This window comes from Actinoplanes campanulatus, from assembly GCF_014647795.1.
GTDB classification, from domain to species: domain Bacteria; phylum Actinomycetota; class Actinomycetes; order Mycobacteriales; family Micromonosporaceae; genus Actinoplanes; species Actinoplanes campanulatus.
Genome location: NZ_BMPW01000008.1, coordinates 114,054 through 169,749, shown reverse-complemented (window position 1 = coordinate 169,749; position 55,696 = coordinate 114,054). Strand labels below are relative to the sequence as shown.

Below are 55,696 nucleotides of genomic sequence, written 5' to 3'. Positions count from 1 at the left end.
CTACGCGGGCGGCTGTTCAAGCGGGGCATCGGCCTGACGATCGACCAGCGACTGCAGTACCTGTTCTGCGGTACGCATTACCTGCTGTCCATGGCGATGCTGACCTTCATGCTCTTCCCGGCGCTCTACCTCCTCTTCGCGCTGAGCCCCATTCGCGCCGACGGCTTCGCATGGGCGACCCACTACCTGCCGTTCCAGGCGGCCGTGCTGCTGGTCACCTGGCTGCAGTCGGGCGGCTTCAAGCTTTCGGCGATCGTGGCCAGCATCGGTGCGACGCCGGTACATCTGCGAGCACTCGGTGGCGTGCTGCTCGGGCGGCCGGCGAAATGGAAGGCCACCAACGCCGGCGGCGACGGCACCCGATCGCTGTGGGCGGTCATGCCCCTGTTCGCGCTGTTGGTGCTGAACGTGACCGCCATCGTGGTCGGTGTGCTCGTGATGGCCGATCCCGGCCCGACCTGGCTCTCCGTCGGCTGGGCCTCCATGATCGTTCTGATACTCGGCCGGATGATCCTCGAATCGATCACCGGCGGCCGGCTCCGGCAAGGCGCGACGCCATCTGCCGGACCGCCGGAAGCCCAGCCCTCGCCCGCCGGCGAAGAGGCCGCCATCCGGCCGCGGCACGTCGCGGCGAACGCCTGACCCCGGTTCTGCCCACCCCGTCCGCCGCCTGACCCGGTCCACACCGCCGAGAGGGTACGACCATGAGCGCCACGATCGACAATGTCAGAACCCACGACAACGACTCGACCAGGGTCATTCGGCGCACCACACCGGAGGCCCCGCCGAAGCGCCGAGGACGCGACGCACTGCGCGTCGCGCGTACCAGCTTGGTAGTGCTGATCTTGCTGGCAGCGGCCGGCGCGGGCGGCACCCACATCGTGCGGCAGCGCCTCGCCGAACGAAACATGGTGGATGCCGGCACGGCCGTGCTCATCGCGAAGCCGATCGCGGTCGGTTCGGCCGACGCCGCGGTCGTCACCGACATGCTGACCACCGAGCGGACCAGCGTCACCGCCGGCGCGGTCCTGGCCACCGTCACCCTGACCGCGGACGGGGACGGGAACACGCGACGAGTGCAAAAGCTGCAGGCGCCGGCCGCGGGCATCATCACCAAGATCAATGTCGCTCCCGGGCAGATCGCCCGCGCCGGTGAGCCGATCGTCACCCTGTACGACCCGGCCAAGGTCGCCTTCGCGGTCGACGTCCCGCTGGAGAAGTTGCGTAAGTTCCGGCTCGGAATGACCGCCTACGTGACCGGCCCCGGCCTCTCCAGCCGGATAACCGCGACGCTGGAGAAGGTCGAGCCGAAGGTCGATGCCGGCCAGCAGGCGAGCGCCGAGGACCAGTTGACCGTCGTGCTGCGGCCGGACCCGGCGGCCCGGGCGACCGTGCGGACACTCGTTCCGGGTCTGCAGTTCGCCGTGGTCGTCGACACCACCACGGCCGCCGGCAGCACCCCCGCGGTGAACAGCGCATGAACCGCCGCATTCTGACCATGACCGCGATTGCGGCGCTCACCGCACTGGCAGCGTGCACCTCCTCGCCCGACGCGGCGCCGCCGGACCGGGTTCCGGCCCCGCCGCCGCAGAATGCCGGAACGGTCATGGAGGACGCCGCCGCGTCGCCGCTCACCATGCCCGTCATGACCGGCCGCGGAAGCATCGCCGAGAAGCTGCCGGCCGGCTCCGCCCCGGCCAAGGCCCCCACTCAGGCCGGCGACCTCACGGGCCAGGCGGTGCCGACCAACCAGTGGTGGAGCTCCGCACTGACCGGGCCCCGAACCCAGCCCATCTGGACCCACCCGCTGGCCGTGCAGGCCGCCGCCGACGGCCTGCAGATCAGTGGCGCGTCGCTCACCGCCTCCGCGAACGCCGTCATCACCCCGTTTCTACCCGCCCTCACCGTCGGCACGGCCACCGGCGCAGTGACCGTCGTAAGCTACGGCGCTTTCCACGTCGTCCTCCGGGTCGGGCTCGCCGGCGGCGGCCGGGTCGACGTCACCCTCGCGCAGGGCAGTCCGGTGGTGTGGCTGCGCTTCGACGGGGCGGCGCCCACCGTGAGCGGCATCTTCCGCGACGTCGGTAGCTCGCCCACCCGGGTCCGGCTCGACATCGGGGGCGCGCGCTGGGACGTTCTCGGCACCGATTTGGCGCAGGCCGGAACCACCATCACCGGGTCGGGCCGGCAACTCGCCGTCGCCCGGGTCCCGGTCGGCGCTGAGCGGGCGAGCTGGGAGAAGGCCAGCACCGGCGATCCGATCGTGCAGACCACAACCACCATGGCGTACGACGCCGCGGCCGGGACGGTCAGTCAGACGCTCACCGCACGCCGGGCCGCCGGCGGAGCCGGAGCGTGGGCCCTGCTGCCGCACCATCAAGCCGGCCTGGTCGCAGGACCGCTGCCACTGGCGGGCTCCTATCCGAACGCACGAGGAACGATGTCCCTGGTCACGGCCAGCGCGGTGCAGGTCAGGATCTCGATGCCCGGCCTGCTCACCGCCATGCCGAGAGTGTCGCTGAGCCAGGCGGCGAACAAGGCCGTGCTGGCCGACCTGCACCGTGACCTGGCCGATCCGCCCGGCACCGGCGGCAGCTACTTCGGACTCAAGGAACTCGGCCGGCTGTCCACCATCGCCGAGGTCGCGGCCGCCTTGGGCGCGGACACACAACGCATGGCGGCGCTCAACCGGTTGCGGCCGCAACTCGTCGACTGGCTGACCTACACGGGACCAGACGACGGGCGCTACTTCGGCTACGACCCGATCTGGGGTGGACTGATAGCCGTCCCGGCCGAGTTCGGCGCACAGGACTACAACGACCATCACTTTCAGTACGGCTATTTGGTCCGATCCGCAGCCGTGCTGGCAACGGCGGATCCCACATTCGCCCGCGACTACGGCGACGTGGTCGACCTGATCGTCCGCGACTACGCCGGTTCACTGGCGATCGGCCCCGCGAGCGGGCTGCCGCCGTTCCGGGCCTTCAACGCCTATCTGGGCAGCTCGGCCGCCTCCGGGTTCGCCCCCTTCGCGGACGGCAACAATCAGGAGTCGTCCAGCGAAGCGGTGGCGGCCTGGGAGGCCGTGGTTCGCTGGGCAGTCGTCCGTGACAACGCCGAGATGACCGGGTACGGCATTGCCCACTACGCTCTGGAGGCCGCGACAGCCCGAATGTACTGGCTCGGCGAGGGGTTGACCCGCGAGGCCGGATACGCGCACACCACGGCCGGCATCGTCTGGGACGCCAAGATTGACTATGCGACCTGGTTCGACCCCAAGCCGGAGTCCGTCCTCGGCATCCAGCTACTGCCCTTGACGGCTGGTGCCTTCTACCGCGGCCCGTCGGCCGCCCGCCAGAAGGATCTGGGCGACGAGCCCACGGTCTGGGGCGACCTCTTCGCCGCAGACCTCGCCCTGTCCGACCCGCAGGCTGCCCGCCGCCGGCTCGACGCGGGGGTTCCCCGGGAGGAGAGCACCAGCCGGGCGATGGTCCGCTACTGGATCGAGGCTCTGGCCGTGCTGGGACCTCCACAGCCGAAAGCCGTCGCGCCGGTAGGGTCGCTGGCGTTCGGGCCCGCAGACGCTTCGCGGATCCTCCGGGCGCCCGAAGGGTAAGCAACGACGGCCGGAGCGGGCTCGGCAGATCCACCACCGTGGGCATCGGCAAACCGAAGATCCTCCGGAACAACCTCGCAGGACTCCGGTCACGGCGCATCGACGACGAACACCGCATGGTGTACGCCGTCGAGCCCAACGAGATCACCATCATCTCCTGCCGGTACCGTTACGAGTAACGCCGACCCTATCGTTGCTGCTCAGCGGCGTTTGGCAAACTCTGCCAACCGCTCGCTGAGCGGACTCACCCGCGGGCGCGGCGGCCGATCGAAATAGCCCGGCTTGACCTCACGCATCAGCGCCTCACCGTCCCGGCTCCAATCGAACCGTGGCCGTTTCAGCAGCCGCCGGAACACGACACTCGCCTTCTCGGGATCCCTCGCCGCCAGCCGGCGCAGGACCATCGGCTCCACGCTGTCGTCCTCGAGATAGGACAACGTCTGCTCGCGCCACCGGCGGCGTCGCAGCAGGTCGGGGTTCGCGAACGCTTCCTCCACGAGGCCGAACTCCGCATAGAAGCCGAGTCCGTCCGTCTCGTCGTAGATCAGCGCCACCGTTTCCGCATCGGTCAGGTCCGGCGGCAACGACATCGACACCACGGGAGGGACGTCCTTCGGGTCCGGTCCGAGAACCGCGTCCCGGCAGTACCTGTAGTAGCCGTCGAGCCGCTCCTGTGTCTGTTCTCCCGGGACCACCAGCAGGTCGCTGCCGAAGAACTCGACGAACCGTGCCCGGTCAGCACGCTGGTGTTCCCACGCCAGTGCAATCTTGTCCGGGTTTCGGAACACCGCTTCCGGCGTACGCAAGGACATGTCCAGCGCGAGCTGATAGGCGATGCCCCGCTCGCTCCCGCGCAGGATCTGTACCGGCCCGCTCAGCATCCACTCGTCACCGACCGCGACCAGCCGGGCGATGATGAACGAGCGGCGCGGCATCTGCTTGAACACGGCCGGGCCCATGTTCGACCGGACCCGATAGGTCAAGTCGTCGACCAGGCTCTCCACCAGAAGCGCGGACCCGTCCTTGCGCTGCACCTCGAACGGGCCCTGCACCACATCACGCCAGCCGAGCAACATCTCCCGCTCGACCTCCGGCAGGTCCGGCCGGGCCTCCACGAACTGCTCCACCACCGTCCGGCCGTTCGCCAGCCGGTGCTCCAGCACGAAACAGTCCCAGAGCAGCATCCACCGCTGCTCATCGGCGTCTTCCAGGCCGTTGCCGTAATCGGCCAGAAAACTCGACGCAGCCCGGTCGTAGCGGGGCTGCTGAGAGAACGCCACCAGCTCGCCCTTGAGGTCACCAGCACGTCGTAGCAGCGCGGCATCAGACATCGACATGCCACAAACCTATGAGCTGCCAGAGTCAGATCGTCACGGGGTGCCTCGTTCGAGTAATCAGATCAGCCGGTCAGATATCGAGCGAGGCGTTCGGCGTTGAGTCCCCGCATCGCGTCCTCCACGGCTTCCGAGTCGGAGAGATCGACACCACGGGCCGTCAGCTCCGCGGCGATCTGCTTGGCCGGGCCCCACGCCGCCGTGTCGTCGAACGCCTCCTCGAACGATGGAAGGAACGTGTCGACGGCCTCGACCGCCGGGCTGATCCACTCCAGATCGATCTCACGACGTTCCAAGACGTACCGGATCCAGCGTCGCAACACCTCCGGCAGCGCGGCACGCTGCTCGACGTCCAGCGCCGCCTTGCGCGGCAGCCAGTCGGCCAGGAACAAGCCGACCTGTCCCGGGCTCCAGCACAGCGGACCGCTGGTCATGTAGCCGTCGCCGTAGTCCAGGAACAGGTCGGCCAGCGACCTGACGACCATATCCGCCGCCGGCGCGAACCCGTCCAGCAGTCGTTGCCGTTCCTCATCGCCCATCGGCTGCCAGTCACGGAAGTCCGGCAGGTACGACCGGCATCGCGACCAGGCCAGCGCCCGCAAGTCGACGAAGTCCTCGCCATCGTGACGGGGCCAGGTCATGTCCGTGCTCCGCAACGCGTCCGCCAGCTCCGCCAGCGCAACCTCGACCGGGCACTCGACGGCCGGCATCGGCACCTCGCCGGACTCACGCAGCCGGTCCCAGATCTCCGCAGCCCCGGTCTGCAGTACCGCCAGCTTGTCGACAAGCACACCACCGGCGAGGGAGATCTGCGCCATCAGCGTGTGCGGCGTCTGCCCGGCGAACTCCACGAACAACACGTGCTCGCTGTCCCAGACATCCACCGCCCGCCATGCCCGAACCGGCTCGAATGCAGGGAGCTCGGACCACTGCGGCACCGGCTGACTCTCCGACAAGATCTCCAGCGTGCCGTCCAGCATCGACCACTCACCAGAGGCGGCGACACGGCGCAGCGCCGCCACCGCGGCCAGCCCGTGCGGCGACGGCCGAGTCGACGCCCGCCCCACCACCTCCAGGTGGAACATCTGCTCCGGCTCACGCTCGCCGAGCCCCGCCGCCGACCAGGCCGCACCGAGCCACCCACTGGCCCACTGCTCGAGCTCAAGCACACTGTCCTCGGACACGATCGTCACCGCGTCACGCATCAACCGATCCGACAACCTCAGCTCACGCACCGGGCGCTGCGGACGCTTCGGCTTACCTCGTCCCGCGGGACGACCACGACTCTTGGGCATGCACCCCGTTTACCACATCCAGCCCGGGACAACGCCTGAGCGACCCGCGGTTCGCGCAGTGCCACATTCGGCCAGCACGAACACGCAGGCCAGGCATGAAGTGGGGCGGGCGGGGCTCGAACCCGTGGCCGAGAGCCTCTGAGGAAGCGGCGGTCTGCCCGGCCTGCCCGGGCACCGATCTAGCTCGAAAATCGACAGTGACCGGACGCGCGGCAGCATCCCGCGTCGCGGAGCGGCGTGGGATGGGTCTTGGTTGAGGCGGTGGCTATGCGGCGAGGTCGAGGGTGACGGTGTAGCCGAGGGCTTCGAGCTGGCGGATGTGGTTGCGTTTGCGGCGTTCGGTGTCGGTGCGGCTGAGGTAGAAACCGGAGCCGAGATCACGGAAGCGGGTTTCCAGGTCGGACAGCAGGTGCCAGATGATCGTCAGTACGGATCGGCCGACCGCGACGATCGCGCGTTTGGCGCCGCGTCTTCGGGCGATGCGCCGGTAACGTTCGCCGAGGAATGTGTCGGTCCGGGCGACGCTGACGGCGATCTGCCCGAGGACCCGGGCGAGGTAGCGGTTGCCGTGCCCGGTCGAGCCGTTGCCTTTGCGCCGGCCGGCGGACTCCTTGACGCCGGGTGCGAACTTGGCCCAGCCGGCCAGGTGGGCCGGGGTCGGGAAGCGGGTCATGTCGACGCCGATCTCGGCGACGATCGTGGCAGCGGCGGCCGAGCCGATCCCCGGAATCTCAAGCAACCGGGCCGCTGCTTGCGCGAAAGGGGCCAGTTGCGCCTCGATCCGAGCATCGACCTCGCGGATGTCGGCCTCGATTTGCTCGACGCGGGCGATCATCTTGCCCAGCAGGAACGCGTGATGATCAGTGAAATGCCCGGTCAACGCCTCGTATAGCGCCGGGATCTTGCGCCGCAGGCCGGCCCGGGCCAGTTCGGCCAGGGTCTGCGGGTCACGCTGCCCGGCGATCAACGCGGCCATCATCAACCGCCCGGACACCCCGAACAGGTCACTGACCACGACCGACAGCTTGATCTGTGCGTCTTCGAGCAACTTCTCCGCCCGCTGGCGTTCCGCACCGGCCTCGGCAATTAGATCGACCCGATACCGAGTCAAATCGCGCAGCATCCGGATCGGTGCCGGCGGCACGAAACTGGGCCGGATCATCTGCCGCTCGGCGACCTTGCACAACCACACCGCGTCCAGCTTGTCGGTCTTCGGCCGCCCGGGTAGATGCTTCACGTCGCGGGCGTTGACCAGCCACACCTCGAACCCGTGCGCTTCGAGCAGGTAGAACACCGGCTTCCAGTAGTCACTGGTCGCCTCCATCACCACCCGCGTCACGCCCAGCACGGCCAGCCGCTCAGCCAACCCGATCAATGAACGGGTCATCGTGGCGTAAGTCCGTACCTCCTGCATCCGCCGTCCCGGCCGAGCCTCATCCGGCACCCGCGCACAGCAGACCAGCGACGCCTTACCGATGTCCAACCCCGCGACATGCGTGATGATCTGTTCCTCGTCCTGGGCCTGTTCCAGCACCGACACCCTCCCGACCAGCATCAACCAAAGGGGGATCGCCCGCGGCAGCCACAGGATGGGTGAATCTAGCTCTCGTGCTCGCAGCAACAATGAAGGGCCCATAACGCGGCTGCCAGCGTCCGACTAACTCACGATCTCGTACGAATCAAGAAGACACGACGTCAGCAGGCGACCAGCAACGATTTTCAGCCCGGAACGGGCCGCCCGCCAGCGGCGAAAAAACTCAGCCCGGCGGGCGCGGCGCGGGCCGCCATTGGGCAGCGAGATCGCGCCGACCGGAGGGGACGGTCCGGATGAGACGGGGACGAGGTCGGGCGTACCGGGGAAGGAACCGGAAGCGAAACGCGGACCTTGACCACGAAAGGTTTCAAGAGGCCCGGCGGGGGAGCAGGGCCAGGAGGCCGGCGGCGGCCAGCAGGGCGATTCCGGCGAGAGCAACCCATGAGGTACGGCGAAGCGCCGCCCCCGCGCGATCCGGCAGCAGGCCCCCGCGCTCACCGGGGGCGAGCACCGCCACGACCCGCCCGCCGACCGTGGTGGCCGCCACGGTGCCGTCGCCGTCGGACGGATCGACCGTGACGGCCGCGGCGCGGGAGTCGACCGAGATGCCCGGGTTGTCGCCGAGCAGGAAGAGCCGGCCCGGGGCGACCGTCACCGAGAACGGCTGGTTGCCGGCCGCCGGGGGCTGTGCCGCGGGGGTCCCGCCGACGGTCACCCGGGCGTCCGCGGTCAGCAGGCCACGACGTCGCCGCCGATCGCCGCGACGCGTTTGACCAGGCGGGTTCCGCCGTCGACCAGCACCACGTCGCCGCGGGCGGCATCCTGGGACCAGGTGTCCACGACGATGCGGTCGCCGATTTCGATCAGTGGGCTCATCGAGGCGCTGGGTACGGCGTAGACGCGGTAGCGGGCCAGGAGCAGCGCGGCGGAGCCGAGGAGCAGGATCAGCCCGGCGGCCAGTACGAGGCCACGAATGCGCGGCGGACGTCCGTACATCGAAGGGGATCTTATCGGCCCGAAGGGGCCGCTTGCTATGAAACGAGTTGCATAGCAAGATGCGGGCATGGCGCTGGAACACGCGATCCTGGTCTCCCTGCTCGAGCGGCCCGGGTCCGGATATGAGCTGGCTGGGCGGTTCGAGCGTTCGATCGGCCGGTTCTGGACCGCGACGCACCAGCAGATCTACCGCGTGCTGAGGCGGATGGAGTCGGACGGCTGGGTGGTGGCCGAGGAGATCGGCCAGGACGGCCGGCCCGACAAGCGCAGCTTCTCGGTCACCGGCGTCGGCCGGCGGACGCTCGCCGAGTGGCTGCGGGCGCCGGTGCAGCCGGAGGCGGTGCGGCACGAGCTGGCCGTGAAGATCCGGGGTGCCGCGTTCACCGACGCGGCCGGGCGGGCCGAGCTGCTCGCCGAGGTGACGCGGTACCGGGCCGAGCACGAGGCGCTGCTCGCGACGTACCTGAATGGTGAAAAGCGGGATTTTCCGGATCCGGACGCGTTGGATGTCGGGCAGCGGCTCCAGCACGTGGTCCTGCGCGGCGGCATCGCCTACGAGCGGATGCTGCTCGACTGGCTTGACGACGTCCTCCAAACGCTCCGAGCACTCTGAAAGGAATCCCTGTGCTCCTCAACCCCAACACCTACGATCCCGCGCACCTCGATGACGAGAGCCGCCGGCTGCTGCGCGCGCTGGTCGCCTTCTTCGAGGAACGCGGCAAGAAGACGCTGGTCAAGAGCTACATCGACCGGAGCTGGTACGACGACTTCCTGGAGTTCTCGGCACGTGAGGGCCTGTTCGCGACGTTCCTGACCCCGTCCGCCGACGCGGCCGGCGACCCGGACAAGCGCTGGGACACCGCCCGCAACGCCGCGCTCAGCGAGGTCCTCGGCTTCTACGGGCTCGACTACTGGTACACCTGGCAGGTGACCGTTCTCGGTCTTGGCCCGGTGTGGCAGAGCGCCAACGAGGTCCAGCGCAAGCGGGCCGCCGAGCTGCTCGACGAGGGTCACGTGATGGCGTTCGCGCTGTCCGAGCGCAGCCACGGCGCCGACATCTACGCCACCGACATGATCCTCACGCCGACCGGCGACGGTGGGTTCACCGCGAGCGGCACCAAGTACTACATCGGCAACGGCAACGTGGCCGGGCTGGTGTCGGTCTTCGGCCGCCGCTCCGACGTCGAGGGCCCGGACGGGTACGTGTTCTTCGCCGCCGACAGCCGGCACGAGAACTACCACCTGATCAAGAACGTCGTGAACAAGCAGATGTACGTGAGCACGTTCGAGTTGATTGACTATCCAGTACATGCAGAGGATGTACTGCACACCGGCAAGGCTGCATTCGATGCTGCACTCAACACAGTCAACGTGGGCAAGTTCAACCTGTGCACGGCCGCGATCGGTATCTGCGAACACGCCATGTACGAGGCGGTCACCCACGCACACCGGCGGATGCTCTACGGCAAGCCGGTCACGAACTTCCCGCACGTGCGGCGAGAGCTGACCGACGCGTACGCCCGGCTCGTCGCCATGAAGCTGTTCAGCGACCGCGCCGTCGACTACTTCCGCAGCGCCGGCCCGGACGACCGCCGTTATCTGCTGTTCAACCCGATGACGAAGATGAAGGTCACCACCGAGGGCGAGAAGGTCATCGACCTGATGTGGGACGTCATCGCGGCCAAGGGCTTCGAGGCGGACACCTACTTCGACAAGGCCGCCATGGACATCCGCGGCCTGCCGAAACTCGAGGGCACGGTGCACGTCAACCTGGCGCTGATCCTCAAGTTCATGCCGAACCACCTGTTCAACGCGGCCACCTACGAGCCCGTCGCGACGCGGCACGACCCGGCCGACGACGAGTTCCTGTTCCGGCAGGGCCCGGCGCGCGGGCTCGGCGCCATCCGCTTCCACGACTGGCGGACCGCGTACGACGCCGCCGCCGCGATCCCGAACGTCGCCCGGTTCCGGGAGCAGGCCGACGGGTTCTGCGCGCTGCTGCGTGAGCACGCCCCGAGCGAGGAGCAGCAGAAGGACCTGGACTTCCTGCTCGCGGTCGGCCACCTGTTCGCGCTGATCGTCTACGGACAGCTGATCCTGGAGCAGGCCAGCCCGGCCGGGGTGGACGACAACCTGCTGGACGAGATCTTCTCGATCCTGGTCCGCGACTTCTCGGCCTACGCCACCGAGCTGCACGGCAAGGCCGCCACCACCGAGGCACAGGCCGCCTGGGCGCTGGCCCACGTCCGCCGGCCGGTCGCCGACGACAAGCGCGACGCCGCGGTCTGGGATCAGGTCCTCGCCCTGGTGGGCGCCTACGAGATGCGCCCCTGACAATCGGCGGATAGGGGTTCTCGATCAAGAACCCCTATCCATGCCGTCCGATATTGCCCCGCCATTCCTCGCATCCGTAACGTTCTCGGCAACACCGAGAACGGAAATGCGAGGGGGTGGAGGGCGTGACCGCGTCACCGAGCGGTGTGCTGACGGAATCGGTCTCCGTTTCCGAGGCCGCGGAAATGGCCCGCCGGGCACGGGAACAGGTCGTCGGCCGCGTTTCCGGGCACCCCGACCGCCGGGACACCGACGAGTATTTCCGGCTCGCCGCGCTGAACGACACGCTTTTGCCGGAGCGGGTCCGGGACGCGCTGGACCGGTTGCGCGACGGCGCCGCCGACGCGGTCGTCGTCCACGGCCTGCCGGCCGACGGGCCCGCCGTGCCCGTGCTGGGCTGGACCTGGCTGGGCATGGTGACCCGCCGGCTCGGCCACGAGTACGGGTACCGGGCGGAGAAGGACGGCGACCTCGTCCACGACGTCCGGCCCCGTCCGGAGGGCGCGGCGACCCAGTCGAACGCATCCTCGGCGGTGGACCTGTCGCTGCACACCGAGGTGGCCTTCCACGACATCCGCCCGGATTTCGTGGTCCTCTACGGGGTTCGCAGTCCGGAGCCGCGGCCGGCCACCCGCCTCGTCCGGATCGCCGACGCCATTCGGGAATGCCGTCCGGAGACCGTTCGAGAATTGCGCGAGCAGCGTTTCCGGATCGCCGCCCCGGAAAGTTTCTCGCAGGCCAGAATCGTCGACGACGTCGCCCCGATCGGTGGCTCCTACGATTGGCCGACGATTCGCTGGCACAGCTCCATCGTCGCGGAGAATACGCACCGCCGGGCCGCGGTCACCGATTTCCTGGAGTCCGCGGAGAGCGTCGCGCATCAGGTGCGGCTCGGCCCCGGCAGTCTGGTGGCCTTCTCCAACAGCCGCTGCCTGCACGGCCGGGACTCGTTCGCGGCCCGCTACGACGCCCGCGACCGCTGGCTGCTGCGCACCTACGTGCTGCGTGACGTGACCCGGCTGATGTCGCGCTACGGGCTCGAACCCGACAGCGCCGGGATCCGCACGCTGGCCGAGGCGGTGGCCTCATGATCACCGAGCGCCTGCTGAACCTCGACGACTTCGAGCGCGCCGCCCGGACCGCCCTGGACGACGCCCGCTGGGCCTACCTGGCCGGCGGCGCGGGCCGCGACGACGGCGTCCGCCACAACGAGGCCGCGCTGCGCCACTGGAAACTGCGGCCGCGCCCACTCAACGGGGTGGCCGACCCGGACACCGGCGCCGACGTGCTGGGATTCGCCTCCACTCTGCCGGTGCTGCTGGCGCCGACCAGCCCGCTGCGGCTGTTCCACCCGGAGGCCGAACTGCCGGTCTCCCGGGCCGCGCACCGGGCCGGAGTGCTGCCGATCGTCAGCAACGACAGCCATCACAGCCTCACCGACATCGCGAAACAGGGGCCGTTCTGGTTCCAGCTCTACTGCTACGGCAGCCGGGACGACGTCACCCGTACGATCCGGCTCGCCGAGTCCCTGGACGCCCGCGCCCTGGTCGTCACCGTCGACAACAGCCATCCGTCGCGGCGGCTCGCCATGCTGCGGGCCGGGTTCGCCACCCCGCCGGAGGTGCGGTTCGGCATCCACCGGGAGAGCGGCTTCTCCGACGGCTGGGTGCCACCCGACACCCGGCTGCCGCGCTGGCCGCTCACCTGGGAGCAGCTCGACTTCATCCGCGGGCAGACCGGGCTGCCGGTGGTCGTCAAAGGGGTCCTGCACCCGGCCGACGCCGCCGAGCTGGTGGCCCGCGGGGTGTCCGCGCTGATCGTGTCCAACCACGGTGGCCGGCAGCTCGACGACACGGTCGCGGCGATCGACACGCTGCCCGCGATCGTCGCCGCCACGGCCGGGCGGATACCCGTACTGATGGACGGCGGCATCCGCAGCGGCGCCGATGTGATCAAGGCGCTCGCGCTGGGCGCCACGGCCGTGTGCATCGGCCGCCCGTACGTCTGGGGCCTGGCGGCCGGCGGCGAGGACGGCGTGTTCCACGTGATCGACGTGCTCCGGCAGGAACTCCTGGACGTGGCGAGGCAGCTCGGTGTGAGCAGCCTGCGCGACGTCCCCACAGACCTGGTGGTCCGTACCGCCACGGAAATCACTGTCAGCGAAGAGTGGAGGTGTTCTGCATGATCAAGCGAATCAAGGCGCGCTTCGCGCGTAAGGCCCTCGCGGGCGCGTACCCCTGGCACTGATCGATGACGGGGGCCGGAACCACCCGAACGGTTCCGGCCCCCTCGTAACACCCAGATGGGAGGCGGCCGGTGAGCGTCGCACCGCCGGTGCAGGCCGGACTGTCCCGCGCCGACCTGCTGGAGGACTACGACCGGGACCGCGCCGGTTTCGTGCTGCGCGCCGCCCGCCGCTACGGGCCGGTGGTCGAGCTCAGCCCCGGAACCGTGCTGATCAGCGACGGCGAGATCGCCCACGACGTGCTGCGCCGCACCAACCGCGACTTCCTGATGGACCGCGACCGCGCCTGGCGCCCTACCGACAGCCGCCGCGGCGAGGACGCCCTCGACAGCTGGATGCACGCCCGCCGCACCATGCTGTCGGCCCTCTCCGGCGGCCTCGTCGAAGAACACCTCCGCTGGTACGACGGCGAGCTCACCACCCTCATGGACACCTGGGCGACCGCAGGCCGCACCGACGGCCCGATGCCGCCGCTCGTGCACCTGAGCACCGACGCCTTCCTGCGCCTCTGCGTCGGACCCGGCACCGCCCGGCACACCCGCGACGGCCTCTCCGCCCTGGTCGCGGACCTGCTCGGCGCGCTCAACCCGATCGTCCGCTCGTCGTTCGAGCTGCCCTGGTTCCTCGACCGGTTCACCGCCCGCCGCCGGCGCGCCGACCGGGCCCAGCACCGCCTGGACGCGGCCCTGCGGGCGCTGGTGAACCGGCCACCGGACGGCGGCCTGATCGCGATCCTGCGCGACGCCGGCGTGCCCACCGACCCCCTGGTGCGCATCCTGGTGTCGGCCACCATCGCCGCCCGCCTGGTCCCGGCCGCCGCCAACGCCTGGCTGCTGCACGCCCTGGCCGTCCACGCGCTCGCCGGGGAGCCGTCGCACATCGTCGACGAGGTGCTGCGGCTGCGCCCGCCGACCTGGCTCATGCACCGCGCCACCCACACCGAACAGGTCAGCGGCCCGTGGCGGTTCCCGGCCGGCGCGGCCCTGATGATCAGCCCGTACGCGATCCACCGCGACGAGCGCCACTTCCCCGATCCGGAGGCGTTCCGTCCGGACCGCTGGGCGGGCGCCCGGCTGCCGGCCGGCGCGTACCTGCCGTTCGGCGGCGGACCCCGCTGGTGCGTCGGCACCCACCTGGCGAAGGCGCAGCTCACCACCGCCGTGGAGGTGTTCCGGCGGTTCCGGCTGGAGGATGTGTCCGGTCGGGTGACCGCCGACACCGACTCCACGATGTACCCGCGTGGCCTGGCGCTGAGCGTCGCCCGCACCGACTGAGGAAGGACAGCACATGCGAGTTCGGGCCGGAGACGTACGCCTGCACGTGACCACGCTGGGCGACGAATACTCCGACGGGCAGCGGCGGCCCGACATCATCGCCGTCCACGGTGGCCCCGGCATCGACGGCGGCATGCTGCGCCTGACCATGCGGCCGGCCGTCGACTACGCCCACGTCATCGTCCCCGACCTGCGCGGGCACGGCCGCAGCGACCGGGGCGAGCCGGCCGACTGGAACCTCGACGTGTGGGCCGACGACCTGGCCGCCCTCATCGACACCCTCGGGCTGCCGAACCCGTACCTGCTCGGCACCTCGTTCGGCGGTTTCGTGGTGCAGCGGTTCCTGTCCCGCCACCCGGAAACCCTCGCCGGCGCCATCCTGATCGGCACCGGCGCCCGGCAGGCCAGCCACGACGAGATCGTGGAACGGCACCGGGTGCTCGGCGGCGACCGGGCCGCCGACGTGATGCGCCGCTCGCTCACCGACCACTCGCCGGACGCGGAACGCGAATGGGCCGAGGTGTGCGGACCGCTCGCCATCCGCCGCGCCCCGGACGACGACTACCAGCGGGCCGTCCGCAACCGGATCAGCACGCCGGAGATCAACGCCGGGTTCATCTCCCAGCTGTCCGGCCTGGACCTGCGGCCCGACCTGGCCGCCGCCCGCCGCCCGGTGATGGTGCTGGTCGGCGAGTACGACCCGCTCATCCCGTACCAGGTGGCCGCCGAGACCGTCGACAGCCTGCCCGCCGGAACCGGCGAGCTGCACGTCGTGCCGGGCGCCAGCCACCAGGCCATCTGGGACGCGCCCGACGCCACCCACGCGCTGATCCGCGAATTCACGGAGGGGTCATGACCGGCTTCGTCGCGCCGACTGTCGAACGGTTCCGGGACGCCACCGCCGAGCTGCGGGAACTGTCCGCCCCGTACGCGAAGGAGCGGTTGATCTTCCAGCCGCCGATCGAGAGCGCCGAGCGGGTGAGCCGCCTCGAACAGGCCTGCCAGACCGTCTTCGAGGGGCTCGACGCGGTGCTGCGTGAGGTCTGCGACGGCGACGTGCTCCGGATGGCCGGACTGTGCCGCGCCACCCCGCCCGAGCTGCGGTTCCTAACCCGCCAGCCGCACCAGAACTGGTCCACCGTGGCTCGCCCGGACGTCATCTCCTCCGGCGGCCGCACCGTCGTCATCGAGATCAACGGCGACTCGCCAGCCGGCCTGTTCGGCCTGCACGACATCATCACCCGCGCGCAGACCGCCTTCCTGCCGCCGTCGGCGAGTCTGGCCCGGCCCGCCGTCGCCATGCACGGCCTGCTATCCGGGCTCACCAAGAGCTTCGGCGAGTTCGACGGCATGGTGGCCATCTGCTACTGGCGGCACGAGCAGGCCGTCGGGCCGGTCGACTGGCAGTACGAGCTGTTCGCCCGCGAACTGCGCCGGCACGGCATCCCGTCGGTGCACTGCGCGCTGGAGGACCTGGAGCTCTCCGACGACGGCGTGCGGCACGAGGGCCGCGAGGTCAGCGTCATCTACCGCTACTTCGAGTCCCCGGAACCGGGCGCCGCCGACGAGTTCGCCGTCCTCGACACGCTGTTCCGGATCGCCGAGAGCGGCCGGGTCGGTCTGTTCACCGGCTACCGGGCCGAGGTGCTGGCGTCCAAGGCGGCGCTCGCGGTGCTCTCCGCCGCGACCGGGATCGCGCCGTCGCTGCGGGCCCGGCTGGCCGAGCACGTGCCGTGGACCCGGATCATCGAACCCCGCCGGACCATCTACGACGGCAGGGAGGTCGACCTGCTGCCGTGGGCGGAGCGGGAGAAGGACCGGCTCATCGTGAAACCGGTCCGTGGCCACGCCGGCAAGGGCGTCACCGTCGGCCGGGAGGTGTCACCCGAGGCGTGGGCCGAGGTCCTCGCCACCGGCGTGCGCGGTGGGGCGGGCGATCACCCGTACATCGTGCAGGAGCTCTTCGAACCGGATCCGCTGCCGGTCGCGTTCACCGACGAGCACGCCGACGTCACCAGCACCGTCACCCCATCGGTCAACGGCGTGTTCATCGTGGAGAACACGGCGGTGGCGGTGCTGCGCCGCTACGCCGTCAACAACACGGGCACGATCAACATCAACCCCTTCTCCGGGTACGCTCCCTCGCCCGTCTGGATCGCGTCATGAGGTGGCAGCCGTCCACCTACCTGTTCGCCTCCGGAGCGGCGTCCAGCCTCGGCGACGGCATCCGCTACGCGGCCATGCCCCTGCTGGCCGTGCACGTGACGAGGAACCCGGTCAGCGTCGCCGCCGTCGCGGCCACCCTGTCCGCGGCGCACCTGCTGTTCGGCTTCCACGTCGGCGCCGTGGTGGACCGGTTCGACCGGGTGCGGCTGCTGCGCCGGACCCAGCTGCTCCGGCTGGCGATCATGCTCGTGCTGGTCGCCGCGGTCGCCGTCGACCAGGCGACCCTGCCGTTGCTGCTGGTCACGGCGTTCCTGCTGGGCGCCGCCGAACTCGCGGCGGACACCGCGGTGCAGGCGCTCACCCCGGTCGTGGTCCAGGACGCCGGGCTGGAGAGACTCAACGCCGGGCTGACCGCCTCCCAGTCGGTCGGCGAGGACTTCGCCGGCCCCGCCGCCGGTGGCGTGCTGTTCGCGTGGAACCCGCTCGCCCCGTTCGTGGCGGTCGCCGGCACGCTCGCCGCCGGCTGGGGTTTCCTGACCCGGCTGCGGGTGCCCGGCCGGGTCGCCCAGCCTTCGGCCCGGCAGTCGCTGACCGCCGAGGCCCGGGAAGGGCTCACCTACCTGCTGCGGGAGCCGACCCTGCGCACCCAGGCGGTGTGGGCGGCCGCCATGAACCTCGGGGTGGCCGCCGCCGGCGCCACCCTGGTCCTCTACGTGGTCGAGAAGCTGCACCTCAGCGGCGGCGCCTACGGCCTGCTGCTGACCTGCGCGGGCGTCGGCGGGCTGGCCGGAGCGGCCGCCGTGTCGCACACCGTCCGGCTGCTGGGCCGGGTCCCCACGATGATCGCCGCCAGCCTGGTGGCCGGTGTGGCGACGGCCGGTGTCGCGCTCACCGGCTCGGTGTGGCTGATCGGCGTCTTCCAGTTCCTCGCCGGGTTCTGCGGGGTGTCCTTCTCGATCGTCGGTCGTTCCCTGCGGCAGAGCATCACCCCGGACGCCCTGATGGGCCGGGTCACCAGCATCTACCGGCTGATCGGCTTCGGCTCGCTGCCGCTGGGCGCGATCGGCGGCGGCGCGATCGCCCACCGGCTGGGCCTGGGCGTGCCGTTCCTGCTGGCCGGCGCCGTCATGGTCGGCAGCACCCTCACCCTGGGCCTGCTCACCCGCCACGCCCACACCACCCGCCCGGAACCGGCCCGGCAGGTGTCGGCCCTTTAAGGTTTGAGGGTGCCCCGCGTCTCCGAAGCCCACCTCGCCGCCCGCCGTCAGCAGATTCTCGACGCCGCGGCCCGGTGTTTCGTGCGCAACGGGTTCCACCAGACGTCCATGCAGGATGTGATCAAGGAGGCCGATCTCTCGGTCGGGGCCTTCTACCGCTACTTCAAGAGCAAGAACGAGCTGATCACGGCCATCGCGGGGGAGAAGATCTCGCAGGCCACCGGGCTGCTCGACCAGTTGCTCGCGCTCGACCCTATGCCGCCGATCCCGGAGATCCTCAAGCGCCTGCTGGAGCTGGTCGACGCCGCGGCCGAGCACGACGGCACGGTCCGGATCGCCGTGCAGGTGTGGGGCGAGGCGGTGCACGATCCGGAGGTCGGCGCGCTGGTCGCGGAGATCTACGGCCGGGTCCGGGAGCGGGCCGTGCTGATCGCCGAGCGGGCCCGGGCGGCCGGGCAGCTGCCGCCGGACGCCGACGTCACCGGGGCCGGCGCGGCGTTCTTCGGGCTGGTCCAGGGTTACATCCTGCAGAAGGTGCTGCTCGGCGGCACCGACCGGCGCACCTATGTGTCCGGCGTGCGGACACTACTGTCCTGATGCGGCAGCCGCCGTGGGGACGGCAGCGAGGCCGTTCGGCAGCGTGAAGGTGAAGCAGGTGCCGCCCGCGGGATCGTCGGTGGCGGTGATGGTGCCGCCGCGTCCGTGCGGGCGAGGGTGATGTCGGCGACCACCTCACCCAGATCCACCTGGACCGGGACGATCGTTGCCTCCCGCGCCGTCGCGTAGTGCAGCAGACCGTCGATCAGGCCGCGCATGCGCGCCGAGTCCTGGGACAGGCGGTCCAGACCTCCGCGTGCCTCATCGAGATCGGGATGGTCCGGTACGCCGTCCAGCGAGTACCGCACCGCCATCGTCCAGCCGTCCACGCTGGCGAGCGGGTTGAGCAGGTCGTGGGCCACCACGCCGGCGAAAGTTGGTCAGCTCGTCGCGGTGCCGTCGTTCGGCGGTCACGTCGTGGAGGAGCGCCACCGTGCTGCGTGTACGGTCGGGGCGCGGCAGGGCCGTGGCGGTCACCTGGACCACCCGGCTGTCGGATGCCATCTTTCGTGGTCGAGGTCCGCGTTTCGCTTCCAGCTCTTTCTCTTGTACGCGTGTCCTCGTCCCCGCCTTTCAGGGCCGTTCCGTTCGCTCGGCGCGATCTCGCTGCCCGCTCCGGCCTGTGCCGCGCCCGCCGGGCGCAGATCGGTACCCGGACAGGCCGAGCCCGACCGCCACGTCCTCACCTGCCGCCGGTCACGGCCGCCCGCCTTTCGGTCACGCTGGCCGGGTGGTCGCGGTGTTGCCGACCAGGCACCCGGGTTGCCCGCTCGCGGCCGTTGCGCCTGCCGCCCGGTGCGGGTGGTCGCGCTTACACCAGGGTGGGCGCGCACGGCGGCAGAGTCGTGGTCGCCTACGTGGCATATGGCCGCGACGGCCGCACACGTAGCGGCTTCTGTGTGCGCTCACCTCCGAAAGCTCGCCCTGACCGGAACTTCGCGTGAGTGCGGGACCCCCGTTCACCGGCTCGTGTGAAAGATCGAGGTGGCCGGAAAGCCTCTCTCGTCATCGTCTGGCATCGATGTCGAGTCGCTTGTTCGCCCGCTTCCCCGCCTTCGCCGCGAGATTCGGCCGGTCACGGTCGGCCAACATCGATGTAGATCTTGAGTATTCGTTGCCGGGCGGCGCGATCTTGTACGATCGTGGTCGTCCGGATGCATCTGATTACCCAAGGTCTTGCAGGGAAAATAGATATTGGACGATTATCGATCGCCGGACGGCAACCAGGAATCAAGATCGGCCCGACAGCTACCATCGCCCAAGATCGCCAGCGAGTCGGGATGATGCCGCAGCCATCCGAATGCGCGACTCGACATCGCGGCCACCCACAACCGAGAAACAGGATTCAGAAGAACCCGGATCTACCACGCACCTTCATGCACTCACCACCGCGGTCACGGCGAGTGACTCCCGACAGGGCCCCATGGCGCGACCGGCATAAACCGCAACCACCCGCCAGGCGCGACGGGCGTGACGGCCGGGAACACCGCCCCGGATGCCTGGCGAGCACCACCGCAACCACCCACCCGGAGCGAGCGGCAGCGCATGCGGGGGTGTCCAACCGATCTACGCCCGGCGGGCGCGGCAAAGGCCGGAGCAGGCAGCAAGATCGCGCCGACCGGACGGAACGGCCCTGACAAGGCGGGACGAGGACACGCGTACAAGAAGAAGGAGCCGGAAGCGAGACGCGGACCGAGACCACAGAGGTTCTACAGAGCCACGACCGACAGCACCAGCACGCTCGCGCCGATCTCCACGAACCCGACCTGCTTCGGTGTCAGCGACCGGCCGGGCAGCACCCACGCGCGGGCCAGCAGGAGCGTGAAGACCAGCGCGGCCGGGATGCTGATCACGGTCGCCGCGGCGAGCGCGGCCAGGTGATATCCGGCAGAGGCCTTCCGGTACGTGTGATTGCCGCGCTCGCGGATCATCGTCTTCACGTAGAGGACCGTGCCGGTGAGGTAGAGCAGCACGAGCACGAACGCCGCCCACGTGTCGGCGGGGCGGCCGCCGGCGATCACCGTGACGACTCCGATGATGAGGCAGCTCTGCGCGACCGAGGCCAGATCGTTGAGCAGGGCCCGTTCCCGGCGGCGCCAGGCATACCAGGCATTGGCCGCCAGCAGGACGGCGTAGACCGGCGCGAACCACAGCAGCCGTGGCTCGGCGGCCAGCACGATCACCCCGGCCGGGACCGCGAGCAGCCCGTACAGCCGGAACTGGGGCAGGTAGCGGCCGGGGCGGCGCGACTTGACCGCCAGGAACACGTAGTACGACAGCAGGTAGCCGGCCAGCCAGGCGATCAGCAGCGGCACGTCCGGCCAGCGGAACCCGGCGACGAGCAGCCCGGCCAGGTAGGGCAGCAGCAGCATCGCCCACGCGCCGTGCTGGGGCGGCAGGAACTGCCGGATCGTGCGGCGGGCCGGGCGCGTCGAGGTGCTGCTCACGGCACCGACGCTAGGCGCCGGACGGCTCTTCGCCCAGGGGCGAAGGTCACCCTCGCCACTACCTTCGGCTCTGCCGGCGGGTTCGGGCGATCGGCTAGCCTTGCCGCCATGAGTGAGCGGGAGGCCCAGCGGCGGATGGCCGGATACCGGTTCGCCGTGCCGATGGCGGGCCCGCACGTGCGCCGGGTCTTCGACGAGCGCTGTCCCGGCCGCTGACGCCGCACCGCCGCCACGCACGCTCCGACCGAGGATCCCCCCTTGCTGGAAGACATCCGCGCCTACTGCCGGCGCGATCCCGCCCTGTACGGCGTCCGCGTCGCCGAGGTGTTCCTCTACCCCGGTCTGTGGGCGCTCTGGGGTCACCGCGTGGCGCATCTGCTGCACCGCGCCCGTATCCCGTTCCTGCCGCGCCTGCTGTCGCAGGTGATGCGTTTCGTCACCGGGATCGAGATCCATCCGGGTGCGGTCGTCGGGCGGCGGTTGTTCATCGACCACGGCGCGGGCGTCGTGATCGGCGAGACCGCCCGGATCGGTGACGACGTCACCATGTACCACCAGGTCACCCTCGGTGGGCGTGGCTGGCGGCGGGACGCCAAGGGCAGCCGTCGTCACCCGGAGGTGGGTGACCGGGTGACTCTGGGGGTGGGCGCCACGGTGCTCGGCCCCGTCCGGATCGGGGAGGACGCCGAGATCGGCGCCATGTCCCTGGTCGTCTCCGACGTTCCGGCCGGCGCCCGGATGCGGGCCCCGGCCGCAGAAATCGTCCCCGACTCTTTCCCACAGAACGCAGGAGCGAGGAATTGATCTACAACGACGTCACCGAGTTGATCGGCCGGACCCCGATGGTGCGGCTGACCCGTTTCGAGCCGGGACTGCCGGCGAAGCTGATCGCCAAGCTCGAGTCCGCGAACCCCGGCGGCAGCGTCAAGGACCGGATCGCCCTCGCCATGGTCGAGGCCGCCGAGGCCACCGAGGAGCTGCGCCCCGGCTCCGCCATCGTGGAGGCGACCAGCGGCAACACCGGTATCGGGCTGGCCCTGGTGGCGGCCGCCCGCGGCTACCGGCTCACCCTCACCATGCCGGACAGCATGAGCGCGGAACGGCGGGCGCTGCTGGTGGCGTACGGTGCGAAGCTGGTTCTCACCCCGGCGGCCGAGGGCATGAAGGGCGCGGTGGCCAAGGCGCTGGAGATCGCCGAGGAGCAGCGGGCCTGGCTGCCGATGCAGTTCGACAATCCGGCGAACCCGGACATGCACCGGCGTACCACGGCCCTGGAGATCTGGAACGACACCGACGGCCAGGTGGACCTGTTCGTGGGCGGTGTCGGCACCGGCGGCACCCTCACCGGCGTCGGCCAGGTGCTCAAGGAGAAGCGGCCCGAGCTGCGCGTCTACGCGGTCGAGCCGACGGAGTCGCCGGTGCTGTCCGGCGGCCGGTCGGGTCCGCACGGCATTCAGGGCATCGGCGCCGGGTTCGTGCCCGAGGTGCTGGACCCGACCATCTACGACGAGGTGGTCAAGGTCGACGTGGAGCAGGCCCGGGAGGCCGGGCGTCAGCTGGCCCGGACCGAGGGCATCCTGGCCGGTGTCTCCAGCGGCGCGGCCCTGCACGCGGCGCGCGAGCTGGCCTGGCGGGCGGAGAACGTGGGCAAGACGATCGTGGTCGTGCTGCCGGACACCGGTGAGCGCTACCTGAGCACTCCGCTGTTCGCCAACCCCTGAGACGCCGATGTCCCGGCGTGCGTGGCACGCCGGGACATCGTCAGCGGATGGATCAGAGGTTGGTCTTGACGCCGACGGCCTTGCAGGCGGCGTTGAACTCCTTGGCGGCCTTCGCGGACTCCGGGGTGTCCGCGGCGTTGACCGGATCGTCGGCCTTGGCGGCCTTCGCGGCCTCGGCGGCGTTGGTCTTGAGGGCGGTGGCGACGGCGGTGTCCGAGCCCTCGGCCGCCTTCTCCAGGTTGGCGGCGAAGTCGCTCAGCATCAGCGCGGCGTCCTTCTTCGGAACGTCGCCGCCGGTGGTGCTCATGATGGTGAGCAGCGCCTTCTTGAACGACTCGGCCGCCTTGTTGGCGTCCTCGCAGATCACCTTGTCGGCGGGGGCGGCCGCGGCGGGCGCGGTGGTGGCCTCAGCCTCGGGCAGGGCTGAGGTGGCGGCCGGCTTGGCCGGCTCGGCGGTGGTGGCGGCCTTGTCGTCGCCGCAAGCGGCCAGGCCCATCATCGAAACGCCGGCAAGTACGGCGGTGGCAATTCGCACAGCAATCACAGAGGCAAGTTAGTCGATCAGTTGTACGAAGATCAACTGCTATTTCGTATTTTCTGTGGAAATCATGGCGAGCCGCAACGAGCATGATCGCCATCAGTGCCACGGTGACGATCATGTCGAACCGGCGCAAGCCCGGAGCCGGACGGCTCAGGAGATCGGCCCGGATGCCGAAACGACAACCGAGATGAGCGGATCGGACCGGGCACTGCGCGTACCCCTGATCGTGAGCCTGACCACGATCGTGGCCGTGCTCGCCTGGCTCGCCGTGCGTGACGCCGATGATCGCGTCTGGGGGAACCTGGGCGGCACCGTCGTGCTCTGCGCGGCCGCGTTCGCCTGCTGGCGTGTGAGCCGCCTGGCCGCCCCGATGCCCCCGGTACGCGGATTCTGGGCACTCTGGGCGCTCACCGCGGCCAGCCTGGTGCTCAGCACGGTCGCCAACATGGTCCACGGCGGCGTCGGCGCCCCCGGCATGCCGCTCTACGAGGCGATCCCCACGCTGATCGGCCTCGGCCTGGCGATGCTGGCGTTCCGGCACGTCCCGCTGGTTCCACGGACCCGGCTGGACTGGGCGCGGCTGCTGCTCGACGGCATCGCGGTGGGCGTCGCCGGCACGGTGTTCTTCACCTACGTGGTGCTGGACGCCGTTCCCGACGGCACCTCGGGCGGCACCCTGATCACGGCCGGCGCGGTCGGCGTCGGCTGCCTGCTGGCGCTGGTGGTGTTCGGCAAGGCGGCGGTCAGCCCGGAGGGCCGCGTCGACCCGGTGGCGCTGGCCGTGCTGACCATCGGGCCGCTGGCCGGCCTGGTCGCCGTGATGCTGATCCTGGGCGGCACCGAGACCGGCATGCTGCTGCTGTCGGTGCTCGGCTACCCGCTGGTCGGGTTGGGCATCTGCATGGCCGCCTACCGGCAGAGCCTGGTCCTGGACGTGCAGCCGCCGAAACGGCCGCGCTGGTCGATCGGCGGCCCGCTCCAGTTCGTCGCGGTCACCGGAACCGCCGTGCTGGTCATCGTCGTCTCCGCCCGCGACCTGGACATGCGCGGCCGCGCCGTGATCATCGGGGCGGTGCTGATCGCCGCCATCATGGTCGCCCGCCAGCTGCTCAGCCTGCGGGAGAACCAGCTCGCGCTGCGTGGTGTCCGCCACCAGCAGACCGAACTGGAACGCCTGGCGCTCAGCGACCACCTGACCGGCCTGCCGAACCGCACCGGATTCACCCTGGCCCTGACCGACCGCCTGGCCGGTGGGCGACCCGCCACCGTGCTGCTGATCGACATCGACGACTTCAAGATGGTCAACGACACGCTCGGGCCGGCCGCCGCCGACCAGCTGCTGGCCCGGCTCGCCGAACGGCTGCGGCGATGCGCCGACGGCGACCGCGGGTGCGTGGCCCGCCTCGGCGGCGACGAGTTCGCGGTGCTTCTGCCGTCCGGCGACCCGGCCGGGATCGAGGCCGCCGCCGCCCGCTTCCAGCACGCCGTCGGACGGCCGCTGCCGGTCGAGGCACAGCGGTTCATGCTGCACGCCAGCATCGGCGTGGTGGTCGCCGAACCGGGCGAGACCGCCGACGAGGTGCTGCGCAACGCCGACATCGCGATGTACGTGGCCAAGGATGCCGGCAAGGCGTCCTGGGTGCGGTTCGAGCCGCGGATGCGCCAGGACATGACCGGCCACGCCCGGCTCGCCGGCGAGCTGCACGACGCCATCCAGGGCGGCCAGCTGCGGCTTCTCTACCAACCGGTGTACGACCTGGTCACCGGCCGGATGCATGGCGCCGAGGCGCTGGTGCGCTGGCAGCACCCGGAACGCGGTTTCGTCTCGCCCGCCGACTTCATCCCGGTCGCCGAGCGCTCCGGCCTGATCGTGCCGCTGGGCGCCTGGGTGCTGCGGGAGGCCTGCACGCAGCTGGCCCGCTGGCGGGACTCCTTGAAGGATGGAGCGGTCGAGGCGATCAACGTCAACGTGGCGGTCCGCCAACTGCGCGAGGCCGGCTTCGTCGACGAGGTCGCCGCCGTGCTCAGCGACACCGGGCTCACCCCGCACCACCTGATCATCGAGGTCACCGAGTCGTCGGTGGCCGACGGGCCGCAGGTCAACGAGACGCTGCACGACCTGCACGAGATGGGGGTGCGGCTGGCCCTCGACGACTTCGGCACCGGCCAGTCGTCGCTGAGCCTGTTGCGCGCGTTCCCGGTGGACGTGCTGAAGCTGGACAAGTCGTTCGTCGACGGGATCGCCGCCGGCGCCGACCGGGGCCGGCTCGCGGTCGCCGCGGCGGTCGCCCAGCTGGCCGAACACCTCGATCTCAAGGCGGTCGCCGAGGGCATCGAGAGCCGGGCCCAGCTGGAGCGGCTGCGGGACATGGGCTACCGCTACGGCCAGGGCTATCTCATGGCCAAACCCCTGCCGGCCGACGAGTGCGCCGCCCTGATGATCGCCGAGCCCCTCGCCGTCGCCGCCGTCACCGGCAGGAACTAGCCGGGCTCCGTCCGCTGGATCCGGGCCAGTTTGTCCGGGGCCCGGATCAGGTCGACCCGCTGGATCCGGCCGGCGGCGACCGTGAAGGCGATGATCGTGTCGACCCGCCCGTCGCGGTGGACCGCCATGCCGAGCAGCCCGTTCACGGTGACCGGGGTGAGTGGTTCGGCCTTCGCGGCGAGGGCGAGCAGGAAATGGGCGGCCCGCGGCGCGCCGTGCACCGGGCGGCGCGCGTTGCCGGTTCGGCCGCCGCCGTCGCTGGTCACCACGGCGTCCGGGTCGAGCATGGCGACCAGGTCGCCGAGGCGGCCGCCGGCGGCGGCCGCGAGGAAGCGTTGCACCACCCGGCGGTGCTGGTCCGGGTCGATGTCGAGGCGAGGGGTACGGTCGCGCACGTGCCGCCGCGCCCGGACCGCGAGCTGGCGGACCGCCGCGGGAGTGCGCCCGACGACCGTCGCCACCTCTTCGAAGGGGAGGCCGAACAGGTCGTGCAGCACCCAGGCGGTGCGTTCGGCCGGGGTCAGTGACTCCAGGACCACCAGGAGCGCGTAGCCGATCCGTTCGTCGAGGGTGATCCGGTCGGCCGGGTCCGCGGTCACCACCGGTTCCGGCAGCCACGGCCCGGGGTAGGTCTCCCGCCGCATCCGGGCGGACCGCAGCACGTCGGTCGCGGCCCGGGTCACGGTCACCACGGCCCACGCCTCGACGTCGTGCACCGGTCCGGCGCGCGCCAGCCGGAACCAGCACTCGGACACCACGTCCTCGGCCTCGGCGACCGAACCGAGGATGGCGTAGGCGACCCGGACCAGGCGGGGGCGGGCGGCGGTCCAGGCGTCGGCGGTCATCGCCGGGCGACGGTCGTGTCCAGGATCGCCGCGACGACCAGGCTGGGGGTGTCGTCCATCGGCACGTGGCCGGCGCCGGGCAGGTCGGCCCGATGGGTGTGCGCCGGCAACTGGCCGGTGTGCCGGGACTGTCCGGCCAGCAGCAGCCGGTCCCGCATGCCGAAGGCCAGCGTGACCGGCATGGTGAGCGGCTCGGTGGGGCGGTAGCGGATCCGCCGGGTGGCCCGCAGTGTGGCCCGGAAGCCGGGGCCGCGGCCCAGGTCGGCGATGCCCCGCCGGGCGACCTCCGGGCTGATCCGGCCGGGGCTCGCGTGGAACTGCCACAACAGCAGGCGGCGGCCCCATGCCGATCCCACCAGGGCGGTCAGCGGGCGGCGGGCGTACCGGCAGCCGGCCCAGGTGAGCAGCAGGCTGACCGTGCAGTAGGCCGGGGTGCGCCGCCGCCACAGGCCGGCCGGGGACAGCAGGGTGATCGAGGCGACCGGGCGCAGCGCGGCGAGTTCCAGGGCGACCCAGCCGCCGAGCGAGTGCCCGGCGACGTGCGGCGTGTCCACGCCGTGCCGGTCGAGCATGAGGGCCACCGCCTCGGCCAGTCGTCGCGGGGCCGGCGCGACACCGGGCGGCAGCGGTGGCGTGTCGCCGCATCCCGGCAGATCGACGGTGTGGACGGTGTGGGTGGCGGCGAGCCGGTCCAGCACCGGCGTCCAGGCGGCCCGGGTGGAGCCCAGACCGTGCAGCAGGACCAGCGGTGGCCCCTCACCGATCGAGAAGAGTCTCATGGGTGAAGGACGATGTGGATCCCGTGGAATGTGACAGTTCAGGCGGCCAGTCTGCGGATGGCCGAGGTGAGCCGGGGCGCGTCCAGTTCGCGGCCGGTGACCAGCGCCTCCAGGATGAAACCGTCGAGCAGGGCGCAGATGTTGCGGGACGCCTCCGCGCCGAAGGTGGCCGCCACGATCTCCGGGAGGCCCTCCATCCAGGCTTCGGCGAGTGGCCGCAGGGCGGTGTCCCGGGCGGCGGCCACGCACAGCTCGTACTCGATGCGGACCTGGCGGCGGTCGGCGAGATACTCCCGGACCAGGTCGGTGAGGGTCTGTGCGATGTCGGTCGCGTCGCGCAGCCGCTCGTCCCAGGCGAGCAGGTCGGACCGCAGGCCGTCGAGGGCGTGCCGCAGCCCGGCCGCGATGAGATCGTCCAGGGTCGGGTAGTAGTAGGTGGTCGCGCCGAGCGGGAGCCCGGCGCGGGCGGCGACGGCCCGGTGCGTGGTGCGGCCGACGCCGTTCTCCGCGATGACCTCCATGCTGGCGGCGGCGAGGGCGGCCCGGCGGGCCTCGGGGTCACGGGCCCGCTGCGGGCGGCGCGGCGCGGTCAATGGGCCCCGCTGGCGTTGAGGTTGAGCATGACGACTCCGGCGATGATGAGGGCGATGCCCGCCACCTTAACGGTGGTGAGCGGCTCGCCCAGGAAGACCGCGCCGATGGCGACGATCGCGGCGGTGCCGACCGCCGACCAGATGGCGTAGGCGACACCCACTTCGATGCCCTTGACGGCTTGGGCGAGCAGGACGAAGGAGATGACGTATCCGGCGAGGACGGCCAGTGTCGGCCAGAGCCTGGTGAATCCGTCGGTCGCCTTCATCAGGCTGGTGGCGATGAGTTCGGCGGCGATGGCGCCGCCCAGGAGGACGTAGTGCACGGTGAGCCCTCGATCCACTCTTGTACGAACGTACAAGTACGATCGTACAAGAAGGGCTCATCGCAGTGCCATGACCAGAAAACCCGCTCCGATGGCGGCGCACAGCACGCCCAGCCCGATCACCAGCAGGGTGACCTGCCAGGCCTGATAGGCGCCGAGCAGCGCCCCGCGCAGCGTCTCGCCCATGAACGCCGTCTGGCGCAGCCGGCCCAGCTTCTCGTCGCCGGCGTTGCGCTGCGCCTCGGCGGTCACCTCGGCGTAGGTGCGGCCGCCGGTCGCCGACCGGACGTGCTCGCCGATCATCTCGGAGTAGGCGCGGGCCTCCGTGCCGGTGCGCACCGGCCGTCCGGCGTACCCGACGAGGGCGGCCGGCAGACCGTCGGAGGGGAAGCGGATGCGCTGGTCTTCCAGCTCGCGGGTCACCTGGCGACGGCCCGCGAAGCCCTGGAGGACCAGGATCACGGCGGCGCCGATGAGGGTCAGGCCGACCAGGCTGAGGAGTGTCTGAACCATGCCGTCGAGCCTTCCCGGCGGTATCCCCCGCGGTCAGGGACGGACGGCCTCTATCCGCCGGGCCGACTGCACGGGGTCCCGATGGACACTTCGGCCGTGGCGTCCGGCCCGACCCGGATCGGCACGCAGTCCGGCTCGATCACGGAGACGCCGCCCGCGAAGACCGACCACGCGCCGTCACCCCATCCCGGCGGGCAGCCGGTGACCGTCTGCGACATGGCCGGCTCCTGTTGGCCCCAGCCGATCCGCGCCCGCTCGCTCCACTCCGGCGGAAGGCTCAGCTCGGTGGTCGTGCCGGCCCGCACCAGCAGGCCGAACTTGGCGAACAGCCGGGCCGGTCCCTCCTGCCCGGACTCGCTGGGCTGGTGAACCGTGTCCTCATCGGGCAGCGCGATGTTCTCGCCGACCACGCGGTAGCCCGCGGGCGGCTCGGCCACGTGGTCGATCACCGCCGGGCAGGGCGCGGTCTGCGCCGGTTCCGGTTCCGGCTCCGGTGTCCGCGCGGCACATCCGGTCAACAGCAGCAGCGGCGCCAGTGATCGAATGATCGACATGCGGCGATTCTGTCAGAGGGTGCCTCTACTGTGCTGACCATGGATCTCGTGCGCCGTGGCCGGATCGCCACCTCCCTCGTCTTCCTGCTGTTCGGGGTGGCTCTCGGGGTGTGGACCGCGCGGATCCCGGCGGTCAAGGAGAGGCTCGGGCTGACCGACGGCCGGCTCGGCATCGCTCTGCTGGCCTTCGCGGCGGGCTGCATCGCCGGCATGGCGCTGATCGGCCGGCTGACCGACCGGTTCGGCAGTTCCCGGGTGCTCGTGCCGGCCGCGATCCTGGAGGGCCTGCTGCTGATCCCGCCCGGGTTCGCGGGCGGCCTGGTGACCCTGTCGATCGCGCTGTTCGCGTTCGGCGCCGGGCACGGCACGCTCAACATCGCGATGAACGCGAATGCCGCCGAGGTCGAGCGCGCCATGGAGCGGCCGGTGATGACGTCGTTCCACGCCGTCTACAGCATCGGCGGGTTCGCCGGCGCGCTGCTCGGCGGCCTCTTCGCCCACCTCGGCATCGGTGTGGGCGCCACCCTGCTGGCGGTCGGCCTCGTGGTGCTGGCCGGGGCGGCGTGTTCGGCCCGCTGGGTGCTGCCGTCCACCCCGGCGCCCGCGGCCCGGGTGGAGGAGAGGAGCCGCGACCCGTGGCTGCTGTTCTTCGGCGTGGTGGTGCTGTGCACCCTGGTCGGCGAGGGCGCGGCGGCCGACTGGAGCGCCGTCTACCTGCGCGACGAGCTGGGCAGCGCGGAGGCGTTCGCGGCCTACGGCTACGCCGCCTTCGCGATCATGATGACCGTCGGCCGGGTCTTCGGGGACCGGCTGGCCGCCCGCTTCGGGCCGGTCGTCCTGGTCCGGGCCAGCGGGGTGATCGCCGCGGCGGGGCTGGGCGCCGGGCTGCTGGCCGGGAGCCCGCCGGCCGGGGTCGCTGGGTTCGGCCTGCTCGGGCTGGGCCTGTCCGGTGTGGCGCCGCAGTTCTTCTCCGCGGCCGCCGCCATCGATCCGGCGCGGGCCGGGCGCGCCCTGTCGACCGTGGTGAGCATCGGCTACGTCGGCTTCCTGATGGGCCCGATCGCCATCGGCGCGGCGGCCACCGTGGTCGGCCTGACCGCCGCGCTGTGGATCCCGGTGGCGCTGGCCGCGTTCGTGGCGGTCAGCGCCGGGACGATCCGGAGGTCCGGGGTCACGCTTCGACCAGGCAGTCCCGGTTGATCGACGCGATGTCCGGGACGCCGGCCAGCGCCATCGTCAGCTCGAGTTCGGCGATCACGTTGCGGATCACGTCCTCGACACCGCTCTGGCCGGCGATGGCGAGCCCGTACATGTAGGGGCGACCCAGCAGCACGGCGTTCGCGCCCAGCGCCAGCGCCGTGAAGACGTCGGCGCCGGTGCGGACGCCGCTGTCCAGCAGCAGTGCCGGCGACGGGCCGAGCGCCGCCCGGATGGTGACCAGCGCGTCCAGCGAGGCGACCGCGTTGTCGATCTGCCGGCCGCCGTGGTTCGACACGACGATCGCGTCCACGCCGGCGTCGAAGGCGCGCCGTGCGTCGTCCGGGTGCAGGATGCCCTTGAGCACGATCGGCAGCCGGGTCCGGCCCCGCAGTGTGGCCAGATGTTCCCAGCTCAGGCCGGGGTTGGAGTAGATGTCGAGGAAGGTCTCGACCGCCGCCCGCGGCGCCGGTGACCGCAGATTGCTCCAGAACCCGCCGGGGTGGTTGCGGGTCATCGCGAGCAGGGTGCGGATCGCGCCGAGGGTCACCTCTGCGGCCGGTTGCGGGGGCCGCCCGGCGACGATCTCCCGAAACCGGGGGTCCGAGGTGTACTGCGCGATGCCCTGGCCACGGCTGAACGGCAGCGAGCCCAGGTTCAGGTCCTGCGGCCGCCAGCCGAGGACGGTGGTGTCGAGGGTGACGACCAGCGCCGCCGCCCCGGCCGCCTCGGCCCGCGCGATCAGGCTGTCCACGAGCTGTTCGTCCTTGCTCCAGTAGAGCTGGAACCAGCGGGACACGTCACCCATCGCGGTGGCGCAGTCCTCCATCGGGTTGCAGCCCTGGTTGGAGAAGACGTAGGCGGTGCCGGTGGCGGCCGCCGCCCGGGCGATCTTCAGGTCGCTGTCGGCGCCCATCAGCGCGCCCGCGCCGACCGGGGCGAGCAGCACCGGCGTGTCATGCCGGCCGCCGGGCAACTCCACCGACAGATCCCGCTCGACATGGCCGGACAGCATCCGCGGCATGATGGCCCAGCGTTCGAAGGCGGCCCGGTTGCGGCGCATGGTCCGGCCCTCACCGGCGCCGCCCGCCACGTACGCCCACGCCTTGGCGCTGCTGGCCCGCTCGGCACGGCGTTCCAGTTCGGCGAAGTCGGCCGGCACGGCCGGCCGCCGCCCGAGGGCGCCCTGGCGGTAGATGGTGCTCAGGCGGGACAGTCCGGCGCCCATGGGTTCCTCCTCGACGAGTCTGCCCGGGAGGCTAAACCAAGTCACGTGACTTGAAAAGCTAGGATCCCGGTATGGCATCCCGCGCCGAGCGCCGCGAGCAGGCCGTCGCGGCGCTCCTCGACGCGACCCTGGAGAGCCTGGCCACGGTCGGGTTCGCGGCCACCACCACGCGCGGCGTCGCCCAGCTCGCCGGGGTCAGCCAGGGCCTGCAACAGCACTACTTCCCGACCAAGACGGCACTGATCGACGGGGCCATCAACCGGCTCGCCACGAGGCTGCTCGACGAGGCGTCCCGGCCGGTCGAGGGTGCCACCGAACGGCAGCGTGCCGAACTGCTGCTGCGCCGGATGTGGGACAGCTACTCGTCGCCGGTGCTGGCCGTGGTGGCCGAGCTGCTGGTGCTGGCCCGCACCCATCCGGGCACCGCCGCCATGACCGCCTCGACGCTCACCGCCGTCACCCACCGGATCGTCGGGGTCGCGGAGCAGGCCCTGCCCGGCTACGCTCGCACCCCCGGCTTCCGGGAGGCGCTGCTGCTCGCGCTGGCCGCCATTCGCGACACCACGACGATCGCGCGGATCCCCGGCACGGAGGGGGCTCTGCCCACCCTGGACGACATCGTCGACGCCTTCTTGAAATCAGTCGTTACCGATTCGTGACGCTAGGTGACTTGACACGGTCCTTGATAATCTTCGCGATGATCGAAACCCGTGAGTTGACGAAGACCTACGGCCGGGTGGACGCCGTCCGCGACGTGACGTTCACCGCCGCCCCGGGCCGGGTGACCGGCCTGCTCGGGCTCAACGGCTCCGGCAAGAGCACCACGCTGCGGATGCTGCTCGGCCTCACCCGGCCCACCCGCGGCCAGGCGCTGATCAACGGCAGCCGCTACCGGGACCTGAAGAACCCGCTACGGCAGGTCGGCGCCGTCCTGGAGCAGGGACTGAGCCACCCCGGCCAGACCGGCTACGCCCACATGATGACCCAGGCCAAACTCAGCGGCGCCTCCCGGGAACGGGCGACGGCCCTGCTCGAGTACGTCGGCCTCGAGGATGCCGGCGGCAAACGCTCCGGCGAGTACTCGCTCGGCATGCGCCAGCGCCTCGCCGTCGCGACCGCCCTGCTCGGCGAACCGTCCGTGCTGATCCTCGACGAACCGGCCAACGGCCTCGACCCGCCCGGTATGGCCTGGCTACGCGGGCTGCTGCGCGACCACGCCTACGCCGGCGGCACCGTGCTGATCTCCAGCCATCTGCTCAGCGAACTGGAACTGCTCGTCGACGACGTGGTCATCATCGGCGAGGGCCGGGTGCTGCGCGCCGGCCCGCTCGACGAACTGCGCGCCGGCACCCAGCTGCGCATCCGCGGCGGCGACCACGAGCGGCTCACCACGGCGTACGAGCAGGCCGGCGCCTCGGTCGCCACCGACGGCCGCGCCCTCTGGGTGGCCGGCCTCAGTCCCGAACAGGCCGGCGACATCGCCCTCGAACAGCGGATCCCGATCTACGAACTCGTCGCCGAGACCCAGCACCTCGAAGACGTCTTCCTGAGCGTGGCGGAGGCCCGATGATCGCCGTACTGCGCAGCGAGCTCTACCGCACCGCCACCGTCCGCGCCTCGGTGCTCGCCCTGATCGGCCTCGGCATCGTGGCCGCCTGCGCCGGCTACCTGAGCGACGAGTTCTGGGCCCTGATGGCCGGCATCGGCACCTTCGGCATCGCCGTCATGGTCACCTGCCAGCACTACCAGCACCGCACCGCCATGCTGCTCTTCCTCGGCGAACCCCACCGCCTCAGGATCCTGGCCGCACAGTCCATGGTGGCGATGGCCCTCGGCGTCGTCCTGGTCGCGGTCAGCGGCATCGCGGTCGTCGCCTCCGGCGAATCCGACCGCTACCTGGCCACGCTGCTGGTCTCCCCACTGCTGGCGGTCTTCGGCGTGGCCAACGCGACGATCGTCCGCAGACCGCTGTGGCTCATCGCCGGCTGGCTGGGCTGGCTGCTCTTCGTCGAAGGCATCCTCTACCAGCTCGAAGGCGACATGATCTTCAGCGCCTTCCTGGCCGCCGCCAGCGGCTCCACCCGCGGCCTGCTCTGGGTCTCCATCTGGACGGCCGCCTCGCTGCCGATAGCCGCCTGGTCCATCCGCCGAGACCTCTCCGGCGACTGACCGTCCTGGTCACGGTGGGCGACGCCACTCACCCACCGTGACCTTCCTTTCCGGTACGCACGACGCCGCCCTCAATCGCACGACGACCGTTCCGCCGGTTCCCGCAATCGCCTGCCATCGTCGAGCTCAATAGCGGCATCGATGGGGATGTTGACAGGAGATTTGATCCGGCCAGATATCGGCAGCTCGCGGAATCAAGATACCAACGCGTAACGTGGGAAAGGATTTCCTCGTGGCGCTGTGGCGCCGGGGCTGGACCCTGCCTGGCTGTCAACGGCCTAACGCCCTTCACGGCTCGTCGGTTCACCGGCAACCGAGGGTTCGCAGCTCATGCTAACCACGCCACGGGGGACAGTGATCAGGCTCATCGATCGCTACGGTCTCTGTCATGGCACAGAACAGCGGTCGGAAGAGGCGCGGCACGCCTGAGGAGCGGCATACGGCGGCAGCAAAGTATCAGGAGTCGGTGGGAAGACTCCAGCGGATCGCCTACTGGAACGTGCGATCGACTATCGCTGCTCTGTGCGTCTTCCTGGGCCTCGTCGCCGTGGTGTCCCTTTCACGAGGGCAGAGTGACGGCGCAAGACTGCTGCCTTCTCTGGCGAATGTGGTGGGCGGCGTCTGCGGTGTAGGTGTTTACCTCAGCCGCTCGCGCCCTCGGCTGAACCTCTGGCTTCTGCTGACAGCGGTCGCGTTCACCGCACTCGGGCTGGCAGGATTGGCGATCGTAGCTGGGAACAGCTCATGAGCGCCTTGAAGGTGGAACCGCAGGCGCTCATTTCTTACGCCGGCCAGCTGGGGCGAGCACGAGACGATTCCCGCGCTGTTAGTGACTACATCGTCAAAAACGCCACGGACGGGACTGGCGGGGGAGCTTTATGCCATCGCCGCTGAGGGAAACAAGCATGCCGTGGAGGTAATCCAGAACACCTTCAACGGGATAGCCTCGGTTCTGGACAGCGCGATGCCGGAGTTGCGGGCAGCCGCAGAGCACTACCGAAAAGAAACCTTGCAGGCAGCGATCGAACTCGACCGCACACTCCCGGAGAGCGGCGAGTACTGCCCAACAGCGATCGAGCACGAGATCGCCGTGTGCCCGCCCCTACCGTTCAGCGATTCTAGAATGCCGGAGCAGCACCTCAAGAAGCCGGACCTGGAGCCCGAAGGCCCCGTCAACAAGCTGGGATGGATGGACTACATCAGCCCCACCGCTTGGATGATGAAGGGTTTCGACATCATTCTTGGGTTTGACCCGGTTCAGGAAGTTCAGAACAAGCTCGTCGGCGACTGGGAGATGCTCGCCCAGATGCAGCAAGTCCTAACCAACGCGTCAACCGCCGTGCACGATCTCGCCTACAACATTCAGGCCGGGGCAACCGCACTGCACGGTGGCTACTGGGAAGGAAACGCCGGAGAGCAGGCCCATCGGTATTTCACCGACTTCGCTACGTCCGTCGACCAACTGCGGGCTCCACTGGCGAAGATGGGCGAGGAATACCGGACCATGGCCAACGCCGTGTGGGAGGCCGGTGACGCCATCGGCGGCCTGATCAAGGGTATCTGCGATGCCGCCATCATCGCGGGCGTGGCGGCCGCCGCCGGCACTGCCACGTCATTGACGGGTGGTGGAGCAGTGGTGGGGTATGGCGTCGCAGCCGCCGAGGCGGCCAACATGCTTGCGATGTGGGCGCAGGTCACGAAGTACCTCGCCTACGCGGACTCGGCAGTGAAAGGGTTCCGGTCACTGCTGGACAGCTCACTCAGCGACCTGGACGAGGTTGAACTCTCCGCTATCGGTGGCGGAGCCGGCTACGATCACCCGCTGGCCGGGGCAGGCGCCCATGTCTGACGAGATCCTCGACATCGCGCACGGCAATGTCCGCCTGGCCGCCGAGATCAGGGAGCTACTCAGGGCGTTGCTCGATCACCAGAACGGCAAGGTGCGCGAGATGGCTCGCGACGTGCTCGACGGCGCCTCGCTACGCCAGATGGCCGCAAGCAGCGTGTACGGCGACGAAATCGGCGCTGACATCGAGACGCTCTGGCAGAAGTACCAGGAGATGGCGCCGGAAGAACGGGCCGAACTCGAACAGGGCGGCCGTGATCGCATCAACCCTCGTCGTCGGCCGCAGGTAGGGGAGTGACGACAGCCTCGGTGGGGGCCTTGCCGGACCAGGTGAGAGCCACCTTGACCGTGGCCTTGCCGCCCGCCTCGGCCAGCATGCTGGTGATCTTGCCGGTCTTCACGGCCAGTTCGAGGCCGAATTCGATCTGCACCTGATCCGGCACCAGGTCGTCGATGGCGGCGCGCAGGCTGTGCGAGACGCCGCGGATGGTGTTGCGGAACTCGTCCACATCGACCTGGAGGACCTTGTTGACCGACGACACGTCGGACGGCCCGGAGCCCGCACTCTCCAGCCGGGCCCAGACGATCTCGCCGGTCGGCAACTGGATCTGGACGGGTCTGCTCATGAGGCCGGCCTCGCATCGCGGACAGTGATCACAATGGAATGGTCCGATCACGCTATCGCGCGTTCGAGCGCGTTGGGAAGCCATGCAATGGCGCTGGTGGGCACACTGCGGCCCGGCGCGGCAAGGCGTTCGCGCGGAGCGGGCGGGACGGCTGTCGTTGCGTTGTAGGGTGCTCCAGCCCGTACCGATAACGGTCACCGCATCACCCCGGGACGTGCTCCGCACCGCTCTGCGCATCGACGGTCCCGGGCGACCGAACTCCGCTCGACGTCTGGACCGCCGTCGCCGACCTGACCGCCCTGCTCGTCGAGGTCGAACGGCTCCACCGACTGCCGGCCTGGAGGTAGTGGCTGCCAAGACGAAACCGAGCCAGCCCCATGTCCGGTCAATGTCCAGGCTCGCCGCATCAGGCTCCGCCGACGCCGTTCGCCCACCACCAGCTCTTCATGAAGCCGTACTCCATGTCGCCCCAGAACCAGCCCCACTCGTTGAACCGGGTGACGTACTGGCCGATCTCGTCGAAGGCGATCTTAGCTGCCTTCCGGCGGCCGATCAGGCTGTAGTACACCGCCATCCACTGCCGCACCTGCGAGAGTTGCTGCGACGTCGGCGTCGCCGAACGGAACTTCGCGATCCATCCGTCGATGTCCCGTTGCACCTCCGGTCGGCGGAAGTACCTGCGGACTGCTCGCTGAGATTTCTTGCTGCGGTCGTCCCAGGCGAACTCGCGCATCGCGTACTCGAAGTGGGCGAATAGCGGCAGCAGCACTGTCTTGTGTCCGGGCGGCGCCGCGTCGGCTGCCGTCCGCGCGATGTCGAACATCAGCTCGTGCGAGCCATACCACTTCTCGCAGGTCAGCATGACGGCGACCTCGTGCATGTCGAAGTTGTGCTGGTCGCGGCGCCGGGCCTCGGAATAGACCTCGTTCAGCGAGCCGGCCCCGGCGGCGAAGCAGGACGACATCATTCTGATCAGCGGAGCCGGGTCCCGCGGATCGGACAGTTCGAGCGCCCGCTGACTGGCCTCCGCGGCCCTCTCCGACAGGACGTGGAAACTGTGGAACTGTTCCTTCGACGTGTTCGCGGCCGAAGCGTCTCCACGGGCCCGGCTGGCGCGCCCGGCAAGAACTTTCGCCCAGATCAGCGCCGCCGCCGGATGTGACGGCTCGGCCCGTACCCAGTCGTCGAACCACTTGGCGTCGTCCTCGGCCAGGCCGGCGAAGACCCCTAGCCGGTAGCCGCGCAGCGCCCAGTCGTCGCCTGCAGCCTCGATCGCCTGCTTGGCGGCGCGCCAGTCGCCGTCACGCAACAGCCGTGCTCGCGCCTCGCGCAGTACCTCATCCTTGATCATGAGCTGCACATCGGCGTCGAACTCGGGGATGGGCGGCAACGGCCCGCCGATGATGCGTCGGATCAGGTAGTGGACGTGAAAGAGCATTGCAAGATCATATGGGTGAGTTGCCCGCAGGACAGCTCTGCCCAGTCAGGCTGAGGCGATCACCCGGGGCGGAGGTTTAGCTTCCGCTGGCTCTCGCGCGTTTCCATCGGCGCACGCTGGTGCTGGTGTTTTCGGGCGACAACCGGGTTTTCGGGCACGTCCTGTTACCGTGCGCGCTGCAGTCCGGCTCGCAGACCGCCACCGACTTCAGCGTCGAGGTGCGCATTCTGCTCACCCTGCTCGCGGTGGCCAGCGCGGTGATCAGCGCCTGCCGTGGCGACGTGCGAGCCCGGCTCGCCTGGGCGGTGCTTACCGTTGGTATCGCCGGCGACCCGGCCACCGCGGTCAAGCGCGCGGGCTGACCTCGGTCCACTCAGCCGCGCCGGGGGCGGTCGGGGAACACCGCGGCGATCAGGCCGAGCACACTGGATCCGATCGTACCGGCCAGTGCGGCCGGGCCGGCCGGCAGAAGGAATGCCAGGAGCACGGCCGCCGCCGCCGCGATGAAGATCACCGCTTGCCGGACCCAGCGGGTCGGCTCGGCGGTCTCGGCGGCGGCGCTGGTCGTGGCCGGGGTGGCGTCGGTCGGTGGCAGAGGTTCGGGCGGCCTCAGTTCGGGAGCTTGGACCTGCCGCGGTCGGCCGGTTCGTCGTCCGTTCGGCGGCGGCGCCGCCGCGGAAAAGTCGTTGATCATGGCGTTCACTGCTCCTCGGTGCCAGGCGAATGATCGGGCGGGACGAACCCGTCACGGGCCGGGCAGGGAGCCTCCCGCCGCCGCCCGTACCTCGACCCGGCTCCGCCCGGCGGCGATGGCGGCCGCCACGAGTTGGGCGAACTCGAGGTCGGCGGTGGTCAGCGAATCGGGCACATCAGAGTCGATCATCAGGATGCCGTAGTTCACGCCGTCGTGGTGGACCGCGACCGAGATGACCGAGCGGTAGGCGCAGTTCAGGTACTGCTCGAAGTGGGTGCCGTCGGCCTTCGTCACATCGGGGAGCAGACGGGACTCGAAGGCCGCGGCCAGATCGTGGACGCTGCGGAAAGCCTGTTTCTCTGCCGCCGGGTCGAAGGTTTCGCGGGGCCGTAGGGTTCGCCGCCCGGCATAGGGTTGCTCCAACCGATAGATCGTGCCGTCCCATCGGTAGAACAGCGATCGCATTCTGGTGGATTCGTCCACCTGTTTGCCGGTCCGATCGACGAGCATCTGCAGCGCCTGGCGCCGAAGCCCCTGCTCGGCGTCAACCACGCCGGAATACGTGACCGCGGCGCTGACGCTCTTCAGGTTGTCCAGCATCGGTTGCAGCGCGGCGAACTGCTGCAGGGTGGCGTTCAGTCGGCGATTCGCCGAACCGGTACGCAGTTCGCGCCGGATGCCGAGCCAGGCTGTGCTACCCGTCGCCAGCGCGGCGATGCCGACCGCGATCCACTGGATGCCACCGCGCGTGTGACCTCCGGTGAACGTGGCGGCGAAGACCGCCATCGGTAGCACGACCGCGAGAGCCCGGCCCAGCTTCTCCGGCATCTTCACGAGATCACCTTTCCTATGACAGGGAGGCGGCTCAGCTCACACCCCAGACCGGCTAGTGCCTTTCCGAGCGGCCGTAGATCGATCGATGTAGTGCCTATCAGTCGGCCGGCGTCGAGTGCCCGGATGTCGACCTTGGGTCGACAGGCGTCCGCGAGGCACCCGCCGATGTCGAGCGTCCCGGAGGAAGCCTCGACCCGGCCGCATGGACTGCTGCCGACGACGATGTCGACGCCGGTGTCCACGGGCAGGCCGGTCACGGTCAGCCGGGTGCCGTTCAGGGTCAGCGTCACGGCCCCGGCCGGCGGCGGTGACGGGCTGTGCGAAGGCGTCGGCGGTGAGCCGGCGGAGACCGCGGGATCGGGTGACCGCTTCGGCGGTGGGGATGATGACTGCGAAGCGGTGGGACGGGCCGGCGACGCGCTCGTTGCGGGTGTCGCGGTGGCGGTCCTCGCCGCCGAAGCGTCAGGCGCACTGCTGCTCGCCCGGAACTCGTGGCCGTGCGGCTGTCGCTCCTGCCGGACGGTTCGCGTCGTGGCGACGGCCACGCCGGTCACCGCGCCGATGCCCAGCACCACGAGCGGCAACAACGCGACACGGACCTTCAGCGGCCAACGGCGGCGCAGCGTAGGCGGCGGCGTGGGCGGCGGTGGCGGCCATCCCCGCGGCCGCGGAATCTGTGTCGCTTCATGCGGCACGGTGCCACTCTCCAACGCCCAGCTGTTCGATTCTCTGCTCCCAGGAACGGGATCGAGCTCAGCGGGGTCACGCACCGGTTATCCGGTGGCGGCCATGGCGCACGAACGCCTGAAAGCCTTAAATCCGGCTAATAGGGCACTCTGGCCCGCTGCTTGGGGACGAGGACCGCGACCGGATCCGGTGATCGCGCGACCGGCGGCCTGGGGGTTTCAGGTTTTGAGGCCGAGATAGGTGAGCGGGCCGGGATCGGGGACCGGGAGCACCGCGAAGCCGAGCCGGTCGTAGAAGCCGCGCGCCTTCACGTTCGCGGTCACCATGCCGACGTGGACGCCGGGCGCGCCGACCGCACCGATGAAGGTTTCGATGAGACGGCGGCCGAGACCGCGGCCCTGATAGGGCGGCAGCAGGTCGATGTGCAGGTGGGCGGGAAAGCCGTCGAGGCCGGGCACCAGCATCCGTTCCGGATGGTGGTGCAGCCAGTGCATGTCCTGCTCGGGGGTGCGCGGCGGGGGCGGCGGCACCGGGTAGCGGTCGCCGAGCAGCGGAATCCACTCGTCCTGGTAACGCTCCGCGAACCGGGCGGTGTCCGACGTGCCGACCACGTAGCCGACCGCCTCCCCGCCGTCGTCGACGACGTAGGCCAGGTGCGGTTCCAGGTGGGCGTAGGGCGCGGCGAACAGGTCGCCCATCAGGTCGTCGGTCGAGTAGTGGCCGCGGGCGTCGCCGCCGGCGTCGGCGGTGCGGACACAGATGTCGTAGAGGGCGCGGCGGTCGCCGGGCCGGTAGGGGCGGATCTCTGGCACGCCCCGACGCTAGCCGATGGAAACGCTGCCACCGCAAGAGATCTCTCGTGGTTGAGGTCCGCGCTTTGCTTCGGCGGGGTTGGTGAGCGCACGACACTTGCGGTGTCGTGGTCGCCCACCCGGCCTGCGGCCCTGGTGGCCACTCACGCGGCGGCTACCGTGTTCGGCCACCGGCCCTGGCCGTTCATGGGGTCGATGAATACGCGGGACTCTGGCCCTGCGAGTCCGGGACCTTGGTCCCGGCCGTTGCGGGACCGGCGGCTCAGGTCAAGCGGGCTTCAGTCGGAAAGGGTGGGGGTGTGCCGGGCGACCGCCGGGCAGAACCACCACGAAGGACGATGACCGTGTCACTGGACCCCGGGACCGGCCCACTTCTGGGCGCGCGCCGCTTTCTGACCCGAGAGACGATCGGTGACCACGGGCGCACGTTGCACCAGGTCGACGGCAACGAGTGGGACTCGTTCTACCGCGACCGGTGGCGTTACGACAAGGTGGTGCGCTCCACCCACGGCGTCAACTGCACCGGCTCCTGCTCGTGGAACGTGTTCGTCAAGGACGGGCTGATCACCTGGGAGCACCAGGCCACCGACTATCCGACGACGGGACCGGACGCGCCCGACTACGAGCCGCGCGGCTGCCCTCGTGGGGCCTCCTTCTCCTGGTACGAGTACTCGCCGTCGCGTGTGCGTCACCCGTACCTCCGTGGTGTTCTGGCCGAGATGTTCCGGGAGGCGCGGCAGCGGCTGGGTGACCCGGTGGCCGCGTGGGCCGAGATCGTGGAGACGCCGCTGAAGGCGATGGCCTACAAGGGGCAGCGGGGGCGCGGCGGGTTCGTGCGGGCGTCCTGGGACGAGGCGATCGAGCTGATGGCGGCCGCGCACGTCTACACGGTGAAGACGTTCGGGCCGGACCGGGTGGTCGGGTTCTCGCCGATCCCGGCCATGTCGATGGCGTCGTTCGCGGCCGGCACCCGCTACCACGCGCTGCTCGGCGGCACCCTGTTGAGCTTCTACGACTGGTACGCCGACCTGCCGATCGCCTCCCCGCAGATCTGGGGCGACCAGACCGACGTGCCGGAGGCCGGCGACTGGTGGAACGCCACCTACCTGATGATGTGGGGTTCCAACATCCCGGTGACCCGTACGCCGGACGCGCACTTCCTGGCCGAGGCCCGCTACAAGGGCACCAAGGTGGTGGCGGTGTCGCCGGACTACGCCGACAACGTGAAGTTCGCCGACGACTGGCTGGCGCCGCACCCGGGCACCGACGGCGCGCTGGCCATGGCGATGGGTCACGTGGTCCTGACCGAGTTCTTCCGCGACCGGCAGGTGGACTACTTCACCGACTACGCCCGTAGTTTCACCGACCTGCCGTTCCTGGTGACGATCGTGGACGGTAAGGCGGACCGCTTCCTGACCGCCGCGGACCTGGGCCACACCGAAGGCGAGCACAAGACGGTGCTGGTCGACGCGAACACCGGTGAGCTGGTCGTCCCGAACGGCTCGCTGGGCTTCCGGTACGCCGAGCCCGGCCGCTGGAACCTCGACCTCGGGGACGTCGTCCCCTCCCTGGGACTGGTGTCCGACGACGTTGCCGAGGTCGAACTGGCCCGCTTCGACGTCGGCGACACCGAGGGCGGCTCGACGATCCGCCGCGGCGTCCCGGTCCGGCGCGTCGGCGATCATCTGGTCACCACCGTGTTCGACCTGGTCATGGCCCAGTACGGGGTGCGCCGCGGCGATCTGCCGGGTTCCTGGCCCACGGGATACGACGACGCCGAGTCGCCGAACACGCCGGCCTGGCAGGAGAAGATCACCGGGGTTCCGGCCCGGCTCGCCATCAAGATCGGCCGGGAGTTCGCCCGCAACGCGGAACGCAGCCGCGGCCGGTCGATGATCGTCCTCGGGGCCGGCGCGAACCAGTGGTTCCACTCCGACATGACCTACCGCGCGTTCATCTCGCTGGTCACGCTCACCGGCTGCCAGGGTGTCAACGGCGGCGGCTGGGCGCACTACGTCGGTCAGGAGAAGGCCCGCCCGGTCACCGGCCAGCAGCACATGAGCTTCGCCTTCGACTGGCAGCGGCCGATGCGGCACCAGGCGTCCACCCCGTTCTGGTACCTGCACACCGACCAGTGGCGTTACGAGCGGGTCCCGGCCGACGAGCTGGCGTCCCCACTGGGCACCGGGCGGTTCGCGGGGATGGCGTTCGCCGACACGGTGGCCGCCGCGCAGCGGATGGGATGGAGCCCGGGGCACCCGTTCTTCAACCGGAACCCGCTCGACCTCGCTGATCAGGCTGCGGCGGCGGGGGAGACCGTCCAGGATTACATTCTCAAGAACCTTGAGAACGGCACTTTGGGTACGGTCGCCGAGGACCCGGACGACCCGGCGAACTTCCCCCGTTGCCTGACCCTGTGGCGGGCCAACCTGCTCGGCTCGTCCGGCAAGGGCAACGAGTACTTCATGCGCCACCTGCTCGGCGTCTCCTCTTTGGAGACCGCGACCGAATGCGACCCGGAGAACCGGCCCCGTGACGTGACCTGGCGTGACGAGGCCCCGGTCGGCAAGCTCGACCTGCTCACCGCGATCGACTTCCGCATGACCAACACCGGCCTGCACGCCGACGTGGTCCTGCCGGCCGCCACCTGGTACGAGAAGCACGACATCTCGACCACCGACATGCACCCGTTCGTGCACGCGTTCAGCCCGGCCGTCGAGCCGCCCGCCGACGCGCACACCGACTACGACACGTTCCTGGCCCTGGCCGACAAGGTCAGCGAGCTGGCCGTCACCCACCTCGGCGTGCGCACGGACGTGCTCGCCGCCCCGTTGCAGCACGACACCCCGGACGAGCTGGCCATGCCCAGCGGCCGGGTCCGCGACTGGAAGTTCGGCGAGTGCTCGCCTCAGCCGGGCAAGACCATGCCGAAGCTGATCGAGATCGAGCGCGACTACACGCTGATCGGCAAGAAGATGCGTACGGTCGGCCCGCTCATGGAGAAACTCGGCACCACCACGAAGGCGATCACGGTCGACGTGAAGCCGGAGGTCGACTACCTGAAGCACCAGAACGGGGTGATCGACGGGCGGCCGTCGCTGGCCACCGCCGACCGGATGTGTGAGGCGATCCTCTCCTTCTCCGGCACCACCAACGGCCGGGTCGCGCACGCCGGCTTCCAGGAGCTGGAGAAGCGCACCGGCCAGCGGTTCACCGACCTGATCGAGGGCCACGAGAACGACCGGGTCACCTACTCCGAGACCCAGGAGGCGCCGCAGCCGGTCTTCACCAGCCCGGAGTGGTCCGGCTCGGAGAAGGGCGGCCGCCGCTACTCGCCGTTCACCATCAACGTCGAGCGGCTCAAGCCGTGGCACACCATCACCGGCCGCCAGCACTTCTTCGTCGAGCACGACTGGGTCGCCGAGCTGGGCGAGCAGCTGCCCGCCTTCCGGCCGCCGTTGAACATGGCCCGCCACTTCGGCAAGCCCGGCGACGCCGTCGACGGGGGAGTGACCGTCCGGTTCCTGACCCCGCACGCCAAGTGGTCGATCCACTCGATGTACCACGACAACGAGCTGATGCTGGCCCTGTCCCGCGGCGGCCCGGTCATCTGGATGAGCGTCCAGGACGCCGCCAAGATCGGGGTACGCGACAACGAGTGGATCGAGGCCCACAACCGCAACGGCCTGGTCGTGGCCCGTGCCGTGGTCAGCCACCGGATGCCCGAGGGCACCGTCTTCCAGTACCACTCGCCGGAGCGCACGGTGAACGTCCCCAAGGCCGAGAAGTCGAAGCGGCGCGGCGGCTACCACAACTCGATGACCCGGCTGCTGGTCAAGCCCACCCACCTGGCAGGCGGGCACGCCCAGCTCACCTACGCCTTCAACTACTACGGCCCGATCGGCAGCCAGCGCGACGAGATCACCGTGATCCGCCGCCGCACGCAGGAGGTGGAGTACTGATGCGCATCAGAGCGCAGGTCGCCATGGTGATGAACCTGGACAAGTGCATCGGCTGCCACACCTGCTCGGTCACGTGCAAGCAGACGTGGACCAACCGCGAGGGCACCGAGTACGTCTGGTTCAACAACGTCGAGACCAAGCCGGGCATCGGCTACCCGAAGCACTACGAGGACCAGGAACGCTGGAAGGGCGGCTGGAAGCTGGACGGAAAGGGCCGTCTGGTGCTCCGCTCCGGGGGCCGTCTTTCTCGCTTGGGAAAGATCTTCGCCAACCCGGACCTGCCGACCATCGACGACTACTACGAGCCGGCCACCTTCGACAAGGACATCCTGGTCAGCGCGCCGGGCGGGCTCACCGACACCCCGGTCAAGAAGCCCTGGTCCAAGCTGACCGGCGAACCCATGTCGATCGAGTGGGGCGCCAACTGGGAGGACTCCCTCGGCGGCGACACCATGGACCAGGACCCGAACCTGCGCGGCCTGGCCGACAAGGTCAAGTTCGAGTTCGAGAAGACCTTCATGTTCCACCTTCCGCGGATCTGCGAGCACTGCCTCAACCCGGCGTGCGTGTCGGCCTGCCCGTCCGGCGCCATGTACAAGCGCGAGGAGGACGGCATCGTCCTGGTCGACCAGGACCGCTGCCGCGGCTGGCGGATGTGCGTGTCGGCGTGCCCGTACAAGAAGGTCTACGTCAACCACGCCACCGGCAAGGCCGAGAAGTGCACGTTCTGCTTCCCGCGCATCGAGGCCGGTCAGCCCACCATCTGCTCGGAGACCTGCGTCGGCCGCCTCCGCTACCTCGGCATTCTCTGGTACGACGAGGACGCCGTCCTCGCCGCGGCGACCGTGCCCGAGGAGGAGCTGCTGGACGCCCAGCGCGGCGTCTTCCTCGACCCCTTCGACCCGGCCGTGCAGCAGGCCGCCCGCGACGCCGGCCACCCGGAGGAGTGGATCGAGGCGGCCATGGCCTCCCCGGTCTGGAAGCTGATCAGCGAGTACCGGATCGCCCTGCCGCTGCACCCGGAGTACCGCACCCTGCCGATGGTCTGGTACGTGCCGCCGCTGTCGCCGGTGCTGGACGCCGCGGGCGCCGCCGGCCGCGACGACACCGACGCCGACGACATCTTCCACACCATCGAGGACCTGCGGATCCCCGTCGAATACCTGGCGTCGCTGTTCACCGCCGGCGACACCGCGGTGGCCGGGGGAGTGCTGATGAAACTGGCCGCCATGCGCGCCTACATGCGGGCCCGCACCCTCGACGGCACCGTCGCGAACGAACTGCTCGACGGCATCGGCATGACCGCCGGCCAGGTCGAGGCCATGTACCGGCTGCTCGCCATCGCCAAATACGACGAGCGGTACGTCATCCCGGCCGCGCACGCCAAGACCGCGGCCGCGCTGGAGGACCTCGGCGGCTGCTCGCTCGACGGCGAGGGCGGCCCCGGCATGGGCGGCGGCCCGGTGCCGGTCATCCTCAGCACGCGGAGGCCCTGACCATGGACCGCTCACGGATCTTCCAGCTCACGTCACTGCTGCTCACCTACCCCGACGACGAACTGCTCGCGGCCGGCGGCGAACTGCGCGCCGCCGCGGCCGGCGTCGACGGCCTGGAACGCTTCGTCGACTGGCTGCTCACCACCAGCCCGATCGAGGTGCAGCGGCACTACGTGCAGACCTTCGACCTGCGCCGCCGCTCCGGGCTCTACCTCACCTACTACCTGCACGGCGACACCCGCAAACGGGGCATGGCCCTGCTCATGCTCAAACAGCGCTACCGGGCGCACGGGCTGCGGCTCGCCGACGGGGAACTGCCCGACCTGCTGCCGATCGTGCTCGAATTCGCGGCCACGGCCGGGCCCGGCGACGGCGAGGCCCCGCTGCGCCAGCACCGGCAGGGCATCGAACTGCTGCGGGCCGCACTGCACGAGACGCGTACGCCGTACGCCATGGTCCTTGATGTCGTCTGTGAGCTGTTGCCGCAGCTCACCGACGCGGACCGGGAAGCCCTCACCGCCCTGGCCTTCGACGGCCCGCCGGTCGAGACCGTCGGTCTCGACGCGGTGGGCATGGGCCCCAACCTCGCTCCCTACGCGGAGGTGTGCAGATGAGCACCCTTGTCTGGATCGTCGTCCCCTATTTCTGCATCGGCGTGTTCATCGGCGGCCACATCTGGCGGTGGCGACACGACCAGTTCGGCTGGACCACCCACACCAGCCAGATCCTGGAGAACCGGCTGCTGCGGCTCGGCTCCCCGCTGTTCCACCTGGGCGCCTTCGGGGTGATCGGCGGCCACGCGATGGGCCTGCTCGTCCCGGCCTCCCTGACCGAGGCCGTCGGCGTCTCCGAGCACACCTACCACCTGGTTTCCGTCACCGGCGGCGTGGCCACCGGGGTCATGCTGGTCGCCGGCCTGTCGCTGCTGATCGCCCGGCGGTTCGTCAGCGGCCGGATCCGGCGGGTCACCACGACCATGGACAAGGTTCTGTACGCGGCGCTCGCCGCCATGGTCGCGCTCGGGATGAGCGGCACCGTCGTGATCAACCTGTTCGGCGAGGGCTACGACTACCGGGAGACGCTGGCCGTCTGGTTCCGGCAGATCTTCTACCTCCAGCCCGACCCGTCACTGATGGCCGACGCGCCACTGGTGTTCCAGCTGCACGCCATCGGCGGGTTCCTGTTTCTGGCCATGTGGCCGTTCACCCGGCTCGTGCACGTCTGGTCGGCGCCGCTGGCCTACCTGTGGCGGCCGTACGTCGTCTACCGGGGCCGCCGCGGTCCCGCCCCCGCGCCGCAGCCCGCCCCGTCGGCCGTCCGGACCGTCTCCGCCGCCCGCCCGTCCGGTCGGCCGTCCGTCCGACCTGCCGTTCAGCCTTCCGATCAGCCCGATCGTCCTACCGTGAAAGCATGAGCGAGGACTACCTGCCCGGCATCTACCAGCAGTTTCTCGAGCGCTTCCCGGAGGTGGCCGAGGCGCAGGGCAACCTGGCCCGCACCATCCGGGAACGCAACCCGTTCGACGACCGTACCGATCGGTTGATCAAGCTGGCCATCGCGGTCGGCGCCGAAGCCGAGGGCGCGGTACGCTCCAACGTTCGCAAGGCACTACAGCACGGCGCGAGCCTCGACGAGGTCCGCGCCGTCGCGCTTGCCGCCGTCACCACCTGCGGCTTCCCCGCCGCGATCGCCGCCCTCGGCTGGATAGAAGAGGTAGCCACCGCGCCATGACCAGCACCGACAACCTCTGGCTGCAGAAGATCGCGGAGAACCCGGGCCACTCCCGGTGGTACATCGACCGGTTCCGCGAGATGGCGGCCCGCGGCGACGACCTGGCCGGCGAGGCCCGCATGATCGACGCCATGGTGCCGCGCGGCGCCCGGATCCTGGACGCCGGCTGCGGCACCGGCCGGGTCGGCGGGCACCTCGCCGCGTCCGGCCACGACGTCACCGGCGTCGACCTGGACCCGGAACTGATCGCCGAAGCGCAAGCGCAGCATCCCGGCCCCCGCTGGCAGGTCGGCGACCTCAGCGAACTCGACCTCCCGGACCGGTACGACGTGATCGTCTGCGCCGGCAACGTGATGACCTTCGCCGGCCCGTCCAGCCGGGTGGAGATCCTGCGCCGCTTCCGCGCCCACCTGGCCGACGGCGGCCGGGCCGTGATCGGCTTCGGGGCCGGGCGCGGCTACGAGTTCGACGAGTTCCTCGCCGACGCGGCCACCGCCGGCCTCACCCCCGATCTGCTGCTGGGCACCTGGGACCTCCGGCCCTTCGGCCCCGGCTCCGACTTCCTGGTCGCCGTGCTCCGCTGACCCACCGGGCCCGGGGAACAGGGCCCACTCCGAACGGGTCCAAGGTCCCTGTCCGCGGCGGTTACGGACCGGAAGTCTGAAGATGTCGGACCTCTCGGACAACGGAGTTAGATCATGAGCGCACCCCAGGCCCGCCCCCGCTCGGCAGGGCTGATGCTCGCCCTGGCGACGATCGGCTTCGCCGTCAACTTCTGGGCCTGGGCGCTGCTCAGCCCGCTCGCCACCAAGTTCCAGGCGGCGCTCGACCTCACCCCCTTCCAGCAGGCGCTGCTGGTGGCCGTACCGGTGGTGGTCGGCTCGGTCGGCCGGATCCCGGTCGGTGCGCTCACCGACCGCTACGGCGGCCGGATCATGTTCCCGCTGATCTCCCTGACCACCATCGTCCCGGTCCTCTACCTGGGACTGTTCGGCCACGACGCCCTCGTCTCGCTGCTGGTCGGCGGCTTCTTCCTGGGCATCGGCGGCACCGCCTTCGCGGTCGGCGTGCCGTTCGTCAACGCCTGGTTCCCGCCGTCCCGCCGGGGCTTCGCGGTCGGCGTCTTCGGCGTCGGCATGGGCGGCACCGCGATCAGCGCCCTCACCACCGTCAAGCTGGTCGACGCCAACGGCACCGCCACCCCGTTCGTCATCACCGCCGCCGTCCTGGCCGTCTACGCCGGCGTCTCCTGGCTGGTGCTGCGCGACGCCCCCAACCGGGTGGTCCCCACCACCTCCCTGGGCGCCCGCCTCGGCTCGGCCCTGCGCCTCCGCGTCACCTGGCAGGCCTCCGCCCTGTACGCGGTCGCCTTCGGCGGATACGTCGCCTTCTCGGTCTACCTGCCCGCCTACCTGAAGACCGCCTACGGCCTCACCCAGGCCGACGCCGCGAACCGGATGGCCGGCTTCGTCCTGCTGGCGGTCGTGATGCGCCCCGTCGGCGGCTGGCTCTCCGACCGGGTCGCCCCCAGCCGCGTCCTGGCGGTCTCCCTGGGCGTCGTCGTGGCCGGCGCGATCGTGCAGGCCTTCACCCCCGGCCTGGCCCCGCTCGGCACCATCGCCTTCCTGACCATGGCCGCCGCCCTCGGCGCCGGCTCCGGCGCCACCTTCGCCCTGGTCGCCCAGCTGGCCCCGGCCAACCAGGTCGGCGCGGTGACCGGCATCGTCGGCGCCGCCGGCGGCCTCGGCGGCTTCATCCCGCCGCTGCTCATGGGCGCCATCTACGGCCACTTCCAGTCGTACGCCCTCGGCCTGGCCATGCTCGGGGTGGTCGCCCTGGCCGCCCTCCTCCTCGACGTCCTGTCGGTAGGCCGCCGCCCCGTCCCCGCCTGACACACCCACCCCCGACGGTCCGCCACCTGCTTCTCGCGGTGGCGGGCCGTTTTCGTGGTGGCTCGAACCGGGTGCCTGCCGGGCAGGTACACCCTCACATGTGGACGATGAGAGGGGACTCGATGGAGCAGACGGACACGGTGAGCCCCCGGCGGGTTCTCGTGGAGCGGGTCACCTGGCTCTACGCCTGGGCGGTGACGCCCGCCGCGTTCACCGGCTTGTAAGGAGAGCGGGCCGCGGCAACGTGGTGTTACGGGGTTTCATGGACCGCTGCGCCGTCGGTCAGCGGAATCCGCTCGCGAAGAGCAGCACGCCTCCGGCCGCGGTCAGCGGCACCGCGCACGCCAGGACCTGCGCGCGTACCCGCCAGGCCGGGACGACGACGAGGGTGATCCCGAGCGCCGCCGCCACCAGGACCCCGACGTAGCCGAGGGTCTCCGAGAGCACGACGCCGGGATCGCCGATACGGAACAGTTGGAGGACGGCCTCGGCGAACAGGACCGCGGCGGGCAGCGCGAGCGCCGGAATCCGCCGGCGCGAGGGGGTACGGGCGATGCCGCCGCCCGCGCCGAACACGGCACCGGCGACCACACCGAGCGACATCCACAGCAACGAGTAGGACGAGTAGACGTTGGCCCAGTCGTCGTTCTGGATCAGAGCCGCCGCCACGTAGTAACTCGGCACGGCCACGACGAGGAAGACCACCGCACCGACGGTGGCGCGCGGCAGACTCCAGCGAGAGTGGAACGTGAGCAGGAAGGCGGCCACGGCCCAGACGGCGATCGAGTTCCCGAGCCCGCCGAACGGGAACGGTACGTACTTGATCCAGACGAAGTCGAGGAACCCCAAGAGGAAACCCGCGACCGGAGCCGTAGTCCCCACGCCGTGGCTGATCTTCATGGCGCCGACCATAGGCGGGCCGGCGCCTGGTGGGGATCTGTCCCCAGCACGATTTCGGAGCAGCCGACTCGGCCGAAAGGTAGAGCAGTAAGCCGACCGGGTCAGCGGCCTGACGGGCGGGCGCGGCCGGCGGGGAGGCCGGCCAGCAAGGCGTCGAGGGTGTCGGAGTCGGCCCAGCCGTTGACGGCGATGTCGCCGGCCGCCGAGACGGTCACCTCGATGCGGTCCGGCCCGGTCACGTCGGCGAGACGGTCGGTCAGGTGGAGGAACTCCTGGTTGGTGGAGCCCACCCACGGCCGCTCGTGATCGATCAGGTCCTGCCGGAACGGGCCCGCGACCAGGAGATCGGTCGCGCTGAGCAGGGCGGCCACGCCTTTGTCCGCCGAGGAGCGGAGGTACGCGTACTCGTACCCCGTGAACGTCATGACGGTGAGCCCGGCCCGCCGCACCCCGGCCGCCACCGCCGCCAAGCCCGCGGCCTGCTCGAACGGCTCCCCGCCCAGCAGGGTCACGCCGGAGGTGCCGGCCGCCACGACCCGGTCGACCAGGCTCTCCGGTGTGGTGGGCGTGCCGCCGCGCGTACCGAAGAGGTGTGGGTTGAAACAGCCGGCGCACCGGATGGAGCAACCCTGCACCCAGATCGCGCTCCGCTCGCCGGGCCCCTCGGCGGTGGTCCGCTCAAGGAAGCGGGCCACCCGCACGAGCGGCTGGTCAGACATCGACGATGCGCCCGAACGGCTGATCGTGGTCCTGCTGCGGCGTCACCGGCGGAGGGGCGCAGGTCAACCGGCCGCGGACGGCGACGAACTCGTGCGGGGCCAGTGACGCGGCGGCCGCGAACTCGGTCAGCGACACGAAGCCGCCCCGCGAGTCGCGGGAGGACACCGCTTGGGCGGCCCGCTCCGGACCGACGCCCGGCAGCTCGGCGAGCTGCTCCAGGGTGGCGCTGTTGACGTCCAGCGGGACGTCCGGCGGCGTCGGCGCAACAGTGGCGCTGTCGACGTTCATCGGGACACTCGGTGGCGTCGGCGGAACAGCGGTGGTGACGCCCAGCGGCTCGCGCGGAGCGGGTGGCGGGGGAGCGGCGTTTGCCGGTGGCTGGGTGCCGTAGTACTGCTGTGGCGGCGGCACGAGGCCCTGCACCTCGGGTGGCAACGGCGCCGGGGCGGGCGCACCGGCCCACGGCGCGGCGGGCTGCTGCGCATACCAGGGCTGATACCCCGCCCGCCATCGCAGCCACTGGTTGTTGATCACCAGCGCGTGGACGATCGAGGCCAGCCAGACGATCAATGCGAGGGTGAAGGCGAGGTACGACGCCAGCGCCTCCGGCGGCACGGACGAACCCCAGATACCGGCCGAGATGCTGAGGAGGCTGTAGACGACGCCGGCGATCGACCAGTTCAGCCGACGGGCGCGGATCCCGACGTAGAGAAATCCCGCGCCGCTCAAACACCCGCAACTGAGGATCGGCAGAAGAACCCAGGCGCTGTGGCCGAGCCGCCACGAGAGCCGCGCCGGGCCTTGCGGCTTCGGCGATGGTGGTGGGAAGCCCTGGCTAGGCGGGGTCCACGTCACGGTTCACCTGCTGTTCCTGTGCGGTGTGGTGCTGGCGCGTGTAGTCGTCGGTGAAGGCGCTGGACTGTACCCTGCCGCCGACCAGGTCCTCGAGGACGGCGATGTAGTCGAGGCACCGGTCACCGAGGATGTCGAGCGTCTCGGCACTGACCGTGCCGTCGCCGTTGACCGTGACGATGATCCGTGGCTTACTCATGCCCGCTCCACCTCGAAGACCAGCCGGACGGCGTCATTCGTGACCGATTCGGACTCCAGCCGGAGCCCGGCCGCCGGCGCCTGGTCGCGCAGCCGCTCCAGAACCGCCCGCTGCACCCGGCGCCCGTAGGCCTCGTCGACCGCGGTGACCAGCTCGACCGCCCGGTCTCGCTGAATTCCGGTGAAGTGCGCGCCCCAGATGCCCTCGGCGTCCCGGGTGAACGTGGCGGACGCCTTCGTCTCACCCCAGACGGCGGTCAGCGTCTCGCCGGACGTGACGACGGTGGCGCCGGTGTCGCGCAGCGCCTCGCCCAGCAGGGTGACGTCGCGCATCCGGGTCCGGACGTCGCAGACGCCGTCGGACTTCCCGGCGCGAGCCTGGACGGCGGCCACGCCGGCCATCGCCAACGGCACCAACAGCAGTGACACGCTCACGAGAACCCCCCGTTCATCGCTGGTGTGCGGACACCCTACCGCCCCGGCGCTCCCGGGCGGTCGGTCAGATCCCAGTCATCGGTGCTGGTCGCGGACACGGCACGGTTGCGGGCCCAGGCGCGCAGACCGTCGATCCGCTCGGCCTGGGTCACGCTGAGCGGGACGATGCTCATCACGGCGCGCACCAGATCGTCCCGGCTCAATGGCCGGCGCTCGGAGAACGCGTCGAACAGCGCGACCGTGACGGCCTGCTCGATCTCGGCGCCGGAGTAGCCGGTGGTCAGCCCGGCCAGCTCGCCCAGCAGCTCCGCGCCGACCGGCAGCTCGCCCGCCACCCGGGGATGGCGCAGCGCCCGCAGCAGGTGCACCCGCCACACATCCACCCGTTCCGTGCGGCTCGGCAGGTCGACGAAGAACGTCTCGTCGAACCGGCCCTTGCGCAGCAGCTCGGGTGGCAGCCCGTCGAAGTCGTTGGCGGTCGCGATCACGAACACCGGCCGGCTCTTCTCCTGCATCCAGGTGAGGAAGGTGCCGAAGACGCGGGCGCCGGTGCCGGAGTCACCGCTCCCGCCGGCGAAACCCTTCTCGATCTCGTCGACCCACAGCACACACGGGGCGACGGCCTCGGCGATCCGCAGCGCGGTCCGCATGTTGTGCTCACTGGACCCGACCAGCCCGGAGAACACCCGGCCGATGTCGAAGCGCAGCAGCGGCAGGCCCCACACCGTCGACATGGCCTTGGCGGTGAGCGACTTGCCGCAGCCCGGCACGCCGGTGATCAGGACGCCGCGTGGGGCGGGCAGGCCGTACTCGGCGGCTTCGGGCAGCCACGATCCGTTGCGTTTGACCAGCCAGGACTTGAGATTGCCGAGCCCGCCGACGTCGTCGAGCACGGTGCCGGTGGTGATGAATTCCAGAACACCCGATTTCCGGACGGTCTGGCGCTTCTCGTCGTGCACGATGTCGACGTCGCCGAGGTCCAGCACCGCGTCGTTGGCCATCGCCCGCGCGTACGCGTTCTCCGCCTCCTGCATGGTGAGCCCGGCCGCCGCCGCGACGAACCGCTCCCGCCCCACCTCGTCGAGATCCACCCGCAGCCGCCCGCTCCCGCTGTTCGACCGGATCATCGCGTCCAGCAGCGCCCCGCGCTCCGCCTCGCCCGGCAGTGGGAAGTCGACGATCGTGATGTCCTTGGCCAGCTCGGTCGGCAGGCTCAGCACCGGCGACATCAGCACCAGCGTCCGCGGGTGCTGGCCGGTCCGGAAGGCGTGCGCGATGTCCCGCAGCATCCGCACCACCTCCATGTTCTGCGGATACTGTCCGTCCACGGTGAGCGGATGCAGGTCACGGAAGACGAACACGCCCGGCTCCTCGATCCGGTGCACAATCTTGAGCGCGTCCATCACCCGCCCGGTGTTCGACCGGACCTCCCCGTCCGGCTGGATCAGCCCGCCGGTTATCGTCCACGACCAGACCGGGCGCGGCACCCGCACCAGCTCCGGGTTCTCCGCGATCAGCGAGATCTTGTGCATTGCGCGCTGTTCCTCATGCGTCTCCAGGTAGAGCACCGGAAACCGGGCCTTGAGCAGCTGCGCGAACGTCTCCGGGAACGACCTCTTCACCGCGCTCACGTCAGCTCCACCCCGATATGGTGACCGGATGCCGTCGCAGCACAGACGCGATCCGATCCGGATGGCGCCCCACCGGGCGGCCTGGGCGGACGACTTCGAACGCGAGCGCCGGCGGCTGACCGCCGTGCTCCGGCCGTGGCTGGCCGGCGACATCGAGCACATCGGCAGCACCGCGGTCCCCGGCCTGCCGGCCAAACCGATCATCGACATGGCCGCGCGGATCGGCGCCTACCCTGACGGGGCCGCGGCGATCGCCCCGCTGGCGCGGATCGGCTGGGCGCACGCGCCCGAGCCCGGCGACGAGACCGGCCGCAAATGGAGTTTCTGCTTTCCGGACCCCGGCCTCCGGACACACCACCTGCATGTGTACGAGGAGAGCGATCCGCTGGTGCCGAAACTGATCGCCTTCCGTGACCACCTGCGCCGATGCCCCGAGGACGCCGCCGACTACGCCCGCCTCAAGACGGCGCTGGCCGAAGCCGACGCCCACGACCGGCCCCGTTACCGGGCGGGGAAGGCCCCGTTCATCGAGGGCGTGCTCGCCCGCCTCAACGACCGCTGACACCGGAACGCCTCGCCTGCCGCAGGATCAGGGCGATGTCGGCGCCCCACCCGTCGAGGACGTCGCCGTGCCCCCGCTCGCGGGCCAGGTCGGCGACCGCCGGAAAGAGGCTCAGCGCACGGCCGGGCAGCCGCCCCGGCTCCAGAGCGGCGTTCCACCGGCCCGGCAGTGGGTGGGTGGCCAGCTCCCAGGCCAGATACTTGTTGTAGGGCCGCAACCGCCCGTGCAGCGCGAACACCGTCGACAGCAGCCACGGCACGCTCTCCAGCTCGTCCAGCTTGCCGGCCGCCGCCGCACCGTCCCGATGGCTCTTCACCGCCCGGTAGAGCTGGTTCACATACGCGTCCAGGAAGTCCCGAGACCAGGTGCGGGCCTCC

At 70.5% G+C, this 55,696-nt stretch carries 60 protein-coding genes (2 of these 60 only partly in view); 32 read left to right on the top strand and 28 right to left on the bottom strand.

The annotated features are described in order from the left end of the window. From IEZ13_RS17240 to IEZ13_RS17225, 4 genes are all read left to right on the top strand, one after another. On the top strand, positions 1-642 hold the 3' portion of the coding sequence (locus IEZ13_RS17240; RefSeq protein ID WP_183218696.1) for a glycosyltransferase family 2 protein. Its footprint begins 969 nt before the window's first position; the window shows 642 of its 1,611 coding nt (coding positions 970-1,611); its start codon lies beyond the left edge, outside the window; the stop codon is at positions 640-642. 62 nt (positions 643-704) lie between these two features. Then, entirely contained in the window at positions 705-1,481 is a 777-nt protein-coding gene (locus tag IEZ13_RS17235; RefSeq protein ID WP_203833697.1) for an HlyD family secretion protein, read from the top strand. Then, a complete protein-coding gene (locus IEZ13_RS17230) occupies positions 1,478-3,616 on the top strand; it encodes a glycosyl hydrolase (RefSeq protein WP_183218694.1) in 2,139 nt (712 codons plus the stop codon). Before IEZ13_RS17235 ends, IEZ13_RS17230 begins: the two co-directional genes overlap by 4 nt. Before the next feature lie 38 nt (positions 3,617-3,654). Beyond that, positions 3,655-3,795 carry a type II toxin-antitoxin system YoeB family toxin gene (locus IEZ13_RS17225; protein WP_229794750.1) on the top strand — a complete coding sequence of 47 codons (141 nt, stop codon included), beginning with the start codon at positions 3,655-3,657 and terminating at the stop codon, positions 3,793-3,795. A gap of 21 nt (positions 3,796-3,816) precedes the next feature. Here IEZ13_RS17225 and IEZ13_RS17220 read toward each other — a convergent pair whose 3' ends face one another. The 5 genes from IEZ13_RS17220 to IEZ13_RS17200 form a co-directional block, all read right to left on the bottom strand. Further along, positions 3,817-4,953, bottom strand: coding sequence for a hypothetical protein (locus IEZ13_RS17220; protein ID WP_183218693.1), 1,137 nt, complete (start codon positions 4,951-4,953; stop codon positions 3,817-3,819). A 62-nt stretch (positions 4,954-5,015) separates the two neighbouring features. After that, positions 5,016-6,155, bottom strand: a complete 1,140-nt coding sequence (locus IEZ13_RS17215; RefSeq protein WP_203833698.1) for a hypothetical protein — start codon at positions 6,153-6,155, stop codon at positions 5,016-5,018. Positions 6,156-6,510: 355 nt separating this feature from the next. Then, entirely contained in the window at positions 6,511-7,800 is a 1,290-nt protein-coding gene (locus IEZ13_RS17210) for an IS110 family RNA-guided transposase (RefSeq protein ID WP_183218691.1), read from the bottom strand. 346 nt (positions 7,801-8,146) lie between these two features. Then, positions 8,147-8,494: a S26 family signal peptidase gene (locus IEZ13_RS17205; protein ID WP_183218690.1), complete on the bottom strand. Its 348-nt coding sequence runs from the start codon at positions 8,492-8,494 to the stop codon at positions 8,147-8,149. Positions 8,495-8,508: 14 nt separating this feature from the next. Continuing rightward, on the bottom strand, positions 8,509-8,775 hold the full coding sequence (locus IEZ13_RS17200; RefSeq protein ID WP_183218689.1) for a S24/S26 family peptidase: 267 nt from the start codon (positions 8,773-8,775) through the stop codon (positions 8,509-8,511). Between the two features lie 67 nt (positions 8,776-8,842). Between IEZ13_RS17200 and IEZ13_RS17195 the strand changes: the two genes are divergently transcribed. From IEZ13_RS17195 to IEZ13_RS17155, 9 genes are all read left to right on the top strand, one after another. Then, a complete protein-coding gene (locus tag IEZ13_RS17195) occupies positions 8,843-9,388 on the top strand; it encodes a PadR family transcriptional regulator (protein ID WP_183218688.1) in 546 nt (181 codons plus the stop codon). A gap of 11 nt (positions 9,389-9,399) precedes the next feature. Continuing rightward, complete coding sequence (locus IEZ13_RS17190; protein ID WP_183218687.1) at positions 9,400-11,109, top strand: acyl-CoA dehydrogenase family protein; 1,710 nt, start codon at positions 9,400-9,402, stop codon at positions 11,107-11,109. A 125-nt stretch (positions 11,110-11,234) separates the two neighbouring features. Then, positions 11,235-12,200 (top strand): TauD/TfdA family dioxygenase, encoded by a 966-nt coding sequence (locus IEZ13_RS17185; RefSeq protein WP_183218686.1) that lies wholly within the window; start codon positions 11,235-11,237, stop codon positions 12,198-12,200. Then, a complete protein-coding gene (locus IEZ13_RS17180; RefSeq protein WP_183218685.1) occupies positions 12,197-13,294 on the top strand; it encodes an alpha-hydroxy acid oxidase in 1,098 nt (365 codons plus the stop codon). Before IEZ13_RS17185 ends, IEZ13_RS17180 begins: the two co-directional genes overlap by 4 nt. A gap of 131 nt (positions 13,295-13,425) precedes the next feature. Beyond that, positions 13,426-14,628 carry a cytochrome P450 gene (locus IEZ13_RS17175; RefSeq protein ID WP_183218684.1) on the top strand — a complete coding sequence of 401 codons (1,203 nt, stop codon included), beginning with the start codon at positions 13,426-13,428 and terminating at the stop codon, positions 14,626-14,628. 13 nt (positions 14,629-14,641) lie between these two features. Continuing rightward, a complete protein-coding gene (locus IEZ13_RS17170; RefSeq protein ID WP_183218683.1) occupies positions 14,642-15,484 on the top strand; it encodes an alpha/beta fold hydrolase in 843 nt (280 codons plus the stop codon). Further along, the gene (locus IEZ13_RS17165; RefSeq protein ID WP_183218682.1) at positions 15,481-16,794 is read left to right on the top strand and encodes an ATP-grasp domain-containing protein; all 1,314 of its coding nucleotides are present in this window, start codon (positions 15,481-15,483) and stop codon (positions 16,792-16,794) included. The genes IEZ13_RS17170 and IEZ13_RS17165 overlap by 4 nt, the downstream gene beginning before the upstream one ends. Next, the gene (locus IEZ13_RS17160; protein WP_183218681.1) at positions 16,791-18,011 is read left to right on the top strand and encodes an MFS transporter; all 1,221 of its coding nucleotides are present in this window, start codon (positions 16,791-16,793) and stop codon (positions 18,009-18,011) included. The genes IEZ13_RS17165 and IEZ13_RS17160 overlap by 4 nt, the downstream gene beginning before the upstream one ends. A 9-nt stretch (positions 18,012-18,020) precedes the next feature. Further along, positions 18,021-18,608: a TetR/AcrR family transcriptional regulator gene (locus tag IEZ13_RS17155; RefSeq protein ID WP_183218680.1), complete on the top strand. Its 588-nt coding sequence runs from the start codon at positions 18,021-18,023 to the stop codon at positions 18,606-18,608. On the opposite strand, the gene IEZ13_RS17150 is transcribed toward IEZ13_RS17155, so the two are convergent. Together IEZ13_RS17150 and IEZ13_RS17145 are read right to left on the bottom strand one after the other, a co-directional pair. After that, positions 18,575-18,973, bottom strand: coding sequence for a hypothetical protein (locus IEZ13_RS17150; RefSeq protein ID WP_183218679.1), 399 nt, complete (start codon positions 18,971-18,973; stop codon positions 18,575-18,577). The genes IEZ13_RS17155 and IEZ13_RS17150 overlap by 34 nt on opposite strands. Before the next feature lie 1,344 nt (positions 18,974-20,317). Then, positions 20,318-21,055, bottom strand: a complete 738-nt coding sequence (locus IEZ13_RS17145) for a YwiC-like family protein (RefSeq protein ID WP_229794749.1) — start codon at positions 21,053-21,055, stop codon at positions 20,318-20,320. A gap of 258 nt (positions 21,056-21,313) precedes the next feature. On the opposite strand from IEZ13_RS17145, the gene epsC reads away from it, so the two are divergent. Next, positions 21,314-21,859, top strand: coding sequence for a serine O-acetyltransferase EpsC (epsC, locus tag IEZ13_RS17140; RefSeq protein WP_183218677.1), 546 nt, complete (start codon positions 21,314-21,316; stop codon positions 21,857-21,859). Beyond that, a complete protein-coding gene (gene cysK / locus IEZ13_RS17135) occupies positions 21,856-22,776 on the top strand; it encodes a cysteine synthase A (protein ID WP_260178905.1) in 921 nt (306 codons plus the stop codon). Before epsC ends, cysK begins: the two co-directional genes overlap by 4 nt. Before the next feature lie 52 nt (positions 22,777-22,828). Here the strand turns inward: cysK and IEZ13_RS17130 are convergent, their stop codons facing one another. Further along, a complete protein-coding gene (locus IEZ13_RS17130) occupies positions 22,829-23,320 on the bottom strand; it encodes a hypothetical protein (RefSeq protein WP_183218676.1) in 492 nt (163 codons plus the stop codon). Between the two features lie 184 nt (positions 23,321-23,504). Here IEZ13_RS17130 and IEZ13_RS17125 point away from each other — a divergent pair, with 184 nt between their 5' ends. After that, positions 23,505-25,802, top strand: a complete 2,298-nt coding sequence (locus IEZ13_RS17125) for a putative bifunctional diguanylate cyclase/phosphodiesterase (RefSeq protein ID WP_183218675.1) — start codon at positions 23,505-23,507, stop codon at positions 25,800-25,802. On the opposite strand, the gene sigJ is transcribed toward IEZ13_RS17125, so the two are convergent. The 6 genes from sigJ to IEZ13_RS17095 are packed head-to-tail and all read right to left on the bottom strand — an operon-like array spanning position 25,799 to position 29,409. Then, on the bottom strand, positions 25,799-26,647 hold the full coding sequence (gene sigJ / locus IEZ13_RS17120; RefSeq protein WP_183218674.1) for an RNA polymerase sigma factor SigJ: 849 nt from the start codon (positions 26,645-26,647) through the stop codon (positions 25,799-25,801). The genes IEZ13_RS17125 and sigJ overlap by 4 nt on opposite strands. Then, positions 26,644-27,426, bottom strand: coding sequence for an alpha/beta fold hydrolase (locus IEZ13_RS17115; protein WP_183218673.1), 783 nt, complete (start codon positions 27,424-27,426; stop codon positions 26,644-26,646). Before IEZ13_RS17115 ends, sigJ begins: the two co-directional genes overlap by 4 nt. A 38-nt stretch (positions 27,427-27,464) precedes the next feature. After that, complete coding sequence (locus IEZ13_RS17110) at positions 27,465-28,019, bottom strand: TetR/AcrR family transcriptional regulator (protein WP_229794748.1); 555 nt, start codon at positions 28,017-28,019, stop codon at positions 27,465-27,467. Continuing rightward, on the bottom strand, positions 28,016-28,360 hold the full coding sequence (locus tag IEZ13_RS17105) for a DMT family transporter (RefSeq protein ID WP_275407710.1): 345 nt from the start codon (positions 28,358-28,360) through the stop codon (positions 28,016-28,018). Before IEZ13_RS17105 ends, IEZ13_RS17110 begins: the two co-directional genes overlap by 4 nt. A 39-nt stretch (positions 28,361-28,399) precedes the next feature. Continuing rightward, positions 28,400-28,855, bottom strand: a complete 456-nt coding sequence (locus IEZ13_RS17100; RefSeq protein ID WP_183218672.1) for a hypothetical protein — start codon at positions 28,853-28,855, stop codon at positions 28,400-28,402. A 50-nt stretch (positions 28,856-28,905) separates the two neighbouring features. Next, positions 28,906-29,409 (bottom strand): hypothetical protein, encoded by a 504-nt coding sequence (locus tag IEZ13_RS17095; RefSeq protein WP_183218671.1) that lies wholly within the window; start codon positions 29,407-29,409, stop codon positions 28,906-28,908. A gap of 39 nt (positions 29,410-29,448) precedes the next feature. Here IEZ13_RS17095 and IEZ13_RS17090 point away from each other — a divergent pair, with 39 nt between their 5' ends. Next, on the top strand, positions 29,449-30,609 hold the full coding sequence (locus IEZ13_RS17090; RefSeq protein WP_183218670.1) for an MFS transporter: 1,161 nt from the start codon (positions 29,449-29,451) through the stop codon (positions 30,607-30,609). Here the strand turns inward: IEZ13_RS17090 and IEZ13_RS17085 are convergent. Then, on the bottom strand, positions 30,581-31,834 hold the full coding sequence (locus IEZ13_RS17085; protein WP_183218669.1) for an alpha-hydroxy-acid oxidizing protein: 1,254 nt from the start codon (positions 31,832-31,834) through the stop codon (positions 30,581-30,583). The genes IEZ13_RS17090 and IEZ13_RS17085 overlap by 29 nt on opposite strands. Before the next feature lie 71 nt (positions 31,835-31,905). Between IEZ13_RS17085 and IEZ13_RS17080 the strand changes: the two genes are divergently transcribed. The 6 genes from IEZ13_RS17080 (at position 31,906) to IEZ13_RS17055 (ending at position 36,147) form a co-directional block, all read left to right on the top strand. Continuing rightward, positions 31,906-32,493 carry a TetR/AcrR family transcriptional regulator gene (locus IEZ13_RS17080; protein WP_183218668.1) on the top strand — a complete coding sequence of 196 codons (588 nt, stop codon included), beginning with the start codon at positions 31,906-31,908 and terminating at the stop codon, positions 32,491-32,493. Between the two features lie 38 nt (positions 32,494-32,531). After that, the gene (locus IEZ13_RS17075) at positions 32,532-33,404 is read left to right on the top strand and encodes an ABC transporter ATP-binding protein (RefSeq protein ID WP_183218667.1); all 873 of its coding nucleotides are present in this window, start codon (positions 32,532-32,534) and stop codon (positions 33,402-33,404) included. Continuing rightward, a complete protein-coding gene (locus IEZ13_RS17070) occupies positions 33,401-34,003 on the top strand; it encodes a hypothetical protein (protein ID WP_183218666.1) in 603 nt (200 codons plus the stop codon). The genes IEZ13_RS17075 and IEZ13_RS17070 overlap by 4 nt, the downstream gene beginning before the upstream one ends. A 388-nt stretch (positions 34,004-34,391) precedes the next feature. Continuing rightward, positions 34,392-34,751: a hypothetical protein gene (locus tag IEZ13_RS17065; RefSeq protein ID WP_183218665.1), complete on the top strand. Its 360-nt coding sequence runs from the start codon at positions 34,392-34,394 to the stop codon at positions 34,749-34,751. Between the two features lie 162 nt (positions 34,752-34,913). After that, a complete protein-coding gene (locus tag IEZ13_RS17060; RefSeq protein ID WP_183218664.1) occupies positions 34,914-35,852 on the top strand; it encodes a WXG100 family type VII secretion target in 939 nt (312 codons plus the stop codon). Beyond that, the gene (locus IEZ13_RS17055) at positions 35,845-36,147 is read left to right on the top strand and encodes a hypothetical protein (protein WP_183218663.1); all 303 of its coding nucleotides are present in this window, start codon (positions 35,845-35,847) and stop codon (positions 36,145-36,147) included. The genes IEZ13_RS17060 and IEZ13_RS17055 overlap by 8 nt, the downstream gene beginning before the upstream one ends. On the opposite strand, the gene IEZ13_RS17050 is transcribed toward IEZ13_RS17055, so the two are convergent. Both IEZ13_RS17050 and IEZ13_RS17045 read right to left on the bottom strand, forming a co-directional pair. After that, positions 36,113-36,475: a CU044_2847 family protein gene (locus IEZ13_RS17050; RefSeq protein WP_183218662.1), complete on the bottom strand. Its 363-nt coding sequence runs from the start codon at positions 36,473-36,475 to the stop codon at positions 36,113-36,115. The two genes, IEZ13_RS17055 and IEZ13_RS17050, sit on opposite strands and share 35 nt — an antisense overlap. Positions 36,476-36,881: 406 nt before the next feature. Then, positions 36,882-37,913, bottom strand: coding sequence for a hypothetical protein (locus IEZ13_RS17045; protein ID WP_183218661.1), 1,032 nt, complete (start codon positions 37,911-37,913; stop codon positions 36,882-36,884). Positions 37,914-38,038: 125 nt separating this feature from the next. On the opposite strand from IEZ13_RS17045, the gene IEZ13_RS17040 reads away from it, so the two are divergent. Next, the gene (locus IEZ13_RS17040) at positions 38,039-38,275 is read left to right on the top strand and encodes a hypothetical protein (protein WP_183218660.1); all 237 of its coding nucleotides are present in this window, start codon (positions 38,039-38,041) and stop codon (positions 38,273-38,275) included. 11 nt (positions 38,276-38,286) lie between these two features. Here the strand turns inward: IEZ13_RS17040 and IEZ13_RS17035 are convergent, their stop codons facing one another. The 4 genes from IEZ13_RS17035 to IEZ13_RS17020 form a co-directional block, all read right to left on the bottom strand. Beyond that, positions 38,287-38,607, bottom strand: coding sequence for a hypothetical protein (locus tag IEZ13_RS17035; RefSeq protein WP_183218659.1), 321 nt, complete (start codon positions 38,605-38,607; stop codon positions 38,287-38,289). Positions 38,608-38,658: 51 nt separating this feature from the next. After that, on the bottom strand, positions 38,659-39,435 hold the full coding sequence (locus IEZ13_RS17030; RefSeq protein WP_189285746.1) for a GAF domain-containing protein: 777 nt from the start codon (positions 39,433-39,435) through the stop codon (positions 38,659-38,661). A 2-nt stretch (positions 39,436-39,437) separates the two neighbouring features. Further along, a complete protein-coding gene (locus IEZ13_RS17025) occupies positions 39,438-39,731 on the bottom strand; it encodes a hypothetical protein (protein WP_183218657.1) in 294 nt (97 codons plus the stop codon). Between the two features lie 615 nt (positions 39,732-40,346). After that, entirely contained in the window at positions 40,347-40,940 is a 594-nt protein-coding gene (locus IEZ13_RS17020) for a GNAT family N-acetyltransferase (RefSeq protein ID WP_183218656.1), read from the bottom strand. A 338-nt stretch (positions 40,941-41,278) separates the two neighbouring features. Here IEZ13_RS17020 and IEZ13_RS17015 point away from each other — a divergent pair, with 338 nt between their 5' ends. From IEZ13_RS17015 to IEZ13_RS16985, 7 genes are all read left to right on the top strand, one after another. Next, the gene (locus IEZ13_RS17015; protein ID WP_183218655.1) at positions 41,279-44,902 is read left to right on the top strand and encodes a nitrate reductase subunit alpha; all 3,624 of its coding nucleotides are present in this window, start codon (positions 41,279-41,281) and stop codon (positions 44,900-44,902) included. Further along, positions 44,902-46,398: a nitrate reductase subunit beta gene (narH, locus tag IEZ13_RS17010; RefSeq protein WP_183218654.1), complete on the top strand. Its 1,497-nt coding sequence runs from the start codon at positions 44,902-44,904 to the stop codon at positions 46,396-46,398. The genes IEZ13_RS17015 and narH overlap by 1 nt, the downstream gene beginning before the upstream one ends. A 2-nt stretch (positions 46,399-46,400) precedes the next feature. Next, the gene (gene narJ, locus IEZ13_RS17005) at positions 46,401-47,012 is read left to right on the top strand and encodes a nitrate reductase molybdenum cofactor assembly chaperone (RefSeq protein ID WP_183218653.1); all 612 of its coding nucleotides are present in this window, start codon (positions 46,401-46,403) and stop codon (positions 47,010-47,012) included. Then, positions 47,009-47,812: a respiratory nitrate reductase subunit gamma gene (gene narI, locus IEZ13_RS17000; RefSeq protein WP_183218652.1), complete on the top strand. Its 804-nt coding sequence runs from the start codon at positions 47,009-47,011 to the stop codon at positions 47,810-47,812. The genes narJ and narI overlap by 4 nt, the downstream gene beginning before the upstream one ends. Then, complete coding sequence (locus IEZ13_RS16995) at positions 47,809-48,129, top strand: carboxymuconolactone decarboxylase family protein (protein WP_183218651.1); 321 nt, start codon at positions 47,809-47,811, stop codon at positions 48,127-48,129. Before narI ends, IEZ13_RS16995 begins: the two co-directional genes overlap by 4 nt. Next, positions 48,126-48,713 carry a class I SAM-dependent methyltransferase gene (locus tag IEZ13_RS16990; RefSeq protein ID WP_183218650.1) on the top strand — a complete coding sequence of 196 codons (588 nt, stop codon included), beginning with the start codon at positions 48,126-48,128 and terminating at the stop codon, positions 48,711-48,713. Before IEZ13_RS16995 ends, IEZ13_RS16990 begins: the two co-directional genes overlap by 4 nt. A 114-nt stretch (positions 48,714-48,827) precedes the next feature. Beyond that, entirely contained in the window at positions 48,828-50,021 is a 1,194-nt protein-coding gene (locus IEZ13_RS16985; RefSeq protein WP_203833700.1) for an MFS transporter, read from the top strand. Positions 50,022-50,303: 282 nt separating this feature from the next. On the opposite strand, the gene IEZ13_RS16980 is transcribed toward IEZ13_RS16985, so the two are convergent. The 6 genes from IEZ13_RS16980 to IEZ13_RS16955 form a co-directional block, all read right to left on the bottom strand. After that, complete coding sequence (locus IEZ13_RS16980; protein WP_183218649.1) at positions 50,304-50,921, bottom strand: DUF6518 family protein; 618 nt, start codon at positions 50,919-50,921, stop codon at positions 50,304-50,306. Between the two features lie 101 nt (positions 50,922-51,022). Continuing rightward, the gene (locus tag IEZ13_RS16975; RefSeq protein WP_183218648.1) at positions 51,023-51,640 is read right to left on the bottom strand and encodes a 4Fe-4S single cluster domain-containing protein; all 618 of its coding nucleotides are present in this window, start codon (positions 51,638-51,640) and stop codon (positions 51,023-51,025) included. Then, positions 51,633-52,370: a ComEA family DNA-binding protein gene (locus IEZ13_RS16970; RefSeq protein ID WP_183218647.1), complete on the bottom strand. Its 738-nt coding sequence runs from the start codon at positions 52,368-52,370 to the stop codon at positions 51,633-51,635. The genes IEZ13_RS16975 and IEZ13_RS16970 overlap by 8 nt, the downstream gene beginning before the upstream one ends. A gap of 106 nt (positions 52,371-52,476) precedes the next feature. Beyond that, positions 52,477-52,692: a DUF2997 domain-containing protein gene (locus IEZ13_RS16965; RefSeq protein ID WP_183218646.1), complete on the bottom strand. Its 216-nt coding sequence runs from the start codon at positions 52,690-52,692 to the stop codon at positions 52,477-52,479. Then, positions 52,689-53,126 carry a hypothetical protein gene (locus IEZ13_RS16960; protein WP_183218645.1) on the bottom strand — a complete coding sequence of 146 codons (438 nt, stop codon included), beginning with the start codon at positions 53,124-53,126 and terminating at the stop codon, positions 52,689-52,691. Before IEZ13_RS16960 ends, IEZ13_RS16965 begins: the two co-directional genes overlap by 4 nt. A gap of 35 nt (positions 53,127-53,161) precedes the next feature. Then, a complete protein-coding gene (locus IEZ13_RS16955) occupies positions 53,162-54,757 on the bottom strand; it encodes an AAA family ATPase (RefSeq protein WP_229794747.1) in 1,596 nt (531 codons plus the stop codon). Positions 54,758-54,785: 28 nt separating this feature from the next. Between IEZ13_RS16955 and IEZ13_RS16950 the strand changes: the two genes are divergently transcribed. Next, positions 54,786-55,319, top strand: a complete 534-nt coding sequence (locus IEZ13_RS16950; protein ID WP_229794746.1) for a GrpB family protein — start codon at positions 54,786-54,788, stop codon at positions 55,317-55,319. On the opposite strand, the gene IEZ13_RS16945 is transcribed toward IEZ13_RS16950, so the two are convergent. Beyond that, positions 55,306-55,696, bottom strand: partial view of a nucleotidyltransferase domain-containing protein gene (locus tag IEZ13_RS16945; protein WP_183218642.1) — the 3' portion only. The gene runs 332 nt beyond the window's last position; only the last 391 of its 723 coding nucleotides appear in the window; its start codon lies off the right edge, out of view; its stop codon occupies positions 55,306-55,308. The two genes, IEZ13_RS16950 and IEZ13_RS16945, sit on opposite strands and share 14 nt — an antisense overlap.

Excerpts from the sequence above, each read along its gene's own strand:
- narJ (WP_183218653.1), top strand. The coding sequence starts at position 46,401 with ATGGACCGCTCACGGATCTTCCAGCTCACGTCACTGCTGCTCACCTAC.
- IEZ13_RS17090 (WP_183218670.1), top strand. The coding sequence starts at position 29,449 with ATGGATCTCGTGCGCCGTGGCCGGATCGCCACCTCCCTCGTCTTCCTG.
- IEZ13_RS17030 (WP_189285746.1), bottom strand. The coding sequence starts at position 39,435 with ATGCCGGAGAAGCTGGGCCGGGCTCTCGCGGTCGTGCTACCGATGGCG.
- IEZ13_RS17230 (WP_183218694.1), top strand. The coding sequence starts at position 1,478 with ATGAACCGCCGCATTCTGACCATGACCGCGATTGCGGCGCTCACCGCA.
- IEZ13_RS17170 (WP_183218683.1), top strand. The coding sequence starts at position 14,642 with ATGCGAGTTCGGGCCGGAGACGTACGCCTGCACGTGACCACGCTGGGC.
- IEZ13_RS17195 (WP_183218688.1), top strand. The coding sequence starts at position 8,843 with ATGGCGCTGGAACACGCGATCCTGGTCTCCCTGCTCGAGCGGCCCGGG.
- IEZ13_RS16965 (WP_183218646.1), bottom strand. The coding sequence starts at position 52,692 with ATGAGTAAGCCACGGATCATCGTCACGGTCAACGGCGACGGCACGGTC.
- IEZ13_RS17215 (WP_203833698.1), bottom strand. The coding sequence starts at position 6,155 with ATGCGTGACGCGGTGACGATCGTGTCCGAGGACAGTGTGCTTGAGCTC.
- IEZ13_RS17115 (WP_183218673.1), bottom strand. The coding sequence starts at position 27,426 with ATGAGACTCTTCTCGATCGGTGAGGGGCCACCGCTGGTCCTGCTGCAC.
- IEZ13_RS17085 (WP_183218669.1), bottom strand. The coding sequence starts at position 31,834 with ATGGGCGCCGGACTGTCCCGCCTGAGCACCATCTACCGCCAGGGCGCC.
- IEZ13_RS16990 (WP_183218650.1), top strand. The coding sequence starts at position 48,126 with ATGACCAGCACCGACAACCTCTGGCTGCAGAAGATCGCGGAGAACCCG.
- IEZ13_RS16985 (WP_203833700.1), top strand. The coding sequence starts at position 48,828 with ATGAGCGCACCCCAGGCCCGCCCCCGCTCGGCAGGGCTGATGCTCGCC.
- narI (WP_183218652.1), top strand. The coding sequence starts at position 47,009 with ATGAGCACCCTTGTCTGGATCGTCGTCCCCTATTTCTGCATCGGCGTG.
- IEZ13_RS17065 (WP_183218665.1), top strand. The coding sequence starts at position 34,392 with ATGGCACAGAACAGCGGTCGGAAGAGGCGCGGCACGCCTGAGGAGCGG.
- IEZ13_RS17055 (WP_183218663.1), top strand. The coding sequence starts at position 35,845 with ATGTCTGACGAGATCCTCGACATCGCGCACGGCAATGTCCGCCTGGCC.
- sigJ (WP_183218674.1), bottom strand. The coding sequence starts at position 26,647 with ATGACCGCCGACGCCTGGACCGCCGCCCGCCCCCGCCTGGTCCGGGTC.
- IEZ13_RS17235 (WP_203833697.1), top strand. The coding sequence starts at position 705 with ATGAGCGCCACGATCGACAATGTCAGAACCCACGACAACGACTCGACC.
- IEZ13_RS17180 (WP_183218685.1), top strand. The coding sequence starts at position 12,197 with ATGATCACCGAGCGCCTGCTGAACCTCGACGACTTCGAGCGCGCCGCC.
- narH (WP_183218654.1), top strand. The coding sequence starts at position 44,902 with ATGCGCATCAGAGCGCAGGTCGCCATGGTGATGAACCTGGACAAGTGC.
- IEZ13_RS17075 (WP_183218667.1), top strand. The coding sequence starts at position 32,532 with ATGATCGAAACCCGTGAGTTGACGAAGACCTACGGCCGGGTGGACGCC.
- IEZ13_RS16980 (WP_183218649.1), bottom strand. The coding sequence starts at position 50,921 with ATGAAGATCAGCCACGGCGTGGGGACTACGGCTCCGGTCGCGGGTTTC.
- IEZ13_RS17045 (WP_183218661.1), bottom strand. The coding sequence starts at position 37,913 with ATGCTCTTTCACGTCCACTACCTGATCCGACGCATCATCGGCGGGCCG.
- IEZ13_RS17125 (WP_183218675.1), top strand. The coding sequence starts at position 23,505 with ATGAGCGGATCGGACCGGGCACTGCGCGTACCCCTGATCGTGAGCCTG.
- IEZ13_RS17080 (WP_183218668.1), top strand. The coding sequence starts at position 31,906 with ATGGCATCCCGCGCCGAGCGCCGCGAGCAGGCCGTCGCGGCGCTCCTC.
- IEZ13_RS17015 (WP_183218655.1), top strand. The coding sequence starts at position 41,279 with ATGACCGTGTCACTGGACCCCGGGACCGGCCCACTTCTGGGCGCGCGC.
- IEZ13_RS16995 (WP_183218651.1), top strand. The coding sequence starts at position 47,809 with ATGAGCGAGGACTACCTGCCCGGCATCTACCAGCAGTTTCTCGAGCGC.
- IEZ13_RS17210 (WP_183218691.1), bottom strand. The coding sequence starts at position 7,800 with ATGCTGGTCGGGAGGGTGTCGGTGCTGGAACAGGCCCAGGACGAGGAA.
- IEZ13_RS17160 (WP_183218681.1), top strand. The coding sequence starts at position 16,791 with ATGAGGTGGCAGCCGTCCACCTACCTGTTCGCCTCCGGAGCGGCGTCC.
- IEZ13_RS17095 (WP_183218671.1), bottom strand. The coding sequence starts at position 29,409 with ATGTCGATCATTCGATCACTGGCGCCGCTGCTGCTGTTGACCGGATGT.
- IEZ13_RS16950 (WP_229794746.1), top strand. The coding sequence starts at position 54,786 with ATGCCGTCGCAGCACAGACGCGATCCGATCCGGATGGCGCCCCACCGG.
- IEZ13_RS17035 (WP_183218659.1), bottom strand. The coding sequence starts at position 38,607 with ATGATCAACGACTTTTCCGCGGCGGCGCCGCCGCCGAACGGACGACGA.
- IEZ13_RS17165 (WP_183218682.1), top strand. The coding sequence starts at position 15,481 with ATGACCGGCTTCGTCGCGCCGACTGTCGAACGGTTCCGGGACGCCACC.
- IEZ13_RS17070 (WP_183218666.1), top strand. The coding sequence starts at position 33,401 with ATGATCGCCGTACTGCGCAGCGAGCTCTACCGCACCGCCACCGTCCGC.
- IEZ13_RS17050 (WP_183218662.1), bottom strand. The coding sequence starts at position 36,475 with ATGAGCAGACCCGTCCAGATCCAGTTGCCGACCGGCGAGATCGTCTGG.
- IEZ13_RS17220 (WP_183218693.1), bottom strand. The coding sequence starts at position 4,953 with ATGTCGATGTCTGATGCCGCGCTGCTACGACGTGCTGGTGACCTCAAG.
- IEZ13_RS17100 (WP_183218672.1), bottom strand. The coding sequence starts at position 28,855 with ATGGTTCAGACACTCCTCAGCCTGGTCGGCCTGACCCTCATCGGCGCC.
- IEZ13_RS16975 (WP_183218648.1), bottom strand. The coding sequence starts at position 51,640 with ATGTCTGACCAGCCGCTCGTGCGGGTGGCCCGCTTCCTTGAGCGGACC.
- IEZ13_RS17200 (WP_183218689.1), bottom strand. The coding sequence starts at position 8,775 with ATGTACGGACGTCCGCCGCGCATTCGTGGCCTCGTACTGGCCGCCGGG.